The following is a 56024-nucleotide window of genomic DNA, read 5'->3' as shown; positions in this document are numbered from 1 at the left end:
TCGACGCGCCCGGGACCCTGCCGGAGGCCTTCGCCGGGGTCGACACCCTGCTCCTCGTCTCCGCCGGGTACGGGGAGGACGACACGGTCGTCGCCCGCCACGAGGCCGCGATCTCCGCCGCCGAGCGGGCCGGCGTCCGGCACGTCGTCTACACGAGTCTCTCCGGCGACGGCGACCACCTGACGTACGCGCTCGCCCACCGCTGGACGGAGCGGCGGCTCCGGCGGTCCGCCACGCTCGACTGGACGATCCTCCGCAACGGCCTCTACGCGGAGTTCCTCACCTGGATCGCCGCCCCCGACGCCGAGAACCGCATCACCGGGCCCCTCGGCGAGGGCAGGCTCGCCGCCGTCGCCCGCGCGGACCTCGCCGACGTCGCCGTCGCCGTCGCCACGGACCCCGCCGCCCACCGCAACCGCGTCTACGAGCTCGTCGGCGAGCGCCCCCTCGGCGGCGCCGACCTCGCGGAGGCCCTGGGCGCCACGTACGCCCCGGGCTCGCTCGCGGATGCCCGCGCCGCCGTCGCCGCCTCCGGGGCCGTGCCCTTCCAGGTGCCGATGCTGGCGAGCACGTACTCGGCGATCGCGCACGGCTTCCTGGACGGTACGGGCGTCGAGAGCGACCTGCGCGTGCTGCTCGGCGGGCGCGAACCCCTGGACGCGCTGGACGTGTTCGTGAAGGCCGTACGGGAGGGGTAGGCCTGGCCCTACCTTCCGGACGCCCGGCAGTGGTCGTGATCGGCGGGGGCGGAAACGGTTCGCTTGAGCCATGACGAAGACCCTGCCGAAGACCACGACCACGACCGCTCCCGCTGTACGGCTCCGGGGGCTCACCCGCCACCACCGTGACGTCCGCGCCCTCGACGGCGTCGACCTCGACTTCGCCGCCGGGACCTTCACCGCCGTCATGGGCCCCTCGGGCTCCGGCAAGTCCACGCTGCTCCAGTGCGCGGCCGGGCTGGACCGGCCCACCTCCGGGAGCGTCGAGGTCGGAGGCACCGCCCTGGAGGGGCTGAGCGAGCGGCGCCTGACCCTGCTGCGGCGGGACCGGATCGGCTTCGTCTTCCAGTCCTTCAACCTGCTGCCCAGCCTGACCGCCGCGCAGAACGTGGCCCTGCCGCTCCGCCTCGCCGGCCGCCGGCCCTCCCGCACGGAGGTGAGGGAGGCCCTCGCCCGCGTCGGCCTCGCCGGGCGGGAACGGCACCGGCCCGGGGAGCTCTCCGGCGGGCAGCAGCAACGGGTCGCGATCGCCCGGGCGTTGATCACCAGGCCCGCCGTCCTCTTCGGGGACGAGCCGACGGGCGCGCTCGACTCGACGACGAGCCGCGAGGTCCTGGCCATGCTGCGCCGGCTCGTCGACGAGGACGGCCAGACGATCGTCATGGTCACCCACGACCCGGTGGCGGCGGCACGCGCGGACCGGGTGGTCTTCCTGGTCGACGGCCGCCTCGCGGGCGAACTGGCGGCGCCGACGGTGGAGTCGGTCGCTGCCCGGATGGCGGGGCTCGAGGCCTCCGGCGACCGCGTGGGGAGCCCCGCATGCTGATCGTCGTCCTCTCCGGGCTCCGCGCCCGCTGGGCCTCCTTCCTCGGCGGTTTCCTCGCCCTCGCCCTCGGCGTCGGGCTGCTCGCGACCATGGGCCTCGGTCTCTCCGCCACTTTCCACGCGCCCGAGCGTTCTCCCCAGCGGTTCGCCTCCTCGCCCGTCGTCGTCCAGGGCCAGGACCGGCTGACGCTCGACGTGCGACGCGGGCCCGACACCGTCCCCGTATCGCAGCGGCTCGACTATCCACAGCCTGTGGACAAAGAACTCCTGCGCGAGCTCCGCACCCGCTGGACCCTCACCACCTCCGGCGGTCCCGACGCCGTCGGCGTCGACGCCCCCGCCGCCGAGGTCCGGGCCCTGGTCGGCGACCGCGCCCAGGTCCTCACCGGCGACGAACGGCGCAACGCCGACCCCGACCCCGAGCGGGACGCCCAGGCCCTCGTCGGCCTCAACGCCCTCCTCGGCACCACCGGCGGCGTCACCGCCTTCGTCTCGGTCTTCGTCGTCGCCTCCACCTTCGCCTTCGCGGTCGCCCTGCGGCGCCGCGAGTTCGGCCTGCTCCGCACCGCCGGAGCCACCCCCGGGCAGGTCCGCCGCATGCTCCTCGCCGAGGCGACGGCGCTCGGCGTGCTCGCCTCCGCCACCGGGTGCGCGCTCGGCGCCCTCGGCGCGCCCCTGCTCGCCCGGACACTCGTCGACGACGGCCTCGCACCCGAGTGGTTCGCGGTCGGCGACGCGACCTGGCCCTTCCACCTCGCCTTCTGGACGGGTCTGACCGTCGCCCTCGCCGGGGCCGTCGCCGCGTCCCGCCGGGCCGGGAAGGTCGGCCCGACGGCCGCGCTCCGCGAGGCGGACGTCGACACCGACGTCCTGCCGCTCGGCCGGGCCCTGCTCGGTACGGGGCTGCTGGTCACGGGGCTCGGGCTGCTCGTCTGGACGTGCGTCACCGAACCGTCCGAGCTGCTCAAGCGGAAGACGTACACGACCCTCCCGATGCTCCTGATCGGCGGCGTCGCGCTGCTCTCCCCGCTCCTGGTCCGGCCCGTGGCGCGCCTGCTGCGGTCGCGCGGGGCCGTGGGGACGCTCGTACGGGAGAACAGCGCCGCCTCCGTGCGCCGTACCGCCGCGGTCGCCGCGCCCGTCCTCGTGACCGTGGCGCTCGCCGGGACGCTCTTCGGGTCGGCGGCGAGCGTCACCCGGACGCGGGGCGTCGAGGCGCGGGAGCAGACGGCCGCTCAGTACGTGGTGAGCGGGGCGGAGTTGAGGGCGGTGACAGGAGCCCCGGACGGGGCCGTCCTCTCGCCCACCGCGTCGACCTCCCTCTTCGTACGGGACGGGGCCGAGGCCGTCGTCAAGTACGGGGCGCGGGCGGTCGCCGACCCGGCGGCCTTCGCGGAGCTCGCGCGGCTGCCCGTCGTCGCGGGGGACCTGCGGGACCTCGACGACCGGTCGATCGTCGTCAACGAGGAGTTCGAGCGGCACCGGATCGGCGAGACCGTAGAGATCTGGCGCGCGGACGGGAGCGGTCCCGTACGGCTCCGGGTCGTGGCCGTCCTCGCGCTCGGGACCGGCGACAACGGACCGTACGTCACCCGGGCGAACGCACCCGGCGCCGCCCTCGACCGGATCGAGGCGCGCGGCGGCGGCGCGGCCACCGTGCGGGCCCTGGAGGCGAGCGGCGGGACCGTCAGGACCGCCGACGCGTGGGCCGCGGCCGACCATCCGCCGAGCAGTCCGCAGACCCGGCTCGGCATGATCCTGGTCCTCGGCATCGCCCTCGTCTACACGGTGATCGGCCTCGCCAACACGCTCCTCATGGCGACCTCCGTACGCGGCGGGGAACTGGCCTCCCTCCGGCTGGCCGGCGCCACCCGGGCCCAGATCCTGCGGGTGGTCACGGGCGAGGCGGCGCTCGCCACCGCGATCGGGGCACTGCTCGGCCTCGCGGTGACGGCGGCCGTCCTCGGCACCCTGGGCGCGGGCCTGGCGGCCCTCTCGGCCCCGGTCGCCCTGGTCCTCCCCTGGGCCACGGTCGGCGCCGCGGCGGCGGTCTGCGCGGCGGTCGCGGTCACCGCGTCGGCCCTCCCCGCGTGGCGCCTCACGCGCTGAGCGGCGATGGTGGGACACGGGGCGGTGACAAGGGTCGGAGCCGGGTCACCGCCCCTCCACGCGCGCGTGGAGGGGCCGCCGGGAGCCCTACGAAGCCGGGGCGGCCGGAGCGGAGTCGGCCGGCTTCGCCGCGCGCCACTCCGACGCGAGGACCGACCAGACCTCCTCGTCGTGCACCTCGCCCCGGTAGGCGTAGCTCTCGCGCAGGACGCCGTCGCGCGTCATGCCGAGGCGCCGGGCGACGGCGATGCTCGGCTCGTTGCCGGAGGAGACCACCCACTCCACGCGGCGGATGCCCCGTACCTCGATCGCCCAGTCGACGAGCGCCCGCGCGGCCCGGGTCACCAGGCCCTTGCCGACCCCCGCCGGTTCCAGCCAGCAGCCCGCCTCGGCCCTGCCGCTCGCGGTGTTCAGCGTCCGGAGGATGACGGCGCCGACGAGCGTCCCCTCCGCCGACCAGATGCCGCAGATCCTGCCCGTGTCGGTCGCCACCTTCTCCGCGTACAGCTTGAGGAAGGCGCGGCTCGACTCCAGGTCGGTCACGACGTCGGGCAGGCCGTTGCGGGCGCCGATGAAGTCCCGCCCCCGGTCCATGTGCGCCAGGAACTCCTCGGCCTGCCACGGTTCGAGCGGCCGCAGCTCCGCGCCGTCGTCCCCCAGGGGTATCGCGTACATCATCGTCGTCGTCGCCTTCCGCGGTCGGGTCCGGGCCTCACAGCGGAGGGATCCTCTCACCGTCCGCGGACCGCCTCCACCGACTTACCGACCGGGTCGGGCCCTACGGGACCAGCACCAACTTACCCCGCACGTGGCCCGATTCGCTCAGTTCCTGGGCGCGGGCCGCCTCCTTCAGGGGGAGCGTGTCGGCGAGCCGGACCGCGAGGGTGCCCTCCACCGCCTGCCGGGCCTGGGCGGTCAGCGCGGCGCGTACGGCGTCCGGGGCGCCGGTGACGCCCGAGAAGGCGATCCCGTGCTCCGCCGCGTCCGTCGCCGCGATCGTCGCGATCCGCTCCTTCCGCGCCGTGCCCTCCCCGCCCAGGAGCTCGATCGCGACCGGCAGCACGCCGTGCCCCGCCGCGTCGAAGACCGCGTCGACGCCGCCCGGCGCGGCCGCCCGGACCCGCTCGGCCAGCCCGTCCCCGTACGCCACCGGGATCGCGCCGAGCTCCCGCAGGTACGCGTGGTTGGACTCCGAGGCGCTGCCGACGACCGTGATGCCGGCCGCGACGGCGAGCTGGACGGCCACCGAGCCGACGACGCCCGCCGCCCCGTGCAGGAAGAGCGTCTCGCCCTCCCGTACGCCGATCAGGTCCAGGACCCGCTGGGCCGTCTCCCCGGCCACCGGCAGGCTCGCGGCGGCCTCCCAGGAGAGCTCGGCGGGCTTGGGCGCGACGGTGCCGGCGATGGCGTACTCGGCGTAGGAGCCGGTCTTCGTCCAGCCGAGGACCTCGTCGCCGACGGCCAGGTCGGTGACGCCCGCGCCCAGCGCGTCGACGGTGCCGGCGAACTCCAGGCCTGGGACGGCGGGGAAGGTCGTCGGGTAGAACTCCTCGACCCAGCCGTAACGCCGCTTCCAGTCCACCGGGTTGACGCCCACCGCCGCCACCTTCACCCGGACCTCGCCGGGGCCGGGCTCGGGCACGGCGACGCCGGTCGCGTGGCGCAGCACCTCGGGGCCACCGAACTCCTCGTACACGATCGCTTCCATCTCAGCCTCCAGCGCTGCCCGTTCACGTATCCCGTTCAGGATCCCGTTCGGGATTCCGTTCGCGGATCTGTCGTTCCTCGACGTGCTCCAGCCTGCGGCCCGCCCCCTCCTCTCCCCGCCCTCCGAACGGCCAGTCCCACCTGTCCGAAAGACCGGCCGGGGCCAGGCCTCGCCCCCGTACGCTGAACCGCATGGACGCGCTCACCCTGACCTCCGCGTACGAGATCCTCCGGCAGCCGCTCGGCGGGATCCTCCCCAAGGTCTCCGCCGCCCTCGCCCCGCTGATCCCGCACGTGGACGCCGCCGAACTCTCCACCCACTGCGCCCACTCCCCCTTCAAGTCCCTCGGCGGTACGGAGCTGCTGACCGGCGCCGAACTGACGCCGCTGCTCCTGGCGGGCGTCCCCGGGAACCCCTGGCAGGGCGTCGCGACGATCGGCGGCCGGGCGCGCGAGGTCGTCGCCGTGAAGAGCGACGCGACCCGGCGCGGGGCGGTCCTCGTGCTCGTACGGGAGGACGGCGCCGCCCCGGCGGGCGCGGCCGAGCTGGCCGTGGCGCAGGCCCTGTGGAACCTGGTCACCAGCCACTTCGACCGGTTCGCGACGGAGGCCATGCCGGGGGCCCTGGCCCGTTCGCGCGCGGCGGCCGACACCCGGGCCCGGGTCATCGCGGAGCTGTCGACCGCGCACGCGGCGGCGCTCTCCGGCGTCCTCGGGGTGCTGCGCAGCCGGGCCCTCGACGACACGACGGCCCGGACGACCGCGACCGACCTGGCCGCCGCGGCGCTGATCGAGATGCGGGCCGAGCAGCGACGGGACCGCGCACTCGCCGAGGAGCCCGCGCGGGACGCCTTCGAGCGGCTCGCCGGCGAGCTGCGGCCGATGCTGCGGCACAGCGCGGTCCGGCTCGACCTGGGCGCGCCGGACTCCGACCGGTCGCTCGCGGCGGACGTCGCGCACAGCGCGCGGGCGATCGTCCGGGCGCTGCTCCTGATCGTCCTGGAGCAGGACTCCGTGCGCCGGGTCCACGTCGGCTGGCAGCTGACCGAGCACGAGCTGAGGGCCTCGGTGCGGGACGACGGGGCGGGCGCCCTGGCCCCGTGCGACCTGGGGGCGGGCAGCATCCGGGACCGTCTCGACGTGCTCGGCGGGCGGCTCGACATGGACGTGGTGCCGGGCTGGGGCACCACGATCACGGCGGTCGTCCCGCTGGCGACCCCGGAGGCGCCGGTCGAGGCGGCGCACCCGCTGACCGGGCTCGGCGAGCGGGAGGTGGAAGTGCTGCGGCACCTGGCGCTCGGGCACCGGAACCGGCGGATCGCCGAGGAGCTGCACATCAGCGAGTCGACGGTGAAGTTCCACGTCGCGAACATCCTGAACAAGCTGGGCGTCGACTCGCGCGGCGAGGCCGCCGCCCTCTTCCACGCGGCGGCGTAGGGCCGGTCCGGCGGTCGGCTGATGTCGTGACCCGGCGCTGTCAGTGGCGGGTGCCAGACTCGCACCCATGAGCGAGAGGTGGGCGCTGGCCGCCGAGGCCGAGGGGGACGGGGCGCTGCTCGTGCCGCTCGGCCAGGACGGGCTGCCCGCCGGGGAGGTGCGGCGCGAGCCCGACCTGGTGGCCGCCGTGCGCGCCCGGCCCGACGTGGCCCGCTGGGTGTGGCGGTCGACGGCCGAGGTGTATCCCCGGCTGCTCGCCGCCGGGGTACGGGTCGAGCGGTGCTACGACGTGGAGGACGCCGAGCAGCTCCTCCTCGGGCACGAGGGACGGCTCGGGGAGCCCCGCTCGGCGGCGGCGGCCTGGGCGCGCCTGCGGAACGCCCCCGTGCCGCCCGATCCGCCGCAGCGCGCCGCCGAGCCCGGTTCGCAGGACTCGCTCTTCGAGCCGCGGCCGGTCGCGTCCGTGCCCTTCGAGGGGCTCCTCGCGGTCTACGCGGAGCAGCTCGCCCGTCACGATCGGGCCGAGCACCCGGGCAGGATGCGGCTGCTCACGGCCGCCGAGTCGGCGGGGATGCTGGTCGCCGCCGAGATGCACCGGGCGGGGCTGCCGTGGCGGGCGGACGTGCACCGCGACCTGCTGCACGAGCTGCTCGGCGAGCGGTACGCGGGCGGGGGCGAGCCGCGCCGCCTCGCCGAGCTCGCGGACGAGGTGTCCGCGGCGTTCGGGCGGCGGGTCCGGCCGGACCTGCCCGCCGACGTGGTCAAGGCGTTCCAGCAGGCCGGCATCCGGCTGAAGTCCACCCGCCGATGGGAGCTGGAGGAGGTCGACCACCCGGCGGTGGAGCCGCTGATCGCGTACAAGAAGCTGTACCGGATCTGGACGGCGCACGGCTGGTCGTGGCTGGCCGACTGGGTCCGCGACGGCCGCTTCCGGCCCGAGTACCTGCCGGGCGGCACGGTCAGCGGTCGCTGGACGACCAACGGCGGCGGGGCGCTCCAGATCCCGAAGGTGATCCGGCGGGCGGTGGTCGCCGACGAGGGCTGGCGGCTCGTGGTCGCGGACGCCGACCAGATGGAGCCGCGCGTCCTCGCCGCGATCTCCCGGGACCCGGGTCTGATGGAGGTCGCGGGCCACCCCGACGACCTGTACACGCGCCTGTCGGACCGGGCCTTCTCCGGCGACCGGGACCACGCGAAGATCGCGCTGCTCGGCGCGATCTACGGGCAGACCAGCGGCGACGGCCTGAAGAACCTGGCGGCGCTGCGGCGCCGCTTCCCGCTGGCGGTGGCCTATGTCGACGACGCGGCGAAGGCCGGCGAGGACGGCCGGCTCGTCCGGACCTGGCTCGGCAGGACCAGCCCGCGGGCGGTCGGCGCGGGCGACGACGACGAGGCCGGGCTGCCCCAGGAGGGCGGCGAACCGGTGGCGGCGGAGGGCGAGTTCGTCCCGGGATACGCCTCGGGGAACGCCCGGGCGCGCGGCCGCTTCACCCGGAACTTCGTCGTGCAGGGAAGCGCCGCCGACTGGGCGCTGCTGATGCTGGCGTCGCTGCGGCGGGCCCTTCGGGGGATGCGGGCGGAGCTGGTCTTCTTCCAGCACGACGAGGTGATCGTGCACTGCCCCGCGGAGGAGGCGGAGGCGGTGACGGCCGCGATCAGGGCGGCCGGGGACGAGGCGGGGCGGATCGCGTTCGGGGAGACGCCGGTGCGGTTCCCGTTCACGACGGCGACGGTCGAGCGGTACGCGGACGCCAAGTAGACGCGCGGGGAGGGGTGGCGGGCCGAGCCCGCCACCCCTCCCCTGCTCCCCCGTAGGCTCAGGAGTTACTTCATGGGGAGCGTCTGCCACCTCAGGCTCAGCGCGATGGCCTTCAGCTGCTCCATCGTCAGCGCGGGCTCGGCGCGCGTGGCGGGCTCGTGCTGCGCACCGGTGTTGAAGCCGGAGACGACGACCCGGAAGCCCGTGTGCGTGATGGTGTCGGCGGTCCACATGACGACACCGGAACCGCCCTTCTCGCCGGGCTGCTGGGTGAGCTTGACCTTGCGGCCGTCGGGCAGGACGGTGACGTCTCCGCTGCCGAAGATGGAGTCGGCCGCGCCCTTCATGTTCGGCTGGACGTTGATCTGGACGAAGCTCTTGCCCTTGCCGTCGTCGACGACCACGAAGCCGTACTCGCCCTCGCCGCCCTCGTCCGTGACCTTCAGCCCCTTGGGCAGCAGGGAGCGCAGGGTGGCCTGGACGGCTTCGCCGGCCGGCCCGGCGGGCCGCTGGGCCGTGCCCGAGGAGGGCTTCGCCCGCACGGGCGTGGGCAGCTGCCGGAGCAGCGGGCGCCAGTCCTCGGACGTGACGAGGGCCTTCAGCTGGGATGCGGTGAAGGGCGGGTTCTCGCGGCTGATCTCGGCACCCTTCTGGGCGGCGGCGTTGTACTCGCTCGCGTCGATCAGGAAGCCGTCCTTGGTGAGCAGGACCGCCCGCCAGTTCTTGGTCTCCTCGCGCTTGTCGGGGTACTCGTACCCCTGGATGATCATCAGCCGGTCACCGCCCGGCAGCCGTTCGGTGGTGCACTTGTCGAAGGGGACGTGGACCTTGCTCGGGCACTCGACCTGCCCCGCGCCCGCCTCGCCGTCGCCACCGGCGGAGCGGTTGAGGCCGACGGAGACGGCGGCCTTGCCGTCGCCGTCGTCGTAGATCCCGAGGGCGTGCTGGCCCTTGGCGTCCAGGTTCTCGAACTGCCAGTTTCCCGCAGGGGTGTTGGCCTGGATCGCGGCCGCGATGTCCTTGACCGGGATCTGCGCCTCCATCTGCGCCAGGCGCCGCTTCTCCTCCTGACTCGGCTCCGTGGCCTCTGCGGTATCGCCGGTCGGCTTGGGAGCCGCGGCCACACCGGCGGACGTCGCCTTCCCGCTGGGGCTGAGCAGCGACCCGCCGTACACGCCACCGATGCCGACGGCGGCGAGCGCGAGGGCACCGCCGGTCACCGCGAGGCGGCGGCGCACCAGGCGGCGCCGGCCGCGGGTGAGTCCGCCCGTGACGAGCTCGCGCCGGCCGTCGACGGAGAAGCCTTCGCCGGTGCTGCGCAGGACCGCGCCGAGCTCTTCCTCGAAGCCCTCGTGCGGGGAACCTTCGTTCTGGGACATGCCGAAACCACCGTTTCCGGTTCGTGGATGTGACGTCTGATGAAGGGGAGCGGGCCTGCGGTCGGCGGGCCTGCGGGTCAGCGGGTGGCGAACTCCGCGATGTTGCCGCCGAGCCGTTCGCGCAGCTTGGCGAGCGCCCGTACGGAGCGGGTGCGGACCGCCGCCGAGCTGACGTGCAGGGCGTCGGCGGTCTCCTCGATGCTGCGGTCCTCCCAGTACCGCAGCACCACGACCGCCCGGTCCTTGGGTGCGAGTCCGGCGAGCGCGTCGAGCAGCGCGATCCGGAGTGCCGGGTCCTCGCCGTTCTCGGGTGCGCGGTCGGGCAGCTCGCCGAGGGGGCGCTCGGTGGCCGAGCGGCGCCTCTGGTGGCTGAGGAACGTCCGGACGAGCACGGTCTGGGCGTACGCGGCGGGGTTGCCGATCCGTGCCATCCGGCCCCACAGGGCGTACATCCGGCCGAGCGTCTCCTGCGTGAGGTCCTCGGCGAGATGGGTGTCGCCGCTGGTCAGCAGGCATGCGGAACGGAACAGGTGCCCCGTGCGTGCGGAGGCGAACTCCAGGAACTCGTCCGCGCGGGACTTTCTCATGCCCCTCCTTTCCCTCGCGGTCACGTGGTGTGGTCGCCGTACACCTCATTGACGCGACGGGGGTGCGGAAATGTTTCAGCGAATGCCGAGGAAATCTTCGAGGTGGACCCGCTCGACGGGTCCAAAGAAGCGGAATCGGGTAATCCTGAAGTATGAACACTCTCAGCGCAGCAGAGGCCCTGGCCGCTGGGGTTTGGCAGTCGGGCCTCGGACAGGTTCTCGGCGGACTCGTCCTCGTCGCGATACTCATCGGCGCCTTTTGGCTCGGCTACCGGATCCGCGACCGCGAATCCCCCACGCCCAAGCCGGAGGAGCAGCCACACCGGCCGGACACCGACCAGTTGCCCGGTGAGATGTCGGAGTACCGCAGGCCCGCGGAGATGCCGCGGAACGACGGCGAGCACCGCCTCATGCCGTACGAGCTCAAGGGCCCCGGCACGTCGGGCACCGAGACCTCTCCGGACCCGCCGAGCGAGGAGAAGCGCAAGTGGGGCGGAATCTCCAGCGGCGGCTTCGGCAGCGGAGGCACCGGCCACGGCGACTGACGCCGTGCGCACCCCCGGCCGCGCCGGGGCGTCCCTGAGGGCGCCCCGACGACGGCCGTACGCCGACCCGTCCCCGACCCGTCCCCGACCCGGAGGTCACGACCCGTGGATGACGACGACGACCTCGCCGCCCACGCCGAGGAGCGCGGGCCGCGGCTGAAGGCCGTGGCGTACCGGCTGCTCGGCTCGTCCGACGAGGCCGATGAGGCGGTACGGGACGCGGTACGCGAGTCGGTACGGGAAGCGGTCCACGCGTCGATGCCGGAGTCGGCACCTGAGCCCGTACGGACGTCGGTACGGGGCTCGGTACGGGCGACCGCCCGCCGTCCCGTCGCCGGCGGACGGGTGCTCGACGCCCTGGCCCGGGTCTGCCTGGAACGGCTCCGCGCACGCGAGACCCACCGGACGGCCCCCTGGGATCCCTGGGCCCCGGTCCCGCATGACCCGGCGGGCCCCGACCCCGCCCTCCTGACGGCCCTGGACACGCTCACCCCGCCCGAGCGGCTCGCCTTCGTCCTCCACGACCTGTTCGACGTCCCGTACGAGGAGACCGCCCGGATCCTGGAACGCACCCCGGCCGCCGCCCGCCAGCTCGCCGCCCATGCCCGGCACCGGGTCCAGGGCGCCGAGGAGATGCCGGAACCCGACCCGGCACGCCAGCGGGAGACCGTCGCCGCCTGCCTGGCGGCCGCGCGGGCCCGGGACTCCGAGGCGCTGCGCGCGCTCCTCGACCCGGACGTGGCGCTGCGGGCCGACCCCACCGCCGTACGAGCCGGGGTGCGGCCCGCGCACGGGGCGGGGCAGGTGGCCCCGGCCCTCGCCGGGCGGATCCTGGAGGCCCGCCCGGCTCTGGTGGACGGGGCGGCCGGCCTGGTCCTGAGCCGCGGCGGACCGCCCGGCACCGTCCACACCGTCTTCTCCTTCACCGTGCTCGACGGCCGGATCACCTCGGTGGACGTCCTGGCGGACGAGGGCCACCTCAGCCGCCTGACCGTCCAGGCCCCGGCGGAGGACACCGCCCCGGCCTGACCACCCTCGCTCCCTTACTCCCGCCTGTACGCCCCTACTCGCCCAGCACGCGTCCGGCGCGCTCGGCGACGTGCGCGGGCACCGCCAGATCCTCGGGCAGGACGGGGTCGGTGACCGGCTCGCCGAAGGTGGTCACGACGGGCAGGACACCCGCCCAGAGGCCGAGCGCCGCGTCCTCTGAGTCGCCGTCGTCCGGCGGTCCGCTGCGGGTCTTCACCGAGGCCTCGGTGAGGTCGAGCGCGAGGACGGAGGTCGCGGCGAGCTCCTTGCGGCTGGGCTGCCGCACGTACTCCCACTGACCCGGCGAGCTCTGCTCGGTGAGCGCCCGCAGCCCGCGCAGCTTCTCCTCCGGGTCGGTCACGATCCGCGGTATGCCGTAGACCATCGCGCAGCGGTAGTTCACGCCGTGCTCGAAGACGGAGCGGGCGAGGACGAGGCCGTCGACGTGGGTGACCGTGACGCAGACCGTGGTGTCGGGGGCCTGGACCAGACTGCGGCTGGCGACCCAACCGTGGAGGTAGAGCCGGTCGCCGTCCACGCCGTACGCGGTGGGCACGACCATCGTCGTCCCGTCGACGGGGACCCCGAGGTGACAGAGGAAACCCGCCGCGAGCACGGCGTCCAGATCGGCCCGCCGGTGGCTGCCCTTCTCGCGCATCCGCCGCAGCCGGGTCCGCTCGGTGACGGCCAGGCCGTCACCGCGGCCCGTCGGATCGGCGGTGGCTTCTGTGGTGGCGCTCATGATGCCCTCTCGTTCCGCGTACCGGTTGCTGGTGGTGTTCTACGGGCTCACAGCCCGTCACCGCCACCGGCGCCCACCTGTCGGAACACCTCCCGGCACCTCCCGCTCGGTCCAGGCGCAGCCGGCCGGCACCGGCTCCGGGCCGCGAGGGGCGCACCAGCCGACCCGCTCCCCGTCGCCCCGCCCCCACTCGCCCCTCCGCTGTCCGAGCGCCACCGGCACGCTCCACGGGCGGCCGGAGAACCCCGCGCCGACGGCCTTCACGCACGCCTCCTGGACGGTGAAGATCCAGGCGAACTCCCGTCTGCGCCGGGCCTCGGGCATGCCGGACAGCGCCTCGGCGTCGCCGGGCGCGCAGCACAGCCGCAGCATGCGCTCGCCGACGGCGTACGGGGCCTGCACGTCGACCCCGACGTCACGGTTCCTGCCGACGGCCACGGCGACCCAGCCCGAGGAGTGCGAGAGGCTCACGCCCAGGTCGGGCCGGTCGGGCAGGTACGGCCGGCCGCTCGGGAGGGCGGCGACCGGCCCGCCCCGGAGGTCCTCGCCGATCTCCCGCAGCAGGGCCCGCAGCAGGGTCCGCGAAGCGGCGTGCTCCACGGCGCGCCACGGCGGAAGTTCCGCGGCGGCCGCCCGGTCGGTGGCGGCGACGGGCAGCGCGTCGAGGACCTCCTCGCTCCGGCGGACCAGGTAGTGCACGCCCTCGACGGGCGTCCTCACCTGCTCAGTACCTGCTCAGACGCGGTCCGGCACACGTTGGAGGGTCCGTATCGGACGGGCGGCCAGGAGCGCGGCGGCGGTGAGGAAGGAGACCACGACGCCCACCAGGAGCACCGCGTCGGTGCCGAACGCGCCGACGGCGGGTCCGGCCAGCGCGCTGCCGATCGGGTACATGCCGACGGAGCCCGCGACCTCGTAGGCGTGGACCCGGTTCAGCACCTCGCCCGGCACCTGGGTCTGCACGCTGGTGGCCCACATGACGCCCCAGACGCCGATCCCGGCGCCGACCAGGACCTGGGCGACGGCGAGCATCCAGACCGGCCAGCCGAGCACGATGCCGAGCGGGTAGATCGGGTACGCCATCATCGCCACGGCCCCGGCGGCGAGCGGCCGCTGGGGCTTGTAGCGGATCGCGAGGAGGCCACCGGCGACGGTGCCGGCGCCCAGCGCGGCGTTGATCAGACCGAAGGCGGACGCGCCGTGCTCGGGCACGATGACGCCGGCGGCCACCGACAGCTGCGGCCCCCAGGACAGCACCGCGTAGAACATCCAGACCAGGATCACGCCCCAGAGCCAGCTGCGGGAGGTGAACTCCTGCCAGCCGACCGCCAGATTGCGCCACAGGCTCTGGCCGGGCGGCGGCGCGGGCACCACGCCGAGCCGGAGGACGAACAGGCAGATCGCGCTGGTCCCGTAGGCGACGGCGGAGATCACCATCACCCAGCCGGTGGACCCGAACCCGACCAGGGCGCCGGCCAGCGCCGGGCCGCCGAGGCCGGTGATCGCCTCGGAGGTGCGCAGCACGCCGTTCGCGCCCTGCACGTCCCGGGAGACCAGCGGGACGGTCGAGGAGGCGCCCGGCTGGAACAGCGCGTTCGCCGTACCGGCCACCACCAACAGCCCGTACAGCTGCCAGAGATGGTCGATGCCGTGGATGAACAGGAGGGCGAGCAGGATGTGCGCGGTGAGGTTGGCGATGTCCGCGATGATCATCATCCGGCGGGCGGTGAACCGGTCGGCCAGCACCCCGCCGAACAGCACCAGACCGGCGAACGGCGCGACCAGGAAGGCCATCGAGTACCCGGCGGTGTCCAGGCCGTACCCGCCGCTGAGCAGACCGGCCGAGACCGCGACCGGCAGCATGGCCCAGCTGAGCAGACCCGCGCTGCGGGCCGTGAAGTAGAACCGGAAGTTACGGGACCAGATCGCCGGCTCTCCCGAGGACGGCACACCGGGAGTCGACGTCCCCGACGGCGGCGACCCGTCGGGCCCGTCGGGCCCGTCCTTCGTCGGCGGCGGTGCGTCCGCCGCGGTGTGGTCCGCCAAGCGTTCTTCCATGGCTGTTCAAACCCTTCGGTCGTTGATCGAGGTCTTCATCGGGCGGACGGCGGCGGGCCGGCGGGGGCGACGGGCGGGCCGGCGGAGGTGACGGGCGAGTCGTCGGGGGTGACGGGCGGGTCGGCCAGTTCCCCCACGGTGACGAGCTCCAGGCCGCGTTCGAGCAGGCCCTCGACGATCGCCGGAAGGGCCTCCACGGTCTGGGCGCGATCGCCGGCGCCCTCGTGCATCAGCACCACCGAGCCCGGGCCCGCGGACTCCAGGACGGTCGCGGCGATCCGCTCCGCTCCCGGCCTCGCCCAGTCGCGGGTGTCCACGTCCCACATCGTCAGCGTGGTCGGATACCCCTCGAGGGCGGCCAGCACCTCGGGGCTCAGCGCGCCGTACGGCGGCCTGAACCGGGTCGGCGCCTCCTCGCCCGTCACCTTGGCCACCGCCTCGGCCGTCCGGTCGAGCTGCTCGCGCAGCTGCTCCGGCGTGAGGTCGGGCAGGTAGGGGTGCGACCAGGAGTGGTTGCCCAGCTCGTGGCCGGCGGCGGCGGTCCGGCGTACGAGGTCGGGCAGCGCCGCCACGTGGTGCCCGACGCAGAAGAAGGTCGCCCGGGCTCCGTACCGCTCCAGGATGTCCAGCACCCGGCGGGTGAAGACCGGGTCGGGGCCGTCGTCGAAGGTGAGCGCGACCTTCGCGGTGTCCCGGCGGCCGTGCGCGAAGCAGCGTCCGGCCGCCGTCAGCTCCGCCACGATCGGCTCGCCGCGCCTCACGCCGTCGAAGTACTCCTCGGCGCGGCCGGTCAGCGTGCCGCCCTCGGCGGTGACCCGGGCCAGCTCGCCGGGCGCGGCCCTGGCGCGCTCCGCCAGCCGTGCGGCCGGGACGGAGCCGAAACCCGGCCGCGGCGGCAGCAGCCAGGGATCCGCGCGGTAGACCTCCAGACCGGCCGCCGTCATCGGGCCGTCGAGCAGGCCGTTGGTGCTGTCCAGGACCACGGCGGGCGCCCGCCCGCCGTCGAAGTCCCGGAGCCACGCGATGAGTTCGGCGGCCTGGGCGCCGCTCCAGCCGCTCGGCTCCACGACCCGGCGTCCGGCGCCGTCCAGGACCTCGACCTCGTACCCCTCGCCCGTCCAGGCGATTCCCGCGTACGTCTCGGGCATCAGTCCCCCAGCGCGATCGCCTCGGCGACGATCAGCCGCTCGACCCCGCGGAGGAACTGCTCCATCCCGTCGCGGTCGAGGACGGCCGGGTCGGCGGTCATGGCGAGGTCCAGGGCGCCCGGTGCGGTCAGCACGTCCACGGCCATCGAGACGTTCTTGCGGGGCAGGAACTCCGTCGGCCAGCTCAGCTCGGTCCGGCCGATCAGCTCGCTCAGCGCGGCCCGCGGCCTCTCGACGGTCTCGAACGGCCCGACGGCCGGGTCGCGGGTGTCGTTCCACCAGTACGAGTGGTCGGCCGCCTCGCCCTTCTCGACGAGCAGCGCCACCTCCCGGTCCAGCGCCCACTTGTCGTACGAGGCGTGGCGGAACGCGCTGAACGCGACGGACCGCGTCCGCCGCACCGCGTCCTCGAAGTCCCGGTCCGCGTCCGTGAGCCGGAACAGGGCCTCCTGCGCCACCGTGCTGACCGCCGCGGCGGCGGCCGGCTGGAAGCGGTTGCCCACGACCACCTGGAACAGCACGTCGCTGCTCCCGGACATCCTGGCCAGCTGGTGGGAGGCCGCGCCGAGCAGCACCGCCGCGTCACTCACCTCCAGCTCCGCCGCCACCCGCCCGACGGCGACCGCCAGCGCGGGCGAGCGCAGCAGCGCGTTGGGGAACATCCGGGTCGGGTCGTCCGCGAGTTCCGGCGCCGCCGGGTCCTGGAAGAGCCGCCGCGGGCCGGCGGTCAGCTGCTCGCACCAGTAGCGGCGGGCCGCCTCGTCCCGGCGACGGCCGAGCGGCGACGCCTGGACCTCCGCGGCGTCCAGGGGCTGGAGGGACGGGCGTGCCAGGCGCAGCGACGCGGCGGTCTCCCCCGACACGACCGCCCCCAGGTCGCGGAGCAGGATGCCGAGACCCCAGTAGTCCATCCCGGTGTGGGCCCCGACCAGTACAAGCCGGTGGACCAGGCCGTCGGACTCCACGAGGCCGACGCGCAGGGGCCACTCCCGGGTGTGGTCGAAGGAGCGCCCGGCGAGCTCCTTGAGCAGGGCGGCACCGGTGTCCGCGGCCCGTGCCGCCGGGCACGTACGGATCTCCACCGGAAGCTCGCCGCTGCCGTCCACGACCTGCTCCAGGCCGTCCTCGCCGTCGGACAGGAACCTGGTGTGCAGGCTGTCGTGGAGCAGGAGGAGCTCCGTCACGTCCGCGAGGACGCGGGAGACGGGGCGGGGCGGGCTGACGGGGAGGTCAACCGGCACGTTGTAGCGGGGGGCGTCGTCGCCGAGCTTGGTGACGACACCCCAGATCGCCCGCTGCCCCCAGGTCGCCGGGCCGGAGCCGGCTCTCGCGGAGTCCAGCCTGATGGTCCGCGTCTCAGCCGTGGTCATCGTGTTCCGACCTTCCCTTCGGTTGCCTTGTCCGATGTGTGTCGAGCCCGGGCACGAGCCCGGCGAAGCGTCCGGTCCGGGGCCGCCCGGTGTTCCGGTGTTCCGGTGTCGGCGCGTACGCCCAACCGGGGGCGAGCCCGTCCACCACGGCGGGGGCGTGGTGGACGGGCTGACCCCCGGGCCGCGCGGGGAGTTACCCCTCGCCGCGGGCGAAGAGCGCCACGTGGCTGCGGCCGGAGCGCGGGTCGGTGTCGCACAGGACGACCCGCCGGTACGTGTCCCGCCACTCCTGCCAGTGGTCGGCGAGCTCCAGCCAGAGGCTGGTGCAGTAGCTGCCCGGGGCCACCCGGTGCACCGGGGAGCGCTCCGGGACGTCCTCGGTGACCCAGGGCCCGAGCACGAGGAGCGTGCCGTGCTCCCCGACGTCCGGGCCGAGGGCGTCCTCGCCGAGCGCGGCCACCGCCGAAGCGGCCGAGTACGCCCGGGCGAACGCCAGGCCGGCCTCGCCTTCCGTGGAGGCCCCGAGGACGACCGCCGCGGCCGAGTCGATCAGCGGGGTGTCCTGGACCAGCGGGAACGGCGTCGGCAGCGTGGTCTGTTCGAGCACCGCGAGCACCACCTCCGCGGCCCGCCCCGCGCGGTGGTACGCCGAGGCGATCCGCAGCGCGGTGAAGGGTGCGGCCAGGCCCTGCTGGGCGATCGCGAAATTGGCCGCCAGGCCGCCGAGGCGGTCCGTCATGTGCGGCGCGACGGCGGTGAAGGGCACCACGTCCGGCAGGGCGTGGGTGACGATCAGCAGCTCCGGCCGGCTCCGGCCGACGCCCTCGTCGGCGACGAGGAGGTCCGCGAGGTCGCGGTGGTGGACGTGCGCGCCGCGGCCCAGCAGCTCCTCGTCCGGCTTCTCCCCGAAGGGAGTGAGCAGGTCGCGGTAGTAGTCGAGCGCGGCCGGGCGGTCGGCCGGTGCCCGGCCCCGCGGCGAGCGCACCGCCGCGGCGGCCCGGACGGCGAGTCCGGTCATGACGTCCCCTCTGCTTCGCGGAGTGCGGCCTCGACGTAGTCGGCGAAGGACCGCATGGTCCGCAGGTGGTCGATGTCGAGCTCGTCCGGGTCGACCGCGATCCCGGTCGCCTCCTCGACGGTCATGAGGAGCCCCAGGACGGCGATGGATTCGAGCTGGAGCTCGTCGAAGAGCGCGGTCTCCTCGGTGAGCCCGCTGACCGGCCGCTCCAGGACCTCGCTGAGGGCCTTCTCGATGACGAGCAGGATTTCCTGACGCTCCATCACTTGCCGCCCCCCGTACGGTGGGTGATCACCATCGCGCCGAAGGTGGCGCCCAGGCCGACGGAGACCAGCAGGTAGTGCGCGCCGTCCACGAGGCGGTCCGCGTCCCGCAGGGTGGTGTAGTTGACGAAGACGTCCGAGGCGAAGGTGTGGCTGTAGCGCGGGACGTTGTCCAGGAAGACCTTCTCCGGCGCCACCCCCAGCTCCTTGATGGTCTGCCGCCAGGCCAGCTTGTTGACGTTGTGCGGGATCACCAGGTCGACGTCGTCGAGCGTCAGCCCCGCCTCCGTCAGGGCCTGGTGGATGACCTCGGAGATCCGCTTGCCGTACTGCTCGCCGAACTCGGTGTTCTGCTCGGCGGTCAGCTCCAGCCACTGCGCGTACTCGCCCAGGGTCCGGGTGGCGAAGGAGCGGACGACGTCGCCCTCGCCGTCCAGGGTGATCAGGCAGGAGGCGGCGGCGTCGGCCATGATCGAGGTGTTGGGGACGAGCTGGACCATCGGCGAGTACGCCTGCTCGCCGGTGACCATCAGGGCGTACGCGCCCTCGGCGCCCTCCGCGCGCAGCAGTTCGCCGAGCACCTCGATGGCGCCCAGACTGCTGACGCACGCCTGGTGGCTGAGGCCGAAGGCCTCCGTGCCGTCGAGGCCGAGGTCCTCGCCGACCGCCTGGGCGATGTCCACGTCGGCCGGGGCCACCGCCTGGGTGACGTGGGCGTAGGCCAGGTACTCCACCCGGCCGCCCTCCGGGAGGGCGGCCAGGGCGCCGCGCGCGGCGGGCCGCAGCAGGTCGAGCAGCGGCAGCTCGGGGTCGAAGCGGAGCGTGTCCAGGCCGTAGAACTTCCGGAACACCCCGAGTTCGGCCCGCCGCAGCCCCAGCCGCTCGCCCAGCTCCTCGATCCGTACGCTGCGCTCGGGCAGGTACGACTCGATCCGCTCCAGGGTGATCCGACGGTCCGAGACCGGGCGGTCCGAGACCGGGCCGTCCGAGACCTGGGCCTGGTGGCCCTCGGCCCGGGCGTCCGAGGCCTGGAGGTCCGTGGCCGGGTGACCCATCAGGCCGTCGCTATCTCGGCGCGGATCAGCCACAGCCGGTTGGCGCCCCGGCGGTCCCGCGGCTGGACGTCGTACGGCCAGCGGCCCTCGCCCGCGCCGGGCTGGCCCGGCTGCCGCAGGTCGGTGGTCTTCCAGCCGTTCGCGGTGAGGAACTCCTCGGGCTCGTCGGTGCCGAAGATCCACGGCGTGCCGTCGGCGGCGAGGGTGTCCAGCCACCGCTTCGAGAACGGGCTGCGCAGCAGGGCGCGGCCGAGGATGTCGAAGGCCAGGTGGCTGCCGGGGGCCGAGGCGGAGGCGAGCAGCTGGAGCAGCCCGGCCGCCTGCTCCTCGGTGAGGAAGAAGGTCAGCGCCTCGGCGACCCACAGGGTCGGGCGGGTGCGGTCGAAGCCGGCGGCCTCCAGGGCGGGCAGCCACTCCTGGGTGAGGTCGGCGGAGACCTCGCGCCGGTCGGTGCGCGGCTCGGCCCCGAGGGCGTCGAGCCGACGGCGCTTCTCGGCGATCAGCAGCGCGTGGTCGACCTCGTAGACCTGGGCGCCTTCCGGCCAGTCGAGCCGGAAGGCCCTGGTGTCCATGCCCGCCGCGATCAGGACGACCTGCTGGATCCCGCCCTCGGCGAGGATGTCCCGGATGGCGTCGTCCAGGAACCGGGTCCGGATGGAGATGAACGGCAGGAGGCCGCCGCCGGCGTAGCGCTCGATCAGCTCGAAGCCCCTGGGCGCGGCGAGGTCCTTGGCCAGCGGGTCGACGAACAGCGCGTCCTCCCGCTCGGACTCCTGTGCGCGGGCCGCGGCCATCCACTGTGCGGTGTACGAGACTGCATCCATGGTGAAGATCCCTCCTCGGGATCAGGCGAAGAACGCCTTCTCGATGGTCGCGAGGGTCTGGAAGTCCTCGATGTCGATGTTGTCGAAGTCGATCTCGACGCCCGCGGCGTCCTCGATGGTGTAGACGAGCTCGACGAAGGCGAGCGAGTCGACGAGACGGCTCTCGATGAGGTCGACGTCGGAGGCGAGCTCGGTGCGCTCGGGGTGACGGCCGAGGATCCAGTCCCGGACCTTGTCGATACCTGCGGAACTCATGGCATTCCCTTCGGAGTCGCTGATGCTGCGAGATGGGGTGGGCGGGAGGGGTGGTGGGCGGGAGACGGGTGGTGATCGAGAGAGGTGGAGGAGGCCGCGACGGCGATCGCGAAGCCGGCGTCGTGGCTGATGCTGACGTCGATCGGGCCGAGCCCGGCGGCCCGGGCCAGCTCGGCCGCCCGGCCCGAGAGCCGGATCCCCGGCCGCCCGCCGGGGCCGCGCAGGACCTCGATGCCCTGCCAGGGCACCGGCCGTCCGACGGCTCCGAGGAGCTTGAAGACGGCTTCCTTGGCGGCCAGCCGTCCGGCGATCCTGGCCTGGTCGGGTGCGCCGTCCGGGGTCCGGGAGCCCGCCAGTTCGTCGGCGGACAGGTACTTCCCGAGCAGCGGCCCGATGCCGGGAGCCGGCGGCCCGGCATCGGGGTCGAGGAGCTCGCCGACCCGGGAGAGCGGGACGAGGTCGACGCCGATCAGGGGCTGGGTCACGACAGGTCGGCTGCGGCGGCGCGTACGGCGGCCAGCGCGGCGTCGAGGTCTTCCTCGAAGTGCTCGGTCAGGACCGCGATCCAGCGTTCGAGACCGAAGGCCACGCAGGAGGTGTAGGCGTGCTCGCCGGACTCCAGCCGGATGCCGCACCGCTCGCCGAAGAAGTTGCGGTGGGTGTTGACCGAGGCGATCGCCAGGTCGCCGTCGCCGTACTGGAACTCGTACTTGACCGGGCTGAGCTTCTGCATGAGGGCGCGGCCGTTGTCGTTGCGGAAGAACGGGTCGCCGGCCGGCTCCTTGGCCAGGGCGACGCCGAGCGCGGCGGCGAAGGACTGGATCCGCTCGGTGAAGCGGGCGATGACCTGCTGGGTGTGGTCGAAGCTGCCGAGGGCGACGATCTCGCGCATCTGGAAGGTGGCGAGGCGGCGCAGCCCGCCGTAGTGGTCCTCGTTGCGGAAGCACCGGTTGACCAGGGTCAGCAGGGTGTCGTCGGCGACCTGGTGACCCTCGTGGAAGAGGTACGCGCCGTAGCAGGTGGCGTGCGGCAGCCCGTACCGCGCCTCGGTCACCGCACCCGGCCCGAACTTCCCTTCCACCGGCTTGTGCTGATCGTCCGTGAGGTCGAGGGAGCCGGCCACCCAGGCGAGCTGGGGGAAGTTGGTGTAGACGTCGAACTTCTCCAGGTCGGTCACCGGGAAGAGCGGCGGGGCGCTGATCTCCTCGGCGCCGGCCGCGGTGCCCCAGCCGGCGAAGACCGCGTCCAGCTCCTTGAGGAGCCGGGTGGCCTGCGGTCCGAGGATGGCGACCGCGGGTGCGCCGTCGCTCCCGGTCAGGCGGTTCATCGGATGAGTCCCGTCTTCTCGAGGTACTTGGCGGTCTTGCGGAAGGTGCGCAGCTCGGCCTCGGCGCGGGCCGGCGACTCCATGAGGGACCGGCGCAGCTCGTGCGGGTTCTCCAGGCCGGCGTCGCGGTAGACCTGCGGGTGGTAGAGCGAGTCGAAGCTGTGCTTCAGGTAGCGGCGCAAGTAGGTGGAGACGTCGTCGAGTTCCTGCTCGGTGGCGGTCTCCTTCAGGTCCTGGTGGAGCAGGCCGACCAGCTCGCGGCCGAAGGCGATGTGCCGGGACTCGTCCTGGTGGTGGATCCGGTTGATGCCGCGGATCGTCTCGTGCAGCCGCTCGTCCTCGGCCATCGCCGAGTTGAAGTGGTCGACCAGCTCTTCGAAGATCAGGATGCGGGTGAAGACCAGCAGGCTCTGGATCTTGGCCGAGGAGCCGGCCACCTCGGCGCCGCCGGCCGGCTGCTTGTAGATCTTCCCGCCGTAGCGGAGGCAGAATTCGGCAAAGAACCACATGTGCTCGTTCTCCTCACCGATGAAATGGTGGAAGAACTCCGAAGGCGTTTCGAAACCGGCGGTGTGAATCCGGGCGACCACTTCGATGAGCAGTTCCCGGATGCCGTGCACATTGAGGCTGTAGAAATTGATGCTCTCGTGCTTGGAAAGCGCGTGGAGCTGCTGAGGAGTGAGCTTCTCGGCCCATTCCGTCCCGTACGTGGTGGTGAGCTCGGGGCTCATCCACCACATGTCCTCGGGCAGTCGGTCCGGCCACTCGAACAGCCGGTACGGGTTGTAGTAGTCGTCGATCGACTTGGTGGCGAGCCGGTCCAGGATTCCCCGGAACCGGTCGTTTCGGTCGATCACGTCGCTGACCATCGCGCGATGTCTCCGTTCGCTTCGAGGGCTCTTTGCTGAATCCAGAATGGGATTCCGGTGGAGGTTCCCTCAAGGACCGAAACCGGCTGCCGAATTCGGTCAGCGGGCGTTCGGCGGGAAGGCAGGGTCAGCAGGCCTTCAGCGCGCAGGCCGGTCCGCCAGTTCCGCGCGCAGGGCGGCGTTCTCCTGCTCGAGCTGGGCGATGCGGTCGCGGACCGGGGCCAGAGCCTCGGAGACCTCGCTCTGGCTGAAGCGCGGAGTGATGTGGTTGGGACAGTTCCAGGCGAAGGCCTCGACCCGGATGGTGACGAGCTGCTCGACGGTTCCGTCGGTACGCGGCGAGTCCAGGCGCTCGACGAGCTCGGGCGCCTCGCCGACGGGCACGGCGGTGGCGTGGCCGAACAGCTTGAGGCGGGTCTGCCGGGCGTGGTCGATGAAGAACAGCGCGACCCGGTCATTGCCGCGCACGTTGCCGGTGGTGATGTACTGCCGGTTGCCGCGCACGTCCAGATAGCCGAGGGTGTGCTCGTCCAGGACGTGGACGAACCCCGGTGGCCCGCCCCGGAACTGGATGTACGGCCAGCCGGTCTCGCCCACGCTGGCGAAGAGGAAGCCGTCGAGGCCGCTGATGAAGTCGGCCGCGGCGCCGGTGAGCGGCTCGGCCTCCTCGGCCGGCTCCCGCAGCCGCCGGTCGGTCGCCGTGGCGCTGCCCATCTGCTCCTGGACCCGGCGCACCGACGAGGTGTACGCGAGTCGGTCGTACCGGCTCATGCGGCACCCCTCAGGGCCAGGTCGACCAGGCCGGTCCGCGCGGCCATCACACCGGCCTGGAAACGGCTGGAGGCGGCCAGTTCCTGCATGATCGTGGCCACGTGGCGGCGGAGGGTCCGCTCGGACATGCCGACCCTGCGGGCGATCACCTCGTCCTTGGCGCCGGAGGCCAGCAGGTCGAGCAGGGTCGCCTTCAGGTCGCCCATCGTCCCCGCGTAGCCGGCCGCGCCGGAGTCGAAGTCGAAGGCGGACTCCCAGACCCGGGCGTGCAGTCCGGCCAGGAAGGCCGCGACCGCGCCGTCGTAGACGACGGCGATCGCGTCGCCCTCGCCGGCCGGGATGAAGGCCGTCTTCCGGTCGAAGACCAGGAAGCGGTCGCGTACCTCGTTGGTGGTGCGCACCTGCCCGCCCGCGGGCAGGAGTTCGCCGAGGTGCGCTCGGGTGTCGGAGTCGCCGCGGGCGGTGTGGGGGTAGAGGATCCGGCCCTGCGCACCGCGCCGTACGGCCTCCAGGACGAGCGGGCGGGCGAGCCGCAGCTCGGGGGTCTCGCGGGCGACGCAGGGCTGCATCACGAGGACCTCGGTGGTGCAGCCCTGTGCGGCCTCCAGGAGGCGCAGCTCGATCTCCTCCCGGTCGTCGGTGATCACCACCGGTTCGGCGCGGGTCCTGGCCTGCTTCTCGAAGGCCGCCACGAAGGAGTTCAACTGCCCTTTGAATCCTTCGAGTCGGTGGCGGCTGTCGAGGATCTCCCGCTCCAGGGGGACCAGCAGCTCCATCTGGGCGGCGTCCGGGCTGACCGCGACGAGCCGGTCCGTGCCGCCCTCCGCCGGCTTGACCAGGCGCAGCTCGCGCAGCACGCGGACGGCCTGCTCGGCACGCTGCTGCGGGACGCCCAGCTCCTCGGCGATCCCGGACGGGCTGAAGTCGGCACGTCCGATGGTGCGTTCGTAGAACGCGACCACGAACTCGTTCACCTCGGCTGCGCGCCGGGCTTCCTGACGTGGGGTCTGTGCCGGGGATTCCATCGTCACCTTTCTGATCGCGCGGGGGTGGTGCGGCCTGTGGGCATGACCGAAGGGAAGGGTCCCGGAACGCGCTCGGCACGGGGCGGCGGCGAAGGCCGACGTGAGCTGTGGCAACGTGTCACCTCATGAATCGGCACGGGGAACGGCCTTCCGGTGCGGCCACCGTACGATTCCGGCCTGGGCGGGCTCCTGTAGTCGGACCAGAGGACCGGAAGCCCCCGGAGGTCCGCCCGCACCGGCGCTGACCTACCGTTCTGCCGGGCGCCGCCGGCTACTCCGCAGGAACCGGCAGAACCGGGACACCTGCCGGAGTGGTTGACCTGCCGCCGGAGGAACGGGCACTCAGCAGGTCAGCCCCACGCCGGCGACGTCGTCCGCGTCGGCGGTCTCCGCCCCGCTGCCGCGCCGGGGGAGTCCCCGCGCCTGGGAGAGGTGGTCGCAGGCCGGCCGCATGGCACCGTCCTCCTGGTGCGCGGCGCGGATGCGGCGCAGCGCCAGGTCCTGCCCCTCGGTCCAGCCGGCCAGCCGCGCGAGCTCCAGGGCACGGCCGAACAGCTCCAGGGCCTGCGCGTTGTTCGCCAGTACCCAGTGGCATTCGGCGCGCCTCAGCTGGGCGGCGGCCTGGGCCCGCAGCTCGCCGTCGGCGACGGCGGCGAACAGGCTGGCGGTCGCGACCTTGAGGCAGTCGCCCGTGTACATCCCCACCGAGAGGTAGTCGTGCAGGCTTTCGGCCAGCCGCCAGGCGAGGGCGGTGAAGCCGGCGCCGGACGCCTGGAGGACGGCGCCGGCGAGGTTCTCCCGCTCGCTGTCGAGCCACTCCGAGGCCTCGCCCGGGCCCGGGAAGACCGTCGACGCGGCCTCTGCGTCCAAGACCCCTTCCGCCGGATAGAGGAGCCGGGCCGCCGCGTCGGTGTGGTGGAGGTACCAGTCGAAGAGCCGCTGCCGGGCGGCGTGCGCCTCCTCCCGGCTGACCAGCTCGCGGCCGTACGAGCGCATCAGGTCGTGCATCCCGAACCGGCCGGCCGCCCGTTCCCGTACGAGATGGGCGTTCGTCAGGCTCACGAGGAGGCCGGCCGCTTCGGCCGGGGGCGCGTCCGCGAGCGCCGCGGCGCCGGCGACGGTGACGTCCGGGCCGGGTATCAGGCTGAGGAGGCGGAACATCCGCTGGGCCGCGGCCGGGAGCGCGCGGTACGAGAGGTCGAAGGCGGCGCGGACCGTCGAGCGCCGGTCCCCTTCGATGCGCAGCCGGCTGAGCATGTCGTCACCCGCTAATTCGGCGCAGTAGTCGGCGATGCCGGCATCGCGGGCGAGCAGGTTGGCGCCGGCTATCCGGATGGCCAGCGGCAGACCGCCGCACACCTGTACGAGCCTGCGGGCCGCCTCCTCCTCGGCCGCGACCCTGCTCTCGCCGATGGTGCTGCCGAGGAGCTGGCGGGCCTCCTCCGGATCGAGCACGTCGAGGACGAGCTGGCGGGCGCCGTCGCTCGCGACGAGACCCGCGAGCCGGCTGCGGCTGGTGATCACCACCGCGCAGCCCTGGGCGCCGGGGATGAGCGGCCTGACCTGCTCGGCGTCGCGGGCGTTGTCCAGGACGATCAGCATCTGCTTGTCGGCGAGCAGCGTGCGGTACAGCGCCGCGGCCTCGTCCTCGTCGGCGGGCAGCTGGTCGGGCGGAGCGCCGAGGGCCCGGAGGAACTGTGCCAGGACGTCGCCGGGGCGGAGTGTCGGCAGCGGGGAGTGGCCGCGCAGGTCGACGAACAGCTGTCCGTCCTCGAAGTGTTCGCGCCGCGCGTGCGCCCAGTGCTTGGCGAGGGCGGTCTTGCCGACGCCGGGGGCGCCGACCACCGCCACCAGGTGCGAGCGGCGCGCCGGGTCGGGTGAGACGAGGGCGTCCAGCTCCCGCATCTGCCGTCGCCGTCCGACGTACGAGCCCGCTCTGGCGGGCAGTTGGGCCGGGAGCGGGCCGGCGGGCGGCGTGCGACCGGCGGGCGGCGTGCGGTCGGGTGGCGGCGCGGGGCGGTCGGGGCGGCGCTGCGCGAGGGGCAGTTGCTGGCGCAGCACCCGCAGCTGTGCGTCGCGTACCTCCGCGCTGGGGGCGATGCCCAGCTCCTCGTCGAGCCGGTCGCGCAGCCGGTTGTACGCGTTGAGGGCGGCGGCCTGTTCCCCGCAGCTGGCGAGGGCGAGGATCAGCCGGGCGTGCAGGCCCTCGTGCAGGGGCTCGGTGTTCACCATGTCCCACAGCACGGGGACGGTCTCCTCGGGCCGGCCGAGGAGCAGCGCCGTGTCGGCGTGCAGCAGGACGGCCTTGACCCGCCGCTCGTTGGCCACCACGGCGGCCGGATGCTGGCGCAGCACCGGGTCCGCGTCCGCGAGCACGGGGCCCCGCCACCACTGGAGGGCCTGCGTCAGCGACTCGTACACGGCGCGCGGGTCCTGCGCGCGATGGAGGTGCTCCGCCTGGGCCGCCAGCTCGTCGAAGTGGCCGAGGTCGATCTGGTTCCGGGCGGCCTCAAGGAGGTAGCCGGTGGGCGTCCGGACGACGGTGGGCGGCGGAACGGTCCGCAGGCCGCCCTGCTCAAGAAGTCGGCGGACCTGGCTGACATAGGTGTGGATCAGGCTCTGGTGGGAGCTGGGCGGCCCGGACGGCCAGAGGGTGTCGGTGATCTCCTGCTGGGTGGCGGGCTCGGGGTGCTTGAGCGCGAGGAGTCCGAGCAGGCGGCGCAGCATGGGGCTGGTGACGGGGACGGGGGTCTGGCCGCGCTGGAGGGAGAGCGGGCCGAGGATCAGCAGGCGCGGCCGTACGGTGTCGCGCGGCGGCCCGGTGCGCGCGGCGCTCAACAGGTCCACCAGCTCACCGCCGGTCAGCCCCAGCGCCTCGGCCAGGCGCTGGAGGGTGCGGGACTGGGGCCGCCGGACCCGGCCGCGCTCGATGTCCCGCAGCGCCCGGGTGCTGATCCCGGCCCGCGAGGCCGCCACCTCCTGGCTCAGCCCGGCCCGCCTGCGAAACGCCTGGAGCCGCGGCCCGAACGAGCCGGACTCGCCTGCCGGACCTCCCCGGGGAAGCCCCGTGGCCGCCGTCCTCTCTGACATGGCATCCCCCTACATCCGATCACCGCGACCTGTCGATCATGACCGGCGGTGGCATTGCGGGCTGTGCGTGGCCGACTCCGCGGAGGCTTCGTCAATCGATCAGTTTGGACTAGACCAATCAGGCAGGCAAGGGGCCCTGGCATCTGCCCGGGGGCCGCAGCCGCACCCGGGCATGAAAAAACCCCAGGTCACGGCGAGTGAGTCCTGGGGTAATTCCGAGCCGCCTTCGGGATTCGAACCCGAGACCTACGCATTACGAGTGCGTTGCTCTGGCCAGCTGAGCTAAGGCGGCTTGCCGTGCAGACCCATGTTGGGTGCAGCAGCGCCGCCAAGTCTACACAGTTTCCGGGGGTGCTCCGACCACCCCCGGATCATGCCGATGAGCAGCGCTTTCCGTCCTGTGGAGGCGTGCCTTCCAGGAGGTAGGCGTTGATGGCCGTGTCGACACAGTCGCTGCCCCGGCCGTACGCGGTGTGGCCGTCGCCGTCGTAGGTCAGGAGGATGCCCGAGGAGAGCTGGGCGGCCAGGGAGCGGGCCCACTTGTACGGGGTGGCCGGGTCGCGGGTGGTGCCGACGACGAGGATCGGGGCGGCGCCGTCGGCGGTGATGCGGTGGGGGCTGCCGGTGGGGCGCATGGGCCAGTAGGTGCAGTTGAGGGCCGCCCAGGCGAGGCCCTCGCCGAAGACCGGGGAGGCCTTCTCGAAGGACGGGACCGCCTTCTCGGCGTCGGCGGGCCCCGCGTAGGCGGCCGGCAGGTCGAGGCAGTTCACGGCGGCGTTGGCGTACATCAGGTTGGCGTACGTGCCGTCCGCCTCCCGCTCGTAGTAGCTGTCGGCCAGGGCGAGCAGGCCCGAGCCCTCGCCGCCGATCGCCCGGGTGAGGGCCTCGCGCAGCTGGGGCCAGGCGCCCTCGTCGTACATCGCCGCGATCACGCCCGTCGTCGCGAGCGACTCGCCCAGCTCGCGGCTCTCGCCCGTCGGCACCGGCTCCGCGTCCACGTCGCGGAAGAAGGCCCGCAGCGCCTCGCCGGCCGCCGCGACCGACTCGGTGCCGAGCGGGCAGTCCGGCTTGCGGACGCAGTCGGCGGCGAAGGCGCGGAAGGCGGTCTCGAAGCCGGCGGTCTGGTCGCGGTTGAGGTCGAGCGCGGACAGGGACGGGTCCATCGCGCCGTCGAGGACCAGCCGGCCGACCCGGCCGGGGAACAGCTCGGCGTACGTGGCGCCGAGGAACGTGCCGTACGAGGCCCCCACGTAGCTGAGCTTCTCGTCGCCGAGCACCGCCCGCAGGATGTCCATGTCACGGGCCGTCTCGACGGTGGAGACGTGCGGCAGGACCTTCCCGGAGCGCTTCTGGCAGGCCGCCGCGAACTCCTTGAACGCCGCACTCAGCCTGTTGGTCTCCGCCGCGTCGTCGGGGGTCTGGTCCACCTGCGTGTACGCGTCCATCCGCGGGCCCGTCAGACACTCGACCGGCTCGCTGCGGGCGACCCCGCGCGGGTCGACGGCCACCATGTCGTAGCGGGCGCGAACGGGGGCGGGGTAGCCGATGCCCGCGTACCCCTGGAGGTAGCCGACGGCCGATCCGCCGGGCCCGCCCGGATTGACCAGGAGCGAACCGAGCCGCTTCCCGGGGCCGGTGGCCCGGATCCGCGAGACCGCCAGCTCGACGTCACCGCCGTCCGGCTTCGCGTAGTCGAGCGGGGCCAGCAGCGTCGCGCACTGGAAGCCCGTGACACCGCAGTCGCGCCACTCCGGCTTCTGCCCGTAGTACTTCTTCAGCGCCCCGCTCTCGGGCGCGGCGGAGGCGGAGGCGCGGGCGGCCGCCGTCGTCGTCGTACGGGACGCGGCGGCGTCGCTTCCGCCCGTGCAGCCGGAGAGGATCAGTCCGGCGGCCGCGAGGGCCGTGGCGGACGTACGGAGCAAACCCCTGGAGTCCATTCCCGGAGCGTATCCGGACGAGTACGGACCGTGTCCAATCGTGTTCGGCAGCCCGCCGGCCCTCAGTCGCGGAGCGACATCGTCATCGCCTCCACCGCCAGCAGCGGAGCCACGTTCCGGTCGAGGGCGTCCCGGCAGGCCAGGATCGCCTCGATGCGGCGCAGCGTCCGCTCCGGGGTGGTGTCCGCGGCGATCCGCTCCAGGGCGTCCCGCACGTCCACGTTGGCGATGTCCGAGCGCGAGCGGAGCTGGAGCGCGAGCACGTCGCGGTAGAAACCGGTCAGGTCGGTGAGCGCGAGGTCCAGGCTGTCGCGCTGGGTGCGCGTCCTGCGCCGCTTCTGCCGCTCCTCCAGCTCCTTCATCACACCGGCGGTGCCGCGGGGCATCCGCCCGCCCTGCGCGGCGCCGAGCGCCGCCTTCATGTCCTCGGTCTCCTTGACGTCGACCTCCTCCGCGACCTGCTTCGCGTCCTCGGCCGCCGCGTCGACGAGCTCCTGGGCCGCCTTGAGGCAGCCGCCGACGTCCCCGACCCGCAGCGGCAGCTTGAGGACGACGGCCCTGCGCGCCCGGGCGCGCTCGTCCGTGGCGAGCCGCCGGGCCCGGTCGATGTGGCCCTGGGTCGCGCGGGCCGCGGCGTGCGCCGCCGCCGGCTCGATGCCGTCGCGCCGCACGAGCACGTCCGCGACCGCCTCCACCGGCGGCGTCCGCAGGGTCAGGAGACGGCAGCGGGAACGGATCGTCGGCAGCACGTCCTCGATGGAGGGCGCGCAGAGCAGCCACACCGTCCGCGGCGCGGGCTCCTCGATGGCCTTCAGCAGGACGTTCCCCGCGCCCTCGGTGAGCCGGTCGGCGTCCTCCAGGACGATCACCTGCCACCGGCCGCCGGCGGGCGACAGCTGGGCGCGCCGGACGAGCTCGCGCGTCTCCTTCACACCGATGGACAGCAGGTCCGTACGGACGATCTCCACGTCCGCGTGGGTGCCGACGAGGGTCGTGTGGCAGCCGTCGCAGAATCCGCAGCCCGGGATCCCGCCCATCGCCCGGTCGGGGCTGACGCACTGGAGCGCGGCGGCGAACGCCCGCGCCGCGGTCGCCCGCCCGGACCCCGGCGGGCCGGTGAACAGCCAGGCGTGGGTCATCTTCGACGCCTCGGGGGCGGGCTCTCCGGCGGCATGGGCGGTCACGAGCGCGTCGGCGTCGCGCGCGGCGGCACTGAGCTGCTCCTCGACCCGCGCCTGTCCGACCAGGTCGTCCCATACGGCCATGTCTGCCCCTCCTCAGGTACGCCCTCCATTGTGGGGCAGCGCTCTGACAAACCCCGCCGGTCCGCGGCGTCAGGCCACGCCGCGGGTGCGGGCCCGACCCCGGACGCGCGCGCGGGTCAGCCACAGGCCGACCGCGGAGCCGAGCACGAGCACGCCCGAGCCGAGGCTCGCCGTGACGTGCGTGGCGCCGGTCCAGCCGGCGAACGTGTTGACGTAGACGTTGGCGAGGACGCCCGCCGCGAACAGCAGCCAGAGCAGGAACCGCATCGGAGTCTCCAGGAGTGTGAGGGGTGCGAGGGGTGTGAGAAGTGCTGATTCGATCTTCGTCGCCCTCCCCTCCCCGCACAGCGGTGTCGGCCCCCGGACCGATGGTGGAGCCTGCACCACCGCGCCGCCGCGGGCCACCGCCTAACCTGGCGGGATGCGCGAGGCGATCATGGAAGCGGCCCGGGCCTGGTGGCACCTTCTGACCGGGGCCGCGCTCGCGGTCCTCTGTCAGCTGATGGCCGGCGTCGTCCTCTTCACCGCCGTCCTCACCCTCACCGTCATCGGCGCCGGAGTCCTCCCCGAGACCGTGCTCCTGCTGCGCCTGATCGCGGGCCGGGAGCGGAGCCGTACCGCCGCCAGAACCGGTACGCCCGTCCCGGAGGCGTACCTTCCGCTCGAAGGCCCCCTCCCCGCGCGCGTGCGGACCGCCGTCACCGACCCCGGCACGCACGGGGATCTGATCTGGGCCGCCGCGCACGCCGTCTACGGCGTCGCGCTGTGGTGCGTCTCGCTCGTGGTGTGGGTGTGCGCGCTGCCGGTCGACGGCGTGTGGGCGGGGCTCGCGGGGCATCGCCCGCTGCTCCTGCCGCTGATCGGCCGGCTCGCCGACCTGGAGACCGACTGGTCGCGCGCGCTGCTCACTCCGGTCCCGTCCGCCGCCCGGGACGCCGCGCTCGCCGCCCGTGTCGAGCAGCTGACCGCTACCCGGGCGGGCGCGATCGCCGCGCACGGAGCCGAACTGCGCCGGATCGAGCGCGACCTGCACGACGGCGCGCAGGCCCGGCTGGTCGCGCTCTCCATGCGGATCGGCCTGGCAAGGCGGGCGTACGACTCCGATCCCGCGACCGCGCTGCGGCTCCTCGACGACGCCCAGGAACAGGCCGAGGAGGCGCTGGCCGAGTTGCGGCACGTCGTGCGCGGCATCCACCCGCCGATCCTCACCGACCGCGGCCTGACCGGGGCCGTACGGGCCCTCGCCGCGAGCAGCGGCCTGGAGGTGGAGGTGTCGGTGACCGGCCTCGCCGGAGCGGGAGGCGGGCGCAGGGACGCCCAAGGCCCCCGCGCCCCCGCCGCCGTCGAGGCCGCCGCGTACTTCGTCGTCGCGGAGGCCCTCACCAACGCCGCCAAGCACAGCGGCGCCCCCCGCGCCTCCGTCGCCCTCACCCGCGGACCCGCCGGCCTGCGCGTCCTCGTCGAGGACGAGGGCCACGGCGGGGCCGAGGCCGGCGAACGCGGCGGCTCCGGCCTGTCGGGCATGCGCCGCCGGGTCGCCGCGCTCGACGGCACCGTACGACTGACCAGCCCCCAAGGGGGCCCGACCGTGATCGAAGTGGAGCTTCCGTGCGTGTGGTGATCGCCGAGGACAACGCCCTCCTCAGGGAGGGTCTCGTCCTGCTGCTGACCTCCTCCGGCCACGAGGTCGCCGGGGTCGCGGCCACCGGCCCCGAGGTCCTGCCGCTGCTCCTGGAGCACCGCCCCGACGTCGCCGTCCTCGACGTACGGATGCCGCCCGGCTTCCGCGACGAGGGGCTGCGGGCGGCGCTCGCGGCCCGCGAGCAGCTGCCCGGACTGCCGGTGCTCGTCCTCTCCCAGTACGTGGAGGAGACGTACGCCGCCGAGCTCCTCGGCGGCGGCACCCGGGGCGTCGGCTACCTCCTGAAGGACCGGATCGGGCGGGTCGACGAGTTCCTGGACGCCCTGGAGCGGGTCGCGTCCGGCGGTACGGCCCTGGACCCGGAGGTGGTCGCCGAGCTGCTCGCCCGCCGCCGCGACGACCCGCTGGACTCCCTCACCCCGCGCGAGCGCGAGGTCCTGGAGCTGATGGCGCAGGGCCACGACAACGGCACGATCGCCCGCTCGATGGTGGTGACCGAGCGGGCCGTGCACAAGCACATCGGCAACGTCTTCGCGAAGCTCGGCCTGCCGCCGACCGACAGCGGCGGCCACCGCAGGGTCCTCGCCGTGCTCGCCTACCTCAACGCCTGAGGCGGCCAGGGCCTGTCCGGCGGATCACGGTCGGATAGGTCGCGGGTACGAACACGCCCGCCGCCACCGTGACCACCACCGTCCCGGCGATCAAGGCCGCCTGCGCGGGCGGCAGGTACGGCAGGCCGCCCGTCAGCGCCCAGGCGAAGGCGGTCAGCGGCAGCGCGGCCACCACGACGCCGAGGAGCAGGCCCGCGGCCGTCAGGAACCCGGCCTCCAGGCCGAGCATCCGCCGCACCTGACCGGCCGAGGCACCCACTTGGCGCAGCAGCGCGAGCTCGCCGCGCCGCCCGGCGCCGATCAGGGCGAGGGTACTCAGGACGGACAGGACGGTGAGCGCGCCGATCGCGGTGACGACCGCCGCCGAGACGATCCCGTTCACCTCGGCCCCGGCCGTCGTCACCTGTTCCGGTACGACGGCGGAGCCGGAGCCCGCGGCGGCGCCCTCCGCCCCGCTCTCCGCCCCGTCCTCCGTCGCCGCCAGCACGCGCGCGGGGTACGGGTCGGTCATGTGCGGGGCCAGTTCGGCCTTCGGCAGCAGGAACTCGCCGAGGGCGAGCGAGCGTGCGTACACCGCCACCACCCGCAGCCGCTTCTCCGTGCCGTCGCCGAGACGCAGGGCCACCGTCGAACCGGGCCGCGCGTCCAGTGAATCGGCCATGTCCGCGCCGACCGCGACCGTCCCGCGCCCGGCGAGTCCGGCCAGGTCGCCCGCGACCACGCCCGGGTCGAGCGTGCCCTTCAGGCCGGCGGCGTCCACGCCGAGGACCGGGAGCCGGTCGAGGCGCGGCGCACCGGCCTGCGTACGGGCGAGCACGACCGTCGACCGCAGCACGTCCGTCGCCGCGGTCACGCCCGGCAGCTTCCGCACCCGCTCCGCCGTCGTGCCGGAGACCGCGAGGTCCGCGGTGGTCGCGACCCGCGCCTGTGCCTCGGCCGCCCGCCCCATCGTCGCGCCCGCGGTGAGCTGCACCAGGTGCGGCGGCGCCGGCCGCCGTGAGCCGTCCGGGCGCCCCGCCGAGCCGGCGGAACGGCCCGTCCAGGATCCGCATCGCGCCCCGGGCGATCCACGGCCCGAGCAGCGCGCACCCGGAGACGAGCGTCACCGTGGCCGCGCTCGCCGCCGCCCCGGCCGCCTCGCCGCCCTGCGTCGTGGCCGTCACCGCGGCGGCCGCGCCCAGGGCGAGCAGGACGAGCCCGCTGACGCGGCGCGTGCGCCCCTTCCCCCGGCGATCGGCCCGGCGGGTCGAGAAGAGGACGACGAGCCGGGCGAGGCCCACCACGACGACGGCGACGACGACGACGAGTACGGAGGCGAAGAGCCAGGGCGGGGTGGGCATTACGAGCCCCTCCGGTACGACTCCGGTACGGGCCCGCAGCGGCGACCACGCGGCCAGGAACGTCGGTACGGCCGCCAGGGCGCCGATCAGCGCCGCCGTACCCGCCACCCGGGTCACCTCCCGGCCGGCGGCGGCCCGCACCTGACGGGGTGTCGCGCCGACCGCGAGCAGGAGGTCCCGCTCGGGGCCGCGCTGGCCGAGCGCCTGCGCGACGAGCGAGGAGAGGACGAGGACGGCGATGAGGAGGACCGTCCCGGAGACGGCCGCGAGGAGCTGGAGGAGCTCGGCGCGCGCGGGCGGCGCGGCGAGGTGCTCGGCGCCGCCCCGGCCGTCGCCGGTGAGCGCCCGGAGGGGCTGTCCCGCCGCGGTGTCCTTGAGCCCGGCACCGTCCAGGGCCGCCCGCACGCGCGCGTGCAGGGTGTCCACGGGGACGCCGGGCTCGGCGAGGACCCCGACCGCGTCCACGGCCCCCGGGTGTCCGGCGAGCCGCCGCGCCTCCCCGGCGGTGACGTACAGGGCGGCGGGCCCGTCGGCCACGCCGACGACCGTCCGCCCGGCCACGCTGTCCCCGACCCGAAGCCCGGCGCCGGTGCCGGTGCCGGTGCCAGTGCCAGTGCCGGCGCCGGTGCCGGTGCCGACACCGGCGCCCGCCCCGGCGACGACCTCTCCGGCCGTACGGGGCTCCCGCCCGTCGAGCAGTGTGTACGGCGCGAGCGCGGCGGCCTCCCAGGACCGCCCGGTGTACGCCTCGGCACCGGAGCCCGACCCCGACCCCGACTCCCGTACGACGAAGGTGTCGTCCGGGACCGCGGCCCGGACGCCCGGGACCTCGCGCAGGACGTCGACGGCCGCGCTCGGGATCCGTACCCGCTCGGTCAGCCCCGCCGAGGCGGTCGTCGGCTCGCTGCCCCGCGGATCGGTCGTCCAGCTGATCTCCTGGTCGCCCGCGACGACGACGGGCGCCGCCGCGTACCGCTCCACGCGCGCGTGGCCGAGGCCGGTCGAACCGATGGCGAGGGCGAGCGCGCCGAGCAGCGCGGAGGTGACGGCGACGGCCGCGAACACGGCCGCCCAGGCCTTGCGGTGCGTCCGCAGCGACCGGGCGGCGAGAAGCCGCACCGCCGGGTTCCCGATCGTGCTCCCGGCCGCGCTCATCGGGCCACCGCCAGGTACTGCCCGGCCGGCGCGCCGAGGGCGGCCCGGACCCCGGCCTCGTCCGGCCGGTCGAGGCGGCCGACCAGCCGACCGCACTCCAGGAACACCGCCTCGTCCGTCCACGCCGCCGCCACCGGGTCGTGGGTGACGAGGACGACGGTCCGGCCGCGCTCGTCCACCGCGCGCCGCAGCAGGGCGAGGACTCCGCCGGCGGTGACCGGGTCGAGTGCGGCGGTCGGCTCGTCGGCGAAGACGACCTCGGGTTCGTTGACGAGGGCCCGCGCGATCGCCACCCGCTGCCGCTGGCCGCCGGAGAGGTTCTCCGGCACGTCCTCGGCGCGGTCGGCGAGTCCCACGGCGTCGAGACCGGCCAGGGCTCGGTCGTCGAGCTCCCGGCCTTCGCGGGCTCCGGCGAGCAGCAGGGGAAGGGTGACGTTCTCGCGCACGTTCAGGGCGGACACGAGGTTCAGCGACTGGAAGACGAAGCCGACGCGGTCGCGCCGCAGCCGGGTGAGCCCGGGCGCCTTCAGCGTGGCGAGGTCGGTGCCCCCGATCCGTACCGTGCCGGCCGTCGGCCGTTCGAGGCCCGCCGCGCACCGCAGCAGCGTGGACTTCCCGGAACCCGACGGGCCCATCACCGCCACGAACCGCCCGCGCGGGACGACGAGGCTCACCCCGTCGAGCGCGGGCACTCCGCCGCCCCGGGATCCCCGGGACCCCCGGGACCCTTCGTACGTCCGGCTCACCCCGTCCAGGGCGAGTGCGGCACCGCTCTCCGTCGCTGCTGTCGTCATCATGCGGACAACGCTAGAAAACCGCAGGTCACAGCGGTATGGGGCTGACTTCCGGGTGGAGGGTGGAGCTAGCTACACCCTCCACCCGGACCGGAGACGTCAGCGGCGGCGGCGCCGGCCGTCGTTCTCGTCGTCGTCGTGCGGGCCGAACAGCTCGTCCGCGAGGGTCGGCAGATCGTCGAGCGGGGTCTCCTCGGCCCAGTCCGAGCGGCGGCGCGGCTGCCCGTTCTCGTCGAGCTGGGGCAGCTCACGGGTCCGGTCGTTCGCACCGTGCCCCTGCGGCTGCGGCTGCGTCCGCTCGTCGCGGAAGATGCCCTGCGGCACCCGGTCGGCGGGGTCGGACACTCGGGGATCCCGTACGGGAGGCAGGACGGCGGTCTCGTCGACGGCCCGCGGGTCCCGGATCTTCGGCATGACGGCCGTCTCGGCCTCCGGCCGCACGATCGGCGTGGCCACGGTGACCTCGTTGGGCGACACGGTGGGTGCGTCGGAGTCGGCGACCGGCTCGGCGACCGGCCTGGCGTCCGGCTTCACGACCGGCGTCGCCACGGTGACCTCGTTCGCGGACTCCTCGGCGGCCCGAGCGGCCCGCTCGGCCGCCGCCTTCTCGGCCGCCTTCTCCGCAGCAGCACGCTCAGCCGCGACCTTCTCCGCGGCCGCCTTCTCCACAGCGGCGCGCTCCGCCGCCGCCTTCCGCTCGGCCTCGGCCGCGGCCACGGCCGCCGCGCGCTGCGCCGCCGCCTTCTCCGCCTCCGCACGCTCCGCCGCGGCCTTCTCGGCTGCGGCCTTCGCGGCCGCCTCGGCGGCGACCTTCTCCGCCGCGGCCTTCACCGCGGCCTCCTCCGCCGCCTTCGCGGCAGCCGCGGCCTCGGCCATCCGGCGGGCCTCCTCGGCCCGGAGCAGGGCCTCCTCGGCCTTGCGCTGCTTCTCCAGGCGGCGTTCCTCCGCCTCGGCCCGGAGCCGCGCCTCCTCCTCGGCCTCCTTGCGGATCCGCTCCTGCTCCTCCAGGCGGGCCTTCTCCTCGGCGGCGAGCCGCTTCCGCTCCTCCTCGGCGGCGACCCGGGCCTCCTCGGCCTTCCGGCGGGCCTCCTCCGCCTGCCGCTCGGCCTCCAGACGGCGCGCCTCTTCCTCCTCGCGCCGCTTGCGCTCCTCCTCCTCGGCGCGGAGCTTGGCGAGCTGCTCCTGCCGCTCGCGCTCCAGGCGCTCTTCCTCGGCCTTGCGGGCGGCCTCTTCCTCCGCGAGGCGCCGCGCTTCCTCCTCGGCCTTCCGGCGGGCCTCCTCGGCGGCCTTCACCTCGGCCTCGGAGAGCGGCAGCATCCGGTCGAGCCGGTGGCGTACGACGGTGGTGACGGCCTCGGGCTCCTGGCCGGCGTCGACGACGAGGTAGCGGCTCGGGTCGGCGGCCGCGAGGGCGAGGAAACCGGCCCGCACGCGCGCGTGGAACTCCGGCGGCTCGGACTCCAGCCGGTCGGGCGCCTCGGTGAAGCGCTCCCGGGCTGTCTCCGGGGAGACGTCGAGGACGACGGTGAGGTGCGGGACGAGCCCGTCCGTCGCCCAGCGCGAGATGCGGGAGATCTCGGTCGGGGACAGGTCGCGACCCGCGCCCTGGTAGGCCACGGACGAGTCGATGTACCGGTCGGAGAGGACGATCGCACCCCGCTCCAGGGCGGGCCGGACCAGGGAGTCGACGTGCTCGGCGCGGTCGGCGGCGTACAGCAGGGCCTCGGCCCGGTTCGAAAGACCCGCCGACGACACGTCGAGGAGGATCGAGCGGAGCCGCTTGCCGATCGGGGTGGCACCGGGCTCGCGGGTGACGACGACCTCGTGGCCCTTCGCCCGGATCCACTCGGCGAGCGCCTGGACCTGGGTGGACTTCCCGGCGCCGTCACCGCCCTCCAGGGCGATGAAGAAGCCGGTCGGGGAGGGCGCCTGGGCCGGGTCGGAGCCGCGCAGCGCGTCGCGCAGGTCGCGGCGGAGCGGGACACCGGCGCGGTCGTCGGTCTTCGCGAGGACGAGCGCCGCGACGGGCAGCAGCAGGGCGCCGACCAGGGCGAGCGTCAGGGCCGCGCCGGCGTGCGCGAAGTCGGCGCTCTCCGAGGCGAGCCGGTACGGCCCGATGGCTGCGGCGAGCAGCGGGGCGGCGAGCGCGCCGACGGCCATGCCCACGCGGGCGTTGGCCTGGAGGTGCTCGGTGGTCCGGGCCCGGCGCGGCTCCTCGGTCTCCTGGTCGACGAGGGTGTGGCCGGTGTTGGCGGCGACACCGGCGGCGTACCCGGCGAGGACGGCGAGGAACAGCACGGTCGCGGTGTCCGGGACCAGGCCCATGGCGATCAGCGCGACACCGGTGACGGCGGTCGCGAGGGCGAGCAGCCGGCGCCGGGACAGGACGGGCAGGACCTTGCGCGCGGTGCGGATGCCGACGGCGGTGCCGCCGCTGAGCGCGAGGATCAGGAGCGCGTACGTGACGGGGCCGCCGCCCAGGTCGTACGCGTGGAGGACGGCGAGGGACGCGGCCGCGGCGATCGCCCCGGCGACGGTGGCGCAGGTCAGGACCAGCAGGGGCAGGACCCCGGTGCGGCCCTTGCCGTCCGCGCGGCCCTTCTCCGCCGCGGGGCGGCGCAGCCCCTCCAGGGGCGAGCGGGGCCTCGGCGTCTGCCCGCCGGGCAGCGCCATCGCGTACAGGCCGGTGACGGAGGCGGCGAACAGGCCGGCCGCCACGTACGAACCGAGGGCGGCCTGGTGCAGCGAGAACCAGTCGAGCCCGATACCGAGCAGATTGCCGACGAGCGTGGCGACGAACAGGACGGCGGCCGCGGCCGGCACGGCCAGGAAGCCGGTGCGCTGGGACAGCCGGCGGAGCGCGCCGAGGTGGTCGGGGAGCGGCCGTACGGCGTCGCCCTCCAGCGGCGGGGCGGGCAGCAGCGCGGGAGCGGCGCCCTCGCGGCAGATGGTCCAGAGCCGCTCGGCCGCTCCGGTGACGAAGACGGTGCCGAGCAGGAACCACAGCGCGCTGTCGGGGGTCCAGTCGATCCACAGGGGCGCGATGACGAGGAGCCCGATCCGCAGCGCGTCGGCGCCGATCATGGTCCAGCGGCGGTCGAGCGGGCCGTCGGGTCCGGTGAGCGCGGTGAGCGGTCCGAGGAGGACGGCACCGAAGAGGACCGAGGCGAGCAGGCGCGTACCGACGACGACGGCCACGGCGAACGCGGCGCCCCGGTATCCGCCCCCGAGCGCGCCCTCGGCGACGGCCGCCTGGAGGCCCAGGAGGACGAGGACGAGGAGGGCGAGGGCGTCACCGACGCCGCCGGCCACCTGGGCGCCCCACAGTCGGCGCAAGGGCTGATGGCGCAGGAGGGCCCGTACGGCACGCTCCTGGGAATCCGCGACGAGTGCGGCGTCGGAATCGCCGAGGCGGTCTGGCTGCTCTGCTCGCGTCATCCGTCCACCCTATCCGGACGCCCTTGCTCCCCGCGGCCTCCGACCGAACATCCGGACGACCCTGTGACGAAGGCGGGGCGGGGACCGTCGGTCCCCGCCCCGCCTTCGTCACACCATGCGTCTACTCCGGCTGCGACGCCGCCGTCTTCTTGGCCGCGGTCGTCTTCTTCGCCGCCGTGGTCTTCTTCGCGGCGGTCTTCTTCGCGGCCGTCGTCTTGGCGGCGGTGGTCTTCTTCGCCGCCGTCTTCGTGGCCGTCTTCTTCGCCGTCGTGGTCTTCTTCGCCGGCGCCTTCTTGGCGACCTTCTTCGCCGGCCCCTTGGCCCGCTTCTCCGCGAGGAGCTCGTAGCCGCGCTCCGGCGTGATCGTCTCCACGCTGTCGTCGGTCCGCAGGGTGGCGTTGGTCTCGCCGTCCGTCACGTACGGGCCGAAGCGCCCGTCCTTGACGACCACGGGCTTCTCGCTGACCGGGTCGGTGCCCAGCTCCTTCAGCGGCGGCTTGGCCGCCGCCCGGCCACGCTGCTTCGGCTGCGCGTAGATCGCGAGCGCCTCTTCGAGCGTGATCGAGAAGAGCTGCTCCTCGTCGGTGAGCGACCGCGAGTCCGTGCCCTTCTTCAGGTACGGGCCGTAGCGGCCGTTCTGCGCGGTGATCTCGACGCCGTCGGCGTCCGCGCCGACGACCCGCGGCAGGGACATCAGCCGGAGCGCGTCCTCCAGGGTGACGGTGTCGAGCGCCATCGACTTGAAGAGGGAGGCCGTCCGCGGCTTCACCGCGTTCTTGCCGGTCTTCGGGGTGCCCTCGGGCAGGATCTCCGTGACGTACGGGCCGTAGCGGCCGTCCTTCGCCACGATCTGGTTGCCGCTGACCGGGTCGGCGCCCAGCTCGAAGTCGCCGCTCGGCTTGGCGAGCAGCTCCTCCGCGTGCTCGACGGTGAGCTCGTCGGGCGCGAGGTCCTCGGGGACGTCGGCGCGCTGGTGGCCCTCCGCGTCCTTCTCGCCGCGCTCGACGTACGGGCCGTAGCGGCCGACGCGGAGCACGATGTCGTTGCCGACGGGGAAGGAGGAGATCTCCCGGGCGTCGATCGCGCCGAGGTCGGTGACGAGCTCCTTGAGGCCGCCGAGGTGGTCGCCGTCGCCGTTCCCGGCGTCCGCCGCGCCACCGGGGGCGGCCGCGCCGCCCTCGCCCGTGCCGCCGCCCTCACCGAAGTAGAAGCGCTTCAGCCACGGCACGGACTTGGCCTCGCCCCGCGCGATGCGGTCGAGGTCGTCCTCCATCCGCGCGGTGAAGTCGTAGTCGACGAGCCGCCCGAAGTGCGTCTCCAGGAGGTTGACGACGGCGAAGCTCAGGAAGGACGGCACGAGCGCCGTGCCCTTCTTGAAGACGTAGCCGCGGTCGAGGATGGTGCCGATGATCGACGCGTACGTCGACGGGCGGCCGATCTCGCGCTCTTCGAGCTCCTTGACCAGCGAGGCCTCGGTGTAGCGGGCCGGCGGCTTCGTCGCGTGGCCGTCCGCCGTGATCTCGTCGGCGGTCAGCGCGTCGCCCTGGGCGACCTGCGGCAGGCGCCGCTCGCGGTCGTCGAGCTCCGCGTTCGGGTCGTCGGCGCCTTCGACGTACGCCTTCATGAAGCCGTGGAAGGTGATGGTCTTGCCGGACGCGCTGAACTCGGCGTCACGGCCGTCGGAGGCCCGGCCGCCGATCTTGACGGTGACCGAGTTACCGGTGGCGTCCTTCATCTGGGAGGCGACGGTCCGCTTCCAGATCAGCTCGTAGAGCCGGAACTGGTCGCCGGTCAGGCCGGTCTCCGCGGGGGTGCGGAAACGATCACCCGAAGGGCGAATCGCCTCGTGCGCCTCCTGCGCGTTCTTGACCTTGCCCGCGTAGACGCGGGGCTTCTCCGGCAGGTAGTCGGCGCCGTAGAGCTGCGTGACCTGCGCCCGGGCCGCCACGACGGCGGTGTCGGACAGGGTCGTGGAGTCCGTACGCATGTAGGTGATGAAGCCGTTCTCGTACAGCTTCTGCGCCACCTGCATGGTCGCCTTCGCACCGAAGCCCAGCTTGCGGCTCGCCTCCTGCTGGAGGGTGGTGGTGCGGAAGGGGGCGTACGGGGAGCGGCGGTACGGCTTCGACTCGACCGACCGGACGGCGAACGCGGTGTCGGCGAGCGCGGCGGCCAGGGCGCGGGCGTTCGCCTCGTCCAGGTGGAGCACGCTGTCGGTCTTCATCCGGCCGTCGGCGCCGAAGTCACGGCCCTGGGCGACGCGCTTGCCGTCGACCGTGTTCAGCCGGGCGACCAGCGTGGACGGGTCGGAGGCGTCGCCGGAGCGGCCGGTGCCGAAGGTGCCGGTGAGGTCCCAGTACTCGGCGGAACGGAAGGCGATGCGCTCGCGCTCCCGCTCGACGACGAGCCGGGTGGCGACGGACTGCACACGGCCTGCCGACAGCTTCGGCATGACCTTCTTCCACAGGACCGGCGACACCTCGTAGCCGTACAGCCGGTCGAGGATGCGGCGGGTCTCCTGGGCGTCGACCATGCGCTGGTTGAGCTCGCGCGGGTTGGCGACGGCCTCGCGGATGGCGTCCTTGGTGATCTCGTGGAAGACCATCCGGTGGACCGGGACCTTGGGCTTCAGGACTTCCTGGAGGTGCCACGCGATGGCTTCGCCCTCGCGGTCCTCATCGGTGGCGAGGAAGAGCTCGTCGGACTCGGCGAGCAGCTCCTTGAGCTTCCTGACCTGCGCCTTCTTGTCGGCGTTGACGACATAGATGGGCTGGAAGTCATGCTCGACGTCGACGCCGAGGCGCCGCACCTCGCCCGTGTACTTCTCCGGCACCTCTGCGGCGCCGCTGGGGAGGTCGCGGATGTGCCCGACGCTCGCCTCGACGACGTAGCCAGGGCCGAGGTAGCCCTTGATCGTCTTCGCCTTGGCAGGCGACTCGACGATGACGAGTCGGCGGCCGCCGTGTGCGGTCTCGCTGGTCGGGGACAACTTCGCTCTTCTCTCCGGATCGACACTCTCTGGCACGTACGGCACTGGCACGCACGGCAGCGGCACGGACGGTGACGCTCCCGTCGCTGCGGAGTGTGACGGTACAACCCGCCCCCGTGTCAAACGACGAAAGCCCGCAACGGCCACTCGAACGGTAACCCGAGTCCTGGCATTCCTGCCGCCCGGACTCCCGGTCGGGCGGGGCGGGCGGACGCGCCGGAGTGATCAGCGGTCGAACCGGAGGCCGCTCAGAGCCGGCCGAAGCACCAGAAGCCGAGGGCCAGGAAGGCGGCGCCGAAGAGGCTCGTCAGCGCGACGGCGGTGCGGGGCGCGACCCCGTACGCCACGGGCTCGCGGTGCAGCACCCGCACGGTCGTCCACAGCAGCAGCGCGGCCCCGAACAGCGTGAACGCCGCCCCCGCGAAGATCGCCGGCCCGCTCTCCATGCCCGTACCCCGTTCCGTCCACGTGCGGTGTTCGTCTCCCGCAGCCGAGGCTGACACCTCCGGGCATCGTGGGCGCGAATTCCGGGTGAACGACGCGGACCGTCCCGTACGGTTTCACGAAGATGGCCGGTAGTGACCCACTCCTCACTTCCTCTCCTGCTCGTCCGTCACGTCCTTCTCTGCCGACACGTCTCCTCCGTCACATCGTGTCGAGCGTGGCCCGGCGTCGGCTGCCGCGCTCGAAGAGGGCGAGCAGGGCGACGGCGAGCAGGCCCCAGCCGGCGCCCACCGCGAGCTCGGTCCCGAGCAGGGCCCCGTCCAGCCCGCCGTCCGCGGTCAGCCGCCGCGCCGCGTCCGCCGCGTGCGTGAGCGGCAGCAGCTCGCCGGCGAACCGCATCCACTCCGGCAGCGACTCCCGGGGCACGGCGGCGCCCGTCAGGAGGAGCAGCCCCGAACTCGCCACGTTGGACACCAGGAACACGTCGCGGAAGCGGAGCCCGAGCGCCCCCAGCGCGAGCCCGAAGGCCGAGCAGGCACCGGCGGCGGCGAGCAGCACCAGAGCCAGCCCGGGCAGTGCCCCGGCGGGCACGGGCAGCCCGAGCACGAGCGCGGCGGCGGTCAGCACGAAGCCGCTGACGAACAGCCCGTTGAGGACGTACGGGAGGGCGCGCCCGGTCCAGAGCGGGACCCGGTGCCGGGGCGAGAGCAGGACGGCGCCGAGCGTGCCGTACCGGCGCTCGTTGGCGACGGCCATCGTGCCGCCGTACACGCAGGAGGCGGAAGCTGCGAGAACGGCGTTGCCTACGAGATGGAAACGGTCGTCGGCGACGCCCAGTTCCCGGCCGAGGAAGACGAAGAAGAAAACCTGGAGAAGCGGCCCCACCAGCAGCGTTCCGATGAACATCGGCGGGGTCGTCCAGTTGAAGAGCGCCCGGTAGGAGATCGCCCCGCCGACGACGACGAGCCGGGCGGTGCCGGAGAAACGGAACATCTCTGTCTGGCCTTTCAGGTGAGGGCGAGGGTGGCGGCGGCGCGCGCCCGGCGCTCCACCCGCCCGAGGACGAGGACGGCGGCCAGGGCGTAGCCGGCGCCGAGCGCGACGGCGGCGAGCAGCGGCGTGACCACGTCCCCGCCGGAGGTCGCCGCGTGCACGGCCCTCGCGCCCCAGGTGGTGGGCAGCGCCCAGGACAGCGGGTGCGTCCAGGCGGGCAGCACGGTGACGGGCACGAGGAGCCCGGACAGCAGCCAGACGGGCGTGTCCAGCGGGTTGGCCAGGGCGTTGGCGTTGCGCAGCAGGACGAAGGTGGCGGCGAGGAGGAGCCCCATCATGCCGAGCGCGAGGACGCACACGGGCACGGCGAGCAGGAAGAGCAGCGGGTGGGCGAAGTCGAGCGGGACACCGAAGAGGACCACGCCCCACAGGACCGTCGCGCCCATCGCGTACGTGCCGATGACGGCGGTCGCGAGGGTGATCGGGAGCAGGACGAGCGCGAGCGGCGCCGGCGCCACGACCAGGGTCTCCAGGGTGCCGAGCCAGCGCTGGTTCTGCACGGCGCCGCCCGAACCGAAGAGCACCGAGCCCCAGATGCCCATCAGTCCGGCGCCGACGGAGGCGGTGAGCAGCCGGTCGGGGTCACCCGCGGCCCGGAACAGGTAGACGGCGAGGGTCGCGTAGACGAGCGGGACGAGGACGGCGAAGGTGATCTCGATCGGGGAGCGCGACATGTACGAGACATGGGTGCGGACGCCGACGAGGATCAGCCGCGGGACGCGCCTCATACGGTCAGCTCCCCGGACACGGGCAGTTCCCCGGACACGGTCGGCTCCCTGGACGCGGTCGGCTCCTCGGACACGGTCGGCTCCTCGGACGCGTGGTCGGCAGCCTCCGTGGCCCCCGAGCCGTCCCCCGTGGACGCCTCCTCCACGATCGCGATGTAGGCGTCCTCCAGGGACGGTTCGCGGCTCGTGACCCGACCGAGCCGTACGCCGTCGAGGGCGTTCAGGACCGGCCCGTGCAGCTCGGCGGAGGCCCGTCCGGTCTGCACGGTGACGATCTGCAGGGCGCCCCGGTCCTCGACCGACGCGCCCCGCACCCCGGCGAGGCGGCGCACCCGGTCGAGCCGCTCCTCGTCCACCCCGTACGCCTCGATCTCCAGCACGTCCCGGCCCCGCACACGGGACTTGAGGCTCTCGGGTGTGCCGAGGGCGCGGATCCGGCCACCCGCGATCACGGCGATCCGGCCACAGAGCTCGTCGGCCTCGGCCATGTAGTGGGTGGTGAGCAGGACGGTGGTGCCGGCCGCGGCCAGGTCGGCGACCGTGCGGCGCAGGTCGCGGGCGGCGACGGGGTCGACGCCGATGGACGGCTCGTCGAGGAAGAGCACGTCGGGGCGGTGGAGGAGGCCGCGGGCGATGTGGAGGCGCTGCCGCATCCCGCGCGAGTACCCCTCGACGCGCTCCGTCTCCCGGCCCACGAGACCGACCAGGTCGAGGAGTTCGGCGATGCGCCGCTTCTGGTCGCGGGCCTCGACGCCGTACAGCTCGGCGAAGTAGCGGAGGTTGTCGAGGGCGGAGAGCCGGTCGTACAGGCCGCGGTCGCCGCCGAAGACGTACCCGATCCTGCGGCGTACGGCGACGGGGTCGCGGGCCACGTCGTGGCCGAACACCCGGGCCGTGCCGGAGGTCGGCAGGAGCAGGGTGTTGAGCATCTTGATGGTGGTGGTCTTCCCGGCGCCGTTGGGGCCGAGCAGCCCGAACAGCTCCCCGGGCGCCACCTCGAAGGTGACCCCGCGCACGGCCTCGGTCTCGGTCCGCCGGGGCTTCAGCCACCCGGTCCTGCTGGTGTAGGTGCGGCGCAGCGCGTCCGCCTCGATTGCGAGCATGCGGCGGACGGTAGAAGCCGGCGGAGGGGCCGGGCCATCGATTCGGGAGCCCCCGAATCGTCGGCACGCGACCCCCTTACGCCACCGCCTTACGCGACCGCGTGCAGCACGCCCTCCCCGGCGAGCAGCGCGAGCAGCGAACGGCCGGTGTCCGTGAGCTGGTAGTACACCGAGCGCCCGACCCGGTGCCGGGTGACGACCCCGGCCTCCGCGAGCACCGAGAGGTGCTCGGAGACGGTGCTCGGCGCGAGGCCGAGCCGGTCGGCGAGCCCGGCCGTGGTGAGCGGCCCGCCCAGCTCGCGCAGGACCGCCGCGCGGCCCCGGCCGAGCATCAGGCCGAGCCGGTCCTCGGCGACGGGCTCGGGCGGTTCGCGCAGGGCGGCGGCGCCCCGGGCCTGGAAGCTGAGCGCGAACACCTCGGGGTCGTCCGTCGAGTACAGCCGGCAGCCCTCGGCGAAGACCAGGGGCACGAGGACGAGACGCCGGTCCCCGGGCGCGTACTCCGCGTCGATGTGCTTGGTCAGTTCGAGTACGGGGGACTGCCACCGCCCTCGCGACTCCAGGCCCGCGAACAGCGCGTCGACGCCCTCCGTCGCGAACGTCCTGGCCCGGACGAGCACTTCGTCCTCGACGAGCCGCCGCATCGTCGGCCAGTGCGGCTCGATCGCGCCCTCCCAGTAGGCCGCGTACGCGTCGGCGAGCGCCGCGCAGGCCGCCTCCGGGTCCTTCAGGTAGGGCTGCAGGAAGGGCTCGTCGGCCATGCCGGGGTAGCAGACGGCCACCTGGGCGCGGACGAACTCCGGGTCGGTGGCCCGCAGCGCGGCCAGCTCCTCGTGGACGTTGACCGTGCCGAACGGCCGGGGCAGCAGGAAGTCGGAGACCTCGCCCCGCCCCTCGACGAACAGGTCCCACAGCGGGTGGAGCCGGTCGTCCTCGCGCCACACCTCGCGCGCCTGCCCGACCCACGCCTGGTACGGCCAGGAGGGGTGGCGGTGCGGCAGCGCGAGGTGCATCGAGCAGAACGCGTCCCGCAGCGGGCTGATCGCGATCCGGGTCGCCCCGAGCGAGGCCTCGTCCAGCTCGATCCGTATCAAGCGCCGCTCGCCTCGCCGTACTCCCCGGGCGTCTGCCCGACGGGCAGCAGGAAGCCCTCCTCGACGAGCAGCCGGATCGCCTGCGGGGTGCGGTCCCGCAGTATGACCGGGTCCTCCCCCATGAGCTGCCCGATCGCGTCGAGGATGCGCCCGGCGCTGAGGGTGCCGTCGCACACGCCGGCGAACCCGGCGCCGACGTGGTCGACCTTGGTGGCGCGGCGCATGCCGCGGTTCTGCCGGAGCACGACGTGCTCGGGGTCCTCGGCGCCCGGCAGCCCGACCTGCTCCTGCATCACCTCGGGCGCGAGCGTGAAGCGGTCGGCGAGGAGCGCGGCGTCGTCGTGGCTCCGCAGGTAGTCCTGGCGCTCGAAGTGGGCGCGGATGGTGTCGCCGAGGGGCTGCTCGACGGGGTGCGGCCACTCCTCGATCAGGATCGAGGGCTCGGCCTCGCCCGACTCCACCGCCGCGTTCCGCCGGATCGTGATCCAGCCGAAGCCGATCGCCCTGGTCTTGCGGGCCTCGAACTCGTCGAGCCAGCGCCCGTACGCCAGCCGGTACGCGTCCGGGTCGCCGCGGTGGTCCCCGCTGTCCCGCAGCCAGAGCTCCGTGTACTGGGTGACGTCCTGGACCTCGCGCTGCACGATCCAGGCGTCGCAGCCGCGCGGCACCCAGGACCGCAGCCGGTCCTGCCACTCCTCGCCGTCCACGTGCTGCCAGTTGGCGAGGAACTGGGCGTATCCGCCGTCGTTGAGCCGCTCGCCCGCCTGCTGCACGAGCGTGCGGCACAGGTCGTCGCCGCCCATCCCGCCGTCCCGGTAGGTGAGCGCGGCGCCGGGGGAGATGACGAACGGCGGGTTGGAGACGATCAGGTCGTACGTGTCGCCGTCGACCGGCTCGAAGAGCGACCCTTCGAGCAGCTCGGCCTCCCGGGCCCCGGAGAGGGCGAGCGTGAGCCGGGTGAAGTCCAGGGCGCGCGGGTTGAGGTCCGTGGCGGTGACCAGCGTGGCGTGCTGGGCGGCGTGCAGCGCCTGGATGCCGGAGCCGGTGCCGAGGTCGAGCGCGGAGGACACCGGCGTACGGACGGTGATCCCGGCGAGCGTGGTGGAGGCGCCGCCGACGCCGAGGACGACGCCCTCGGCCTTCTTCCCGATGCCCCCGGCTCCGCCGACGGCGCAGCCGAGGTCGGAGACGATGAACCAGTTCCCGCCGTCCTCGCCTCCATAGGGCCGGACATCGACCGTGGCGAGCACGGCGTCGTCCTCGCGGACCACCCAGCCGTCGGCGAGGGCCTCGTCCAGCGGGAGCGCGGCGGCGGCGCTGTCGTACGTGACGGCCCGCTGGAGCAGGAAGAGCCGGACGAGGGTCTCCAGCGGCGAGTCGCCGCCGGTGGCGCGCAGGGCGGGCACGGTCTCGCTGCGGGCGAGCGCCGCGTAGGCGGGGGCGCCGAGCAGGTCGAGCAGACCGTCGGCGGTGTAGTCGGCGGCGAGCAGTGCCTCGCGCAGACGGGCGGCGTGCGCGGGCACCGGGAGGCGGGGAGGCAGGCTGGTCGTACTCACGGATCCCATTGTGACGGCCGCCACCGACATCCGGGCGGCCGACCCGGCGGCGGACGTGTCGACAGCCGCCGCCGGGGTGGGGACGTCCTACTCCGTGGACTTCTTGGTGGGCTTGGCGGAGGCCTTCTTGCTCGGCGTCGAGGAGCCCGAGTCGGCGTCCGAGCCCGAGCCGGAGTCCGCGTCCGAGCCCTTGTCCGAGGAGGTCGATCCGGGCTTCGGCGAGGCCGTGGCCGACCCGGACGTCTTCGGCGGGACCGAGGCCGTGGGCTTCTGGCAGCCGGGCTGCTTGGCCATCGCCTGGCCCAGCTCGCCCTCCTCCAGCTTGGCCAGCGCCGCCTGGTCCATCTTCTCGATCCTGGTCAGCCCGTCGGCGACGTCCTGGAGGCCGTCCGCGAACTTCTGCTGGTTGCTCGGGTCCAGCGCGTCGACTTCCTTCTTGAGCCCCTCGTAGGCCACCGCGGTGGCGTTGAGCTCCTTGATCGCGTCCTGCTGGACCTTCTCGCCGTTCTCGACGGGCGGGACCCCGGCGGCCTCGACGGCCTTGGCGAGCGCGCGGTCGGCGTCGGCGATGTCCTGGAACGCCTTCGAGTCGGCGGCCTGGATCTCGGCCGGCTTACTGTCGGCCGCCGTCGAGATGATGATCTGGTGGGCGTTGGCCCGCTTCTGGATCTGAGGCTTCGCCTGGTCGCAGAACGTCTTCGCCCAGTCCCCCACCTTGTCGCCCTCGTCATCGCTGCAACCCGACAGCGCGAGCACCAGTACCGCGCCGCCGGACAGCGCGGCCGCAAGCTTCTTGTTCACCGGATCGGTCCCTTCCAAGGCTCTCGGCCCCGGAACATACACGCCGAACGGGCTACTTCCACCTTTCGCGGGAGGGATTCATCCCACATTGCAGTCGTTTGAACCAAGGGAGAAGGCCTCTCGAACACCGTCCGTGCCCGGGAAATGAGACGGACGACACGTCAGGAGACGGTCACCGAACGCCGCTTGGAGACGCGGACCGCGACGACCACGACGAGGACCGCGAGCCCCGCGACCGCCGCCCTCACCCAGTCGTTGGCGTCGTCCCCGTAGCCGAACTTCACGACGGCGGGGGCGATCAGCAGCGCGACCAGGTTCATCACCTTCAGGAGCGGGTTGATCGCCGGTCCCGCCGTGTCCTTGAAGGGGTCGCCGACGGTGTCCCCGATGACGGTCGCGGCGTGCGCCTCGCTGCCCTTGCCGCCGTGGTTGCCGTCCTCGACCAGCTTCTTCGCGTTGTCCCACGCACCACCGGAGTTGGCGAGGAAGACCGCCATCAGGGCGCCCGTGCCGATCGCTCCGGCGAGGTACGAGCCGAGGGGGCCGACACCGAGCGCGAAACCGACCGCGATCGGGGCCGTCACGGCGAGCAGCCCGGGCGTGGCGAGTTCGCGCAGCGCGTCCCTGGTGCAGATGTCGACGACCCGCCCGTACTCGGGCTTCTCGGTGTACGTCATGATCCCGGGGTGCTCGCGGAACTGCCGCCGCACCTCGTGGACCACCGAACCGGCCGACCGGGACACCGCGTTGATCGCGAGCCCCGAGAAGAGGAAGACGACCGACGCGCCGAGGATCAGCCCGAAGAGGTTATTGGGCTGCGAGATGTCCATGGAGAGCGTCAGCAGGTCCGCCGCCCCGCCGATCGCCCTGACCCCGCCGGCCTCGGCGACCGCTGTCTCGATGGCGTCCCGGTACGAGCCGAAGAGCGCGGCGGCCGCCAGGACGGCGGTGGCGATGGCGATGCCCTTGGTGATGGCCTTCGTCGTGTTGCCCACGGCGTCGAGGTCGGTGAGGACCTGCGCGCCCGCGCCCCGGACGTCCCCGGACATCTCCGCGATGCCCTGCGCGTTGTCGGCGACCGGGCCGAAGGTGTCCATGGCGACGATCACGCCGACGGTGGTGAGCAGACCCGTCCCGGCGAGGGCGACCGCGAACAGCGCCAGCATGATCGAGGCACCGCCCAGCAGGAACGCCCCGTAGACGGCCAGCCCGATCAGCAGGGCCGTGTAGACGGCGGACTCCAGGCCGAGGGCGACGCCCGCGAGGACGACGGTGGCGGGTCCGGTGAGCGAGGACTTGCCGATGTCGCGGACGGGCCGCCGGCCGGTCTCGGTGAAGTAGCCGGTGAGCTGCTGGATGAGCGCGGCGAGCACGATGCCGATGGCGACCGCGACGAGGGCGAGGACCCGCGGGTCGCCGCCGTGGTCGTTGATGCCGGGCTCGGTGACGCCTTCCAGCTCGGCGTACGAGGACGGCAGGTACGTGAAGGCGGCGACGGCGACCAGCACGAGCGAGATCGTCGCCGAGAGGAAGAAGCCGCGGTTGATCGCGTTCATCCCGCTGCGGTCGGCGTGTCGCGGGGCGACCGCGAAGATGCCGATCACCGCGGTGACCACGCCGATCGCCGGCACGATCAGCGGGAACGCGAGGCCGTGGTCGCCGAAGGCGGCCATGCCGAGGATGAGCGCCGCGACCAGCGTCACCGCGTACGACTCGAAGAGGTCGGCGGCCATGCCCGCGCAGTCGCCGACGTTGTCGCCCACGTTGTCGGCGATGGTGGCGGCGTTGCGCGCGTCGTCCTCGGGAATGCCCTGCTCGACCTTGCCGACCAGGTCGGCGCCGACGTCGGCGGCCTTGGTGAAGATGCCGCCGCCCACCCTCATGAACATCGCGATGAGCGCGGCGCCGAGTCCGAAACCCTCCAGGACCTTCGGCGCGTCGGCGGCGTACACGAGGACGACGCAGGAGGCTCCGAGCAGTCCGAGGCCGACGGTGAACATGCCGACGACCCCGCCCGTACGGAAGGCGATCCGCATGGCCCGGTGCGCGACCTCGGTGAGGTTCTTCTCCGGTTCGCCCGGCGCCGGGGTGGCCTCCCTGGCCGCCGCGGCGACCCGTACGTTCGCCCGGACGGCGAGGCGCATGCCGACGTATCCGGTGGACGCCGAGAAGAGCGCCCCGACCAGGAAGAACAGGGACCGTCCGGCGCGCTGCGACCAGTCGTCGGCGGGCAGCAGCATCAGCAGGAAGAACACGGCGACCGCGAAGACGGAGAGGGTACGCAGCTGCCGCGCGAGATAGGCGTTGGCGCCCTCCTGCACGGCGGCGGCGATCTCCTTCATCTTCTCGGTGCCCTCGCCGGCCGCGAGCACCTGGCGGACGAGGAGCTGGGCGACGACCAGCGCGCCGAGGGCGACGGCCGCGACGACGACCACGATCGTCCGGTTCCCGCTCGTGAGCACCGCCGCGGCGAGCGAAGTGGGGTCCATGGGGACGGATCATAAAGAGACGAACCCACTCAAACGGGGACCCCGCGGAGCCACCGCGCGGATGCACCAATCCGGACGGCCGCACGAGCCGCCGAGGAGACGAAGCCGAGGAGACGAAAAAGAGGAAACGAGAAGAGGCCCTGCTCAAGGGCAGGGCCTCTTTTCGTCGCGCGTGTACCGGTCGGGCGGTGTCAGGACAGGATGTCCGCCGTGCTGGTCGGCCAGCTCATGCGGATGGTGCCGCCGTCCTCGCCGGCGCTCACCTCGACGTCGTCGACGAGCCCGCGGATCACCGCGAGACCCATCTCGTCCTCGCCGTCGGCGTCGTCGAAGTCATCGGCCGGGGCCGAGGACCGCGCACCGGGCACACCGGCGGCATCCGCCGCCGCCACGCCCGCGCCCGGCACCTCGTCGCCGACCTCGATGGAGAACGTCTTCTCCTCTTCGGTCAGCACGACCCTGATGGGGGTCGTGACGCCGTTGCTGCGATGCAGCCCGACCGCACGGGAACAGGCCTCACCGACGGCGAGACGCACCTCGTCGAGGACCGCCTCGTCCACTCCGGCCCTGCGGGCGACCGCGGCCGCCACCAGGCGAGCCGTACGGACGTGCTCGGGCTGAGCGCTGAATCGGAGTTCAACGGTGGCCATGCGATCCCCCTGGGTCAGTCGACCGCGTTGACGGCCTCGTCGACCGACGTGTGGATCGGGAACACCTTGGTGAGCCCCGTGATCCGGAAGATCTTCAGAATGCGCTCCTGGTTGCAGACCAGACGCAGCGAGCCCTCGTGCGCACGGACGCGCTTGAGCCCGCCGACGAGCACACCCAGGCCGGTGGAGTCGAGGAAGTCCACGCCCTCCATATCGACAACCAGGTGGTAGCTGCCGTCGTTCACCAACTCGACCAACTGCTCGCGCAGCTTGGGCGCGGTATACACATCAATCTCGCCACCGACCTCGACGACCGTACGGTCGCCACCAGCGCCGGACACATTGCGAGTCGACAGGGACAGGTCCACGGATCCTCCAGCACCTTGCTATCGGGCGATCGCCCCCTCGGGCCTCCCAGGCGGAGCCAGGGAACTGATCGCCAGCCGCAATGGCATTCAATCACTTACCGGCAGCCATGCACGACGCCTTGGAAGCATTGTCCGTCCTGGCAGTGACACACTCGGTGCCGATGGCCACGAATCAACGCCCCCGCCGTCCAGCCGGGGACACGGGCAGTCGCCCCTCCCCCGGCATGGTCCTCGACCGGCTCTCCGCAGGCGAGAGTCGGGCCGCGCGCATCACTCATACGGAGCACATGCCCGCTCGGGAGGGTCGTCATGCCGTCTGGCCGCACCTCATCCGTCCCGAGGTGATCAGCGCGATCCAGGCGGCCGGGATCGAGCACCCCTGGGCGCATCAGGCGGAGGCCGCCGAGGCCGCTCTGAACGGCGATTCCGTGGTGATCGCCACAGGAACCGCCTCGGGCAAGTCGCTCGCCTACCTCGCCCCGGTCCTGACGACCCTCCTGGACGGCGCGGAGGCCCCGAACGGACGCGGGGCCACCGCCCTCTACCTCTCGCCCACCAAGGCCCTCGCCGCCGACCAGCGCCGCGCCGTACGGGAACTGGCCGGCCCGCTCGGCACCCGGATCCGCCCCGCCGTCTACGACGGCGACACGCCCGTCGAGGAGCGCGAGTGGGTCCGCCAGTACGCGAACTACGTGCTGACCAACCCCGACATGCTGCACCGGGGCATACTCCCCTCCCACCCCAGGTGGTCCTCCTTCCTGCGCGCCCTGCGCTACGTCGTGATCGACGAGTGCCACACCTACCGGGGCGTCTTCGGCTCGCACGTCGCCCAGGTGCTGCGCCGCCTGCGCCGGATCTGCGCCCGGTACGGCTCCGATCCCGTCTTCCTCCTCGCCTCGGCCACCTCCGCCGAACCGGCCCTGGCCGCCGGCCGCCTCACCGGACTGCCGGTCACCGAGATCTCCGACGACGCCTCCCCGCGCGGCGAACTGGTGTTCGCCCTGTGGGAGCCGCCTCTCACCGAGCTCCACGGCGAGCGCGGCGCGCCCGTGCGCCGCACCGCCACCGCCGAGACCGCCGACCTGCTGACCGACCTGACCCGCCAGGGCGTGCGCTCGGTCGCCTTCGTCCGCTCCCGGCGCGGCGCCGAACTGATCGCGGTGATCGCCCAGGAACGGCTCGCCGAGACCGACCGCGCCCTGGCCCGCCGGGTCGCCGCCTACCGGGGCGGCTACCTGCCCGAGGAGCGCCGCGCCCTGGAACGGGCCCTGCACTCGGGCGAGCTCCTCGGCCTGGCCGCCACGACCGCCCTGGAGCTGGGCGTGGACGTCTCCGGCCTGGACGCCGTCGTGATCGCCGGCTACCCGGGCACCCGGGCCTCCCTGTGGCAGCAGGCGGGCCGCGCCGGCCGCTCGGGCGAGGGCGCCCTCGCGATCCTCGTCGCCCGGGACGACCCGCTGGACACCTTCCTGGTCCACCACCCGGAGGCGATCTTCGAACAGCCGGTCGAGTCGACCGTCCTCGACCCCGACAACCCCTACGTCCTCGCCCCCCATCTGTGCGCCGCCGCCGCGGAGCTCCCGCTGACCGACACGGACCTGACGCTCTTCGGCCCGGCCGCCCCCGGCCTGATGCCCCAGCTGGAGGGCGCCGGACTCCTGCGCCGCCGCTCCACCGGCTGGTACTGGACCCGCCGCGAGCGGGCGGCCGACCTCACCGACATCCGGGGCGGCGGCGGCAGCCCCGTCCGGATCGTCGAGGCCGGCACCGGCCGCCTGCTCGGCACGGTCGACGAGGCCGCCTCCCACACCGCCGTCCACGAGGGCGCCGTCCACCTCCATCAGGGCCGCACCTATCTGGTGCGGGAGCTCGACCTGAAGGACTCCGTGGCACTCGTGGAGGAGGCCGTCCCCCCGTACTCCACCACCGCTCGCGACACCACCTCCGTCTCCGTCCTCGAAACCGACACCGAGATCCCCTGGGGGGCCGGCCGCCTCTGCTTCGGCTCCGTCGAGGTCACCAACCAGGTCGTCTCCTTCCTGCGCCGCCGTCTGATCACCGGCGAGGTACTCGGCGAGACCAAGCTCGACCTGCCGCCCCGCACCCTGCGCACCCGGGCCGTGTGGTGGACGGTCACCGAGGACCAGCTCGACGCCGCCCGGATCGACCCGGAGATCCTCGGGGGCGCCCTGCACGCCGCCGAACACGCCTCCATCGGCATGCTGCCGCTCTTCGCCACCTGCGACCGCTGGGACATCGGCGGCGTCTCCGTACCCCTCCATCCCGACACGCTGCTGCCGACCGTCTTCGTGTACGACGGCCATCCGGGTGGCGCGGGCTTCGCCGAGCGCGCCTTCCACACGGCAAGGGCCTGGCTGACCGCCACCCGCGAGGCCATCGCCTCCTGCGAGTGCGAGGCGGGCTGCCCCTCCTGCGTCCAGTCCCCGAAGTGCGGCAACGGCAACGACCCGCTGCACAAGCGCGGCGCGGTCCGCCTCCTCACGGAACTGCTGCGGGAGGCCCCGCCCGGGAGCTGACGCCCGGCCGGTACGGCCCGCGCACCACCGTGGCGGTCACCTCGGCGATCTCGCCACGCACGGCGCACCGCAGCAGCTCGGCGCCCTGCGCGGCGGCCACCCGGGACGCGGCGGCACAT

At 73.8% G+C, this 56024-nt stretch carries 48 protein-coding genes, 1 tRNA gene and 1 pseudogene (2 of these 50 running past the window's edge); 10 read left to right on the top strand and 40 right to left on the bottom strand.

Annotated features, from left to right (window positions below):
• The 3 genes from ACIBG6_RS20165 to ACIBG6_RS20155 all read left to right on the top strand — a co-directional run.
• On the top strand, positions 1–698 hold the 3' portion of the coding sequence (locus ACIBG6_RS20165; protein WP_399223924.1) for an NAD(P)H-binding protein. 139 nt of this gene lie to the left of the window's left edge; only the last 698 of its 837 coding nucleotides appear in the window; its start codon lies beyond the left edge, outside the window; it ends in the stop codon at positions 696–698.
• Positions 699–768: 70 nt separating this feature from the next.
• Complete coding sequence (locus tag ACIBG6_RS20160) at positions 769–1545, top strand: ABC transporter ATP-binding protein (RefSeq protein ID WP_399223923.1); 777 nt, start codon at positions 769–771, stop codon at positions 1543–1545.
• Positions 1539–3653 (top strand): ABC transporter permease, encoded by a 2115-nt coding sequence (locus tag ACIBG6_RS20155; RefSeq protein ID WP_399223922.1) that lies wholly within the window; start codon positions 1539–1541, stop codon positions 3651–3653. Before ACIBG6_RS20160 ends, ACIBG6_RS20155 begins: the two co-directional genes overlap by 7 nt.
• 87 nt (positions 3654–3740) lie before the next feature.
• Here the strand turns inward: ACIBG6_RS20155 and ACIBG6_RS20150 are convergent, their stop codons facing one another.
• Together ACIBG6_RS20150 and ACIBG6_RS20145 are read right to left on the bottom strand one after the other, a co-directional pair.
• Entirely contained in the window at positions 3741–4328 is a 588-nt protein-coding gene (locus ACIBG6_RS20150) for a GNAT family N-acetyltransferase (RefSeq protein WP_399224031.1), read from the bottom strand.
• Positions 4329–4431: 103 nt separating this feature from the next.
• Positions 4432–5361: an NADP-dependent oxidoreductase gene (locus ACIBG6_RS20145; RefSeq protein WP_399223921.1), complete on the bottom strand. Its 930-nt coding sequence runs from the start codon at positions 5359–5361 to the stop codon at positions 4432–4434.
• A 191-nt stretch (positions 5362–5552) separates the two neighbouring features.
• On the opposite strand from ACIBG6_RS20145, the gene ACIBG6_RS20140 reads away from it, so the two are divergent.
• Positions 5553–6797: a LuxR C-terminal-related transcriptional regulator gene (locus tag ACIBG6_RS20140; protein ID WP_399223920.1), complete on the top strand. Its 1245-nt coding sequence runs from the start codon at positions 5553–5555 to the stop codon at positions 6795–6797.
• Between the two features lie 67 nt (positions 6798–6864).
• Complete coding sequence (locus ACIBG6_RS20135; RefSeq protein WP_399223919.1) at positions 6865–8556, top strand: bifunctional 3'-5' exonuclease/DNA polymerase; 1692 nt, start codon at positions 6865–6867, stop codon at positions 8554–8556.
• 65 nt (positions 8557–8621) lie between these two features.
• On the opposite strand, the gene ACIBG6_RS20130 is transcribed toward ACIBG6_RS20135, so the two are convergent.
• Together ACIBG6_RS20130 and ACIBG6_RS20125 are read right to left on the bottom strand one after the other, a co-directional pair.
• A complete protein-coding gene (locus ACIBG6_RS20130) occupies positions 8622–9935 on the bottom strand; it encodes a hypothetical protein (protein ID WP_399223918.1) in 1314 nt (437 codons plus the stop codon).
• 77 nt (positions 9936–10012) lie between these two features.
• On the bottom strand, positions 10013–10522 hold the full coding sequence (locus ACIBG6_RS20125; protein ID WP_317596626.1) for a SigE family RNA polymerase sigma factor: 510 nt from the start codon (positions 10520–10522) through the stop codon (positions 10013–10015).
• 152 nt (positions 10523–10674) lie between these two features.
• On the opposite strand from ACIBG6_RS20125, the gene ACIBG6_RS20120 reads away from it, so the two are divergent.
• Both ACIBG6_RS20120 and ACIBG6_RS20115 read left to right on the top strand, forming a co-directional pair.
• Positions 10675–11067, top strand: coding sequence for a DUF6479 family protein (locus tag ACIBG6_RS20120; RefSeq protein ID WP_399223917.1), 393 nt, complete (start codon positions 10675–10677; stop codon positions 11065–11067).
• A 105-nt stretch (positions 11068–11172) separates the two neighbouring features.
• Positions 11173–12096: a sigma factor-like helix-turn-helix DNA-binding protein gene (locus ACIBG6_RS20115; RefSeq protein WP_399223916.1), complete on the top strand. Its 924-nt coding sequence runs from the start codon at positions 11173–11175 to the stop codon at positions 12094–12096.
• 34 nt (positions 12097–12130) lie between these two features.
• Here the strand turns inward: ACIBG6_RS20115 and ACIBG6_RS20110 are convergent, their stop codons facing one another.
• The 20 genes from ACIBG6_RS20110 to ACIBG6_RS20015 form a co-directional block, all read right to left on the bottom strand.
• Entirely contained in the window at positions 12131–12838 is a 708-nt protein-coding gene (locus ACIBG6_RS20110; RefSeq protein WP_399223915.1) for a pyridoxamine 5'-phosphate oxidase family protein, read from the bottom strand.
• A 57-nt stretch (positions 12839–12895) separates the two neighbouring features.
• Positions 12896–13558, bottom strand: coding sequence for a 4'-phosphopantetheinyl transferase family protein (locus ACIBG6_RS20105; protein ID WP_399223914.1), 663 nt, complete (start codon positions 13556–13558; stop codon positions 12896–12898).
• A gap of 15 nt (positions 13559–13573) precedes the next feature.
• Positions 13574–14896, bottom strand: coding sequence for an MFS transporter (locus ACIBG6_RS20100; RefSeq protein ID WP_399223913.1), 1323 nt, complete (start codon positions 14894–14896; stop codon positions 13574–13576).
• Positions 14897–14931: 35 nt separating this feature from the next.
• Positions 14932–16044 (bottom strand): polysaccharide deacetylase family protein, encoded by a 1113-nt coding sequence (locus ACIBG6_RS20095; protein ID WP_399223912.1) that lies wholly within the window; start codon positions 16042–16044, stop codon positions 14932–14934.
• Positions 16044–17414: a condensation domain-containing protein gene (locus tag ACIBG6_RS20090; RefSeq protein ID WP_399223911.1), complete on the bottom strand. Its 1371-nt coding sequence runs from the start codon at positions 17412–17414 to the stop codon at positions 16044–16046. Before ACIBG6_RS20090 ends, ACIBG6_RS20095 begins: the two co-directional genes overlap by 1 nt.
• 193 nt (positions 17415–17607) lie before the next feature.
• Positions 17608–18432, bottom strand: coding sequence for a hypothetical protein (locus ACIBG6_RS20085; RefSeq protein WP_399223910.1), 825 nt, complete (start codon positions 18430–18432; stop codon positions 17608–17610).
• Complete coding sequence (locus ACIBG6_RS20080; RefSeq protein ID WP_055642736.1) at positions 18429–18695, bottom strand: acyl carrier protein; 267 nt, start codon at positions 18693–18695, stop codon at positions 18429–18431. The genes ACIBG6_RS20085 and ACIBG6_RS20080 overlap by 4 nt, the downstream gene beginning before the upstream one ends.
• Positions 18695–19750, bottom strand: a complete 1056-nt coding sequence (locus tag ACIBG6_RS20075; protein WP_399223909.1) for a 3-oxoacyl-[acyl-carrier-protein] synthase III C-terminal domain-containing protein — start codon at positions 19748–19750, stop codon at positions 18695–18697. Before ACIBG6_RS20075 ends, ACIBG6_RS20080 begins: the two co-directional genes overlap by 1 nt.
• Complete coding sequence (locus ACIBG6_RS20070; protein WP_317596646.1) at positions 19750–20574, bottom strand: SAM-dependent methyltransferase; 825 nt, start codon at positions 20572–20574, stop codon at positions 19750–19752. Before ACIBG6_RS20070 ends, ACIBG6_RS20075 begins: the two co-directional genes overlap by 1 nt.
• A gap of 21 nt (positions 20575–20595) precedes the next feature.
• A complete protein-coding gene (locus ACIBG6_RS20065) occupies positions 20596–20829 on the bottom strand; it encodes a phosphopantetheine-binding protein (protein WP_030219305.1) in 234 nt (77 codons plus the stop codon).
• Positions 20826–21314, bottom strand: coding sequence for a holo-ACP synthase (locus tag ACIBG6_RS20060; RefSeq protein WP_399223908.1), 489 nt, complete (start codon positions 21312–21314; stop codon positions 20826–20828). Before ACIBG6_RS20060 ends, ACIBG6_RS20065 begins: the two co-directional genes overlap by 4 nt.
• Entirely contained in the window at positions 21311–22156 is an 846-nt protein-coding gene (locus ACIBG6_RS20055) for a hypothetical protein (protein WP_399223907.1), read from the bottom strand. Before ACIBG6_RS20055 ends, ACIBG6_RS20060 begins: the two co-directional genes overlap by 4 nt.
• The gene (locus ACIBG6_RS20050) at positions 22153–23025 is read right to left on the bottom strand and encodes a diiron oxygenase (protein WP_399223906.1); all 873 of its coding nucleotides are present in this window, start codon (positions 23023–23025) and stop codon (positions 22153–22155) included. Before ACIBG6_RS20050 ends, ACIBG6_RS20055 begins: the two co-directional genes overlap by 4 nt.
• 138 nt (positions 23026–23163) lie before the next feature.
• On the bottom strand, positions 23164–23796 hold the full coding sequence (locus ACIBG6_RS20045; protein WP_399223905.1) for a pyridoxamine 5'-phosphate oxidase family protein: 633 nt from the start codon (positions 23794–23796) through the stop codon (positions 23164–23166).
• The gene (locus tag ACIBG6_RS20040; protein ID WP_399223904.1) at positions 23793–24821 is read right to left on the bottom strand and encodes a LuxR C-terminal-related transcriptional regulator; all 1029 of its coding nucleotides are present in this window, start codon (positions 24819–24821) and stop codon (positions 23793–23795) included. Before ACIBG6_RS20040 ends, ACIBG6_RS20045 begins: the two co-directional genes overlap by 4 nt.
• A gap of 342 nt (positions 24822–25163) precedes the next feature.
• Entirely contained in the window at positions 25164–27911 is a 2748-nt protein-coding gene (locus ACIBG6_RS20035) for a BTAD domain-containing putative transcriptional regulator (RefSeq protein WP_399223903.1), read from the bottom strand.
• A 218-nt stretch (positions 27912–28129) separates the two neighbouring features.
• Positions 28130–28203 (bottom strand) — tRNA-Thr (locus ACIBG6_RS20030).
• A gap of 79 nt (positions 28204–28282) precedes the next feature.
• Complete coding sequence (locus ACIBG6_RS20025; RefSeq protein WP_399223902.1) at positions 28283–29848, bottom strand: alpha/beta hydrolase; 1566 nt, start codon at positions 29846–29848, stop codon at positions 28283–28285.
• Positions 29849–29910: 62 nt separating this feature from the next.
• Complete coding sequence (locus ACIBG6_RS20020) at positions 29911–31113, bottom strand: DNA polymerase III subunit delta' (RefSeq protein ID WP_399223901.1); 1203 nt, start codon at positions 31111–31113, stop codon at positions 29911–29913.
• A gap of 69 nt (positions 31114–31182) precedes the next feature.
• A complete protein-coding gene (locus tag ACIBG6_RS20015) occupies positions 31183–31380 on the bottom strand; it encodes a hypothetical protein (protein WP_399223900.1) in 198 nt (65 codons plus the stop codon).
• Between the two features lie 154 nt (positions 31381–31534).
• On the opposite strand from ACIBG6_RS20015, the gene ACIBG6_RS20010 reads away from it, so the two are divergent.
• Positions 31535–32734 (top strand): sensor histidine kinase, encoded by a 1200-nt coding sequence (locus ACIBG6_RS20010; RefSeq protein ID WP_399223899.1) that lies wholly within the window; start codon positions 31535–31537, stop codon positions 32732–32734.
• Positions 32722–33366 (top strand): LuxR C-terminal-related transcriptional regulator, encoded by a 645-nt coding sequence (locus tag ACIBG6_RS20005; RefSeq protein ID WP_399223898.1) that lies wholly within the window; start codon positions 32722–32724, stop codon positions 33364–33366. The genes ACIBG6_RS20010 and ACIBG6_RS20005 overlap by 13 nt, the downstream gene beginning before the upstream one ends.
• On the opposite strand, the gene ACIBG6_RS20000 is transcribed toward ACIBG6_RS20005, so the two are convergent.
• The 15 genes and pseudogenes from ACIBG6_RS20000 to ACIBG6_RS19930 form a co-directional block, all read right to left on the bottom strand.
• The gene (locus tag ACIBG6_RS20000; protein WP_399223897.1) at positions 33356–34339 is read right to left on the bottom strand and encodes an FtsX-like permease family protein; all 984 of its coding nucleotides are present in this window, start codon (positions 34337–34339) and stop codon (positions 33356–33358) included. The genes ACIBG6_RS20005 and ACIBG6_RS20000 overlap by 11 nt on opposite strands.
• Positions 34340–34688: 349 nt before the next feature.
• Positions 34689–35861: pseudogene (locus tag ACIBG6_RS19995) on the bottom strand (hypothetical protein); the annotation flags it as partial.
• The gene (locus tag ACIBG6_RS19990; RefSeq protein ID WP_399223896.1) at positions 35858–36658 is read right to left on the bottom strand and encodes an ABC transporter ATP-binding protein; all 801 of its coding nucleotides are present in this window, start codon (positions 36656–36658) and stop codon (positions 35858–35860) included. The pseudogene ACIBG6_RS19995 and the gene ACIBG6_RS19990, both read right to left, overlap by 4 nt.
• A gap of 96 nt (positions 36659–36754) precedes the next feature.
• Positions 36755–40093: a dTMP kinase gene (tmk, locus tag ACIBG6_RS19985; RefSeq protein ID WP_399223895.1), complete on the bottom strand. Its 3339-nt coding sequence runs from the start codon at positions 40091–40093 to the stop codon at positions 36755–36757.
• Between the two features lie 121 nt (positions 40094–40214).
• The gene (gene topA, locus ACIBG6_RS19980) at positions 40215–43082 is read right to left on the bottom strand and encodes a type I DNA topoisomerase (RefSeq protein ID WP_399223894.1); all 2868 of its coding nucleotides are present in this window, start codon (positions 43080–43082) and stop codon (positions 40215–40217) included.
• A gap of 248 nt (positions 43083–43330) precedes the next feature.
• Entirely contained in the window at positions 43331–43528 is a 198-nt protein-coding gene (locus ACIBG6_RS19975; protein ID WP_317596670.1) for a hypothetical protein, read from the bottom strand.
• Positions 43529–43727: 199 nt separating this feature from the next.
• Positions 43728–44519, bottom strand: a complete 792-nt coding sequence (locus ACIBG6_RS19970; RefSeq protein WP_399223893.1) for an ABC transporter permease — start codon at positions 44517–44519, stop codon at positions 43728–43730.
• A gap of 14 nt (positions 44520–44533) precedes the next feature.
• Complete coding sequence (locus tag ACIBG6_RS19965) at positions 44534–45307, bottom strand: ABC transporter permease (protein ID WP_317596673.1); 774 nt, start codon at positions 45305–45307, stop codon at positions 44534–44536.
• Entirely contained in the window at positions 45304–46410 is a 1107-nt protein-coding gene (locus ACIBG6_RS19960) for an ATP-binding cassette domain-containing protein (RefSeq protein ID WP_399223892.1), read from the bottom strand. Before ACIBG6_RS19960 ends, ACIBG6_RS19965 begins: the two co-directional genes overlap by 4 nt.
• 89 nt (positions 46411–46499) lie before the next feature.
• Positions 46500–47504 carry an ArsR/SmtB family transcription factor gene (locus ACIBG6_RS19955; RefSeq protein ID WP_399223891.1) on the bottom strand — a complete coding sequence of 335 codons (1005 nt, stop codon included), beginning with the start codon at positions 47502–47504 and terminating at the stop codon, positions 46500–46502.
• Complete coding sequence (locus tag ACIBG6_RS19950) at positions 47501–49069, bottom strand: methyltransferase (protein WP_399223890.1); 1569 nt, start codon at positions 49067–49069, stop codon at positions 47501–47503. Before ACIBG6_RS19950 ends, ACIBG6_RS19955 begins: the two co-directional genes overlap by 4 nt.
• A gap of 78 nt (positions 49070–49147) precedes the next feature.
• Complete coding sequence (locus ACIBG6_RS19945) at positions 49148–49861, bottom strand: small secreted protein (protein ID WP_399223889.1); 714 nt, start codon at positions 49859–49861, stop codon at positions 49148–49150.
• A gap of 161 nt (positions 49862–50022) precedes the next feature.
• Positions 50023–52350, bottom strand: a complete 2328-nt coding sequence (locus ACIBG6_RS19940; RefSeq protein WP_399223888.1) for a sodium-translocating pyrophosphatase — start codon at positions 52348–52350, stop codon at positions 50023–50025.
• A gap of 191 nt (positions 52351–52541) precedes the next feature.
• Entirely contained in the window at positions 52542–53000 is a 459-nt protein-coding gene (locus ACIBG6_RS19935; RefSeq protein ID WP_399223887.1) for an ATP-binding protein, read from the bottom strand.
• Between the two features lie 14 nt (positions 53001–53014).
• Positions 53015–53368 (bottom strand): STAS domain-containing protein, encoded by a 354-nt coding sequence (locus ACIBG6_RS19930; RefSeq protein WP_015034520.1) that lies wholly within the window; start codon positions 53366–53368, stop codon positions 53015–53017.
• 80 nt (positions 53369–53448) lie between these two features.
• Here ACIBG6_RS19930 and ACIBG6_RS19925 point away from each other — a divergent pair, with 80 nt between their 5' ends.
• Complete coding sequence (locus tag ACIBG6_RS19925) at positions 53449–55905, top strand: DEAD/DEAH box helicase (RefSeq protein WP_399223886.1); 2457 nt, start codon at positions 53449–53451, stop codon at positions 55903–55905.
• Here ACIBG6_RS19925 and ACIBG6_RS19920 read toward each other — a convergent pair.
• Positions 55868–56024, bottom strand: the 3' portion of a protein-coding gene (locus ACIBG6_RS19920; RefSeq protein WP_399224030.1) for an Rv3654c family TadE-like protein. Its footprint extends 155 nt past the window's final position; 157 of the gene's 312 nt are visible here — the last part of the coding sequence; its start codon lies off the right edge, out of view — the gene reads right to left on this strand; it ends in the stop codon at positions 55868–55870. The genes ACIBG6_RS19925 and ACIBG6_RS19920 overlap by 38 nt on opposite strands.

This window comes from Streptomyces sp. NPDC050842, assembly GCF_044456565.1.
In the GTDB taxonomy this organism is placed as follows: Bacteria; Actinomycetota; Actinomycetes; order Streptomycetales; family Streptomycetaceae; genus Streptomyces.
The sequence above is the reverse complement of the archived record's forward strand: the minus strand, read 5'-3'. Positions and strand labels throughout refer to the sequence as shown.

What these genes read in the sequence shown, in the direction of transcription:
- tmk (WP_399223895.1), bottom strand. Translation starts at nt 40,093, where the DNA reads ATGACGCGAGCAGAGCAGCCAGACCGCCTCGGCGATTCCGACGCCGCA.
- ACIBG6_RS20090 (WP_399223911.1), bottom strand. Translation starts at nt 17,414, where the DNA reads ATGACCACGGCTGAGACGCGGACCATCAGGCTGGACTCCGCGAGAGCC.
- ACIBG6_RS20010 (WP_399223899.1), top strand. Translation starts at nt 31,535, where the DNA reads ATGCGCGAGGCGATCATGGAAGCGGCCCGGGCCTGGTGGCACCTTCTG.
- ACIBG6_RS20015 (WP_399223900.1), bottom strand. Translation starts at nt 31,380, where the DNA reads ATGCGGTTCCTGCTCTGGCTGCTGTTCGCGGCGGGCGTCCTCGCCAAC.
- ACIBG6_RS19960 (WP_399223892.1), bottom strand. Translation starts at nt 46,410, where the DNA reads ATGCTCGCAATCGAGGCGGACGCGCTGCGCCGCACCTACACCAGCAGG.
- ACIBG6_RS20135 (WP_399223919.1), top strand. Translation starts at nt 6,865, where the DNA reads ATGAGCGAGAGGTGGGCGCTGGCCGCCGAGGCCGAGGGGGACGGGGCG.
- ACIBG6_RS20130 (WP_399223918.1), bottom strand. Translation starts at nt 9,935, where the DNA reads ATGTCCCAGAACGAAGGTTCCCCGCACGAGGGCTTCGAGGAAGAGCTC.
- ACIBG6_RS20025 (WP_399223902.1), bottom strand. Translation starts at nt 29,848, where the DNA reads ATGGACTCCAGGGGTTTGCTCCGTACGTCCGCCACGGCCCTCGCGGCC.
- ACIBG6_RS20100 (WP_399223913.1), bottom strand. Translation starts at nt 14,896, where the DNA reads ATGGAAGAACGCTTGGCGGACCACACCGCGGCGGACGCACCGCCGCCG.
- ACIBG6_RS19970 (WP_399223893.1), bottom strand. Translation starts at nt 44,519, where the DNA reads ATGTTCCGTTTCTCCGGCACCGCCCGGCTCGTCGTCGTCGGCGGGGCG.
- ACIBG6_RS20125 (WP_317596626.1), bottom strand. Translation starts at nt 10,522, where the DNA reads ATGAGAAAGTCCCGCGCGGACGAGTTCCTGGAGTTCGCCTCCGCACGC.
- ACIBG6_RS20020 (WP_399223901.1), bottom strand. Translation starts at nt 31,113, where the DNA reads ATGGCCGTATGGGACGACCTGGTCGGACAGGCGCGGGTCGAGGAGCAG.
- ACIBG6_RS20085 (WP_399223910.1), bottom strand. Translation starts at nt 18,432, where the DNA reads ATGACCGGACTCGCCGTCCGGGCCGCCGCGGCGGTGCGCTCGCCGCGG.
- ACIBG6_RS19950 (WP_399223890.1), bottom strand. Translation starts at nt 49,069, where the DNA reads ATGGGATCCGTGAGTACGACCAGCCTGCCTCCCCGCCTCCCGGTGCCC.
- ACIBG6_RS19990 (WP_399223896.1), bottom strand. Translation starts at nt 36,658, where the DNA reads ATGATGACGACAGCAGCGACGGAGAGCGGTGCCGCACTCGCCCTGGAC.
- ACIBG6_RS20055 (WP_399223907.1), bottom strand. Translation starts at nt 22,156, where the DNA reads ATGAACCGCCTGACCGGGAGCGACGGCGCACCCGCGGTCGCCATCCTC.
- ACIBG6_RS20050 (WP_399223906.1), bottom strand. Translation starts at nt 23,025, where the DNA reads ATGGTCAGCGACGTGATCGACCGAAACGACCGGTTCCGGGGAATCCTG.
- ACIBG6_RS20075 (WP_399223909.1), bottom strand. Translation starts at nt 19,750, where the DNA reads ATGGGTCACCCGGCCACGGACCTCCAGGCCTCGGACGCCCGGGCCGAG.
- ACIBG6_RS19940 (WP_399223888.1), bottom strand. Translation starts at nt 52,350, where the DNA reads ATGGACCCCACTTCGCTCGCCGCGGCGGTGCTCACGAGCGGGAACCGG.
- ACIBG6_RS20070 (WP_317596646.1), bottom strand. Translation starts at nt 20,574, where the DNA reads ATGGATGCAGTCTCGTACACCGCACAGTGGATGGCCGCGGCCCGCGCA.
- ACIBG6_RS19935 (WP_399223887.1), bottom strand. Translation starts at nt 53,000, where the DNA reads ATGGCCACCGTTGAACTCCGATTCAGCGCTCAGCCCGAGCACGTCCGT.
- ACIBG6_RS19975 (WP_317596670.1), bottom strand. Translation starts at nt 43,528, where the DNA reads ATGGAGAGCGGGCCGGCGATCTTCGCGGGGGCGGCGTTCACGCTGTTC.
- ACIBG6_RS19925 (WP_399223886.1), top strand. Translation starts at nt 53,449, where the DNA reads ATGGCATTCAATCACTTACCGGCAGCCATGCACGACGCCTTGGAAGCA.
- ACIBG6_RS20045 (WP_399223905.1), bottom strand. Translation starts at nt 23,796, where the DNA reads ATGAGCCGGTACGACCGACTCGCGTACACCTCGTCGGTGCGCCGGGTC.
- ACIBG6_RS20160 (WP_399223923.1), top strand. Translation starts at nt 769, where the DNA reads ATGACGAAGACCCTGCCGAAGACCACGACCACGACCGCTCCCGCTGTA.
- ACIBG6_RS20110 (WP_399223915.1), bottom strand. Translation starts at nt 12,838, where the DNA reads ATGAGCGCCACCACAGAAGCCACCGCCGATCCGACGGGCCGCGGTGAC.
- ACIBG6_RS20065 (WP_030219305.1), bottom strand. Translation starts at nt 20,829, where the DNA reads ATGAGTTCCGCAGGTATCGACAAGGTCCGGGACTGGATCCTCGGCCGT.
- ACIBG6_RS20150 (WP_399224031.1), bottom strand. Translation starts at nt 4,328, where the DNA reads ATGTACGCGATACCCCTGGGGGACGACGGCGCGGAGCTGCGGCCGCTC.
- ACIBG6_RS20095 (WP_399223912.1), bottom strand. Translation starts at nt 16,044, where the DNA reads ATGCCCGAGACGTACGCGGGAATCGCCTGGACGGGCGAGGGGTACGAG.
- ACIBG6_RS20145 (WP_399223921.1), bottom strand. Translation starts at nt 5,361, where the DNA reads ATGGAAGCGATCGTGTACGAGGAGTTCGGTGGCCCCGAGGTGCTGCGC.
- ACIBG6_RS20040 (WP_399223904.1), bottom strand. Translation starts at nt 24,821, where the DNA reads ATGGAATCCCCGGCACAGACCCCACGTCAGGAAGCCCGGCGCGCAGCC.
- ACIBG6_RS20035 (WP_399223903.1), bottom strand. Translation starts at nt 27,911, where the DNA reads ATGTCAGAGAGGACGGCGGCCACGGGGCTTCCCCGGGGAGGTCCGGCA.
- ACIBG6_RS19965 (WP_317596673.1), bottom strand. Translation starts at nt 45,307, where the DNA reads ATGAGGCGCGTCCCGCGGCTGATCCTCGTCGGCGTCCGCACCCATGTC.
- ACIBG6_RS20155 (WP_399223922.1), top strand. Translation starts at nt 1,539, where the DNA reads ATGCTGATCGTCGTCCTCTCCGGGCTCCGCGCCCGCTGGGCCTCCTTC.
- ACIBG6_RS20080 (WP_055642736.1), bottom strand. Translation starts at nt 18,695, where the DNA reads ATGGAGCGTCAGGAAATCCTGCTCGTCATCGAGAAGGCCCTCAGCGAG.
- ACIBG6_RS20140 (WP_399223920.1), top strand. Translation starts at nt 5,553, where the DNA reads ATGGACGCGCTCACCCTGACCTCCGCGTACGAGATCCTCCGGCAGCCG.
- ACIBG6_RS20120 (WP_399223917.1), top strand. Translation starts at nt 10,675, where the DNA reads ATGAACACTCTCAGCGCAGCAGAGGCCCTGGCCGCTGGGGTTTGGCAG.